Annotated in this window: 27 protein-coding genes (2 of these 27 only partly in view); 1 reads left to right on the top strand and 26 read right to left on the bottom strand. The window is 43.2% G+C overall.

Going from position 1 to position 57,671, the window contains the following annotated elements:
• The 7 genes from AC0YN7_RS08980 to AC0YN7_RS08950 form a co-directional block, all read right to left on the bottom strand.
• Positions 1 to 112, bottom strand: the start of a protein-coding gene (locus AC0YN7_RS08980; protein WP_475809635.1) for a carbohydrate ABC transporter permease. The gene continues 764 nt to the left of window position 1, outside the view; the window shows 112 of its 876 coding nt (coding positions 1–112); the start codon lies at positions 110 to 112; the stop codon falls past the left edge of the window.
• Between the two features lie 19 nt (positions 113 to 131).
• Entirely contained in the window at positions 132 to 1,109 is a 978-nt protein-coding gene (locus AC0YN7_RS08975; protein WP_475809634.1) for an ABC transporter permease, read from the bottom strand.
• Positions 1,093 to 2,166: an alpha/beta hydrolase family protein gene (locus tag AC0YN7_RS08970; protein ID WP_475809633.1), complete on the bottom strand. Its 1,074-nt coding sequence runs from the start codon at positions 2,164 to 2,166 to the stop codon at positions 1,093 to 1,095. Before AC0YN7_RS08970 ends, AC0YN7_RS08975 begins: the two co-directional genes overlap by 17 nt.
• Positions 2,167 to 2,387: 221 nt before the next feature.
• Positions 2,388 to 8,072 carry a discoidin domain-containing protein gene (locus AC0YN7_RS08965; RefSeq protein WP_475809632.1) on the bottom strand — a complete coding sequence of 1,895 codons (5,685 nt, stop codon included), beginning with the start codon at positions 8,070 to 8,072 and terminating at the stop codon, positions 2,388 to 2,390.
• A 270-nt stretch (positions 8,073 to 8,342) separates the two neighbouring features.
• Entirely contained in the window at positions 8,343 to 9,935 is a 1,593-nt protein-coding gene (locus AC0YN7_RS08960) for an ABC transporter substrate-binding protein (RefSeq protein ID WP_475809631.1), read from the bottom strand.
• A gap of 214 nt (positions 9,936 to 10,149) precedes the next feature.
• On the bottom strand, positions 10,150 to 11,043 hold the full coding sequence (locus AC0YN7_RS08955; RefSeq protein WP_475809779.1) for a carbohydrate ABC transporter permease: 894 nt from the start codon (positions 11,041 to 11,043) through the stop codon (positions 10,150 to 10,152).
• A 31-nt stretch (positions 11,044 to 11,074) separates the two neighbouring features.
• Positions 11,075 to 12,058 (bottom strand): ABC transporter permease, encoded by a 984-nt coding sequence (locus AC0YN7_RS08950; protein ID WP_475809630.1) that lies wholly within the window; start codon positions 12,056 to 12,058, stop codon positions 11,075 to 11,077.
• Between the two features lie 328 nt (positions 12,059 to 12,386).
• On the opposite strand from AC0YN7_RS08950, the gene AC0YN7_RS08945 reads away from it, so the two are divergent.
• On the top strand, positions 12,387 to 14,666 hold the full coding sequence (locus AC0YN7_RS08945) for an AraC family transcriptional regulator (RefSeq protein WP_475809629.1): 2,280 nt from the start codon (positions 12,387 to 12,389) through the stop codon (positions 14,664 to 14,666).
• 370 nt (positions 14,667 to 15,036) lie between these two features.
• Here AC0YN7_RS08945 and AC0YN7_RS08940 read toward each other — a convergent pair whose 3' ends face one another.
• From AC0YN7_RS08940 to AC0YN7_RS08850, 19 genes are all read right to left on the bottom strand, one after another.
• The gene (locus tag AC0YN7_RS08940; RefSeq protein ID WP_475809628.1) at positions 15,037 to 16,848 is read right to left on the bottom strand and encodes a right-handed parallel beta-helix repeat-containing protein; all 1,812 of its coding nucleotides are present in this window, start codon (positions 16,846 to 16,848) and stop codon (positions 15,037 to 15,039) included.
• Positions 16,849 to 16,968: 120 nt separating this feature from the next.
• Positions 16,969 to 18,183 carry a formaldehyde dehydrogenase, glutathione-independent gene (gene fdhA / locus AC0YN7_RS08935; protein WP_475809627.1) on the bottom strand — a complete coding sequence of 405 codons (1,215 nt, stop codon included), beginning with the start codon at positions 18,181 to 18,183 and terminating at the stop codon, positions 16,969 to 16,971.
• Between the two features lie 275 nt (positions 18,184 to 18,458).
• Complete coding sequence (locus AC0YN7_RS08930) at positions 18,459 to 20,723, bottom strand: glycosyl hydrolase family 95 catalytic domain-containing protein (protein WP_475809626.1); 2,265 nt, start codon at positions 20,721 to 20,723, stop codon at positions 18,459 to 18,461.
• 388 nt (positions 20,724 to 21,111) lie between these two features.
• Entirely contained in the window at positions 21,112 to 21,927 is an 816-nt protein-coding gene (locus AC0YN7_RS08925) for a phytanoyl-CoA dioxygenase family protein (protein ID WP_475809625.1), read from the bottom strand.
• A gap of 257 nt (positions 21,928 to 22,184) precedes the next feature.
• A complete protein-coding gene (locus AC0YN7_RS08920) occupies positions 22,185 to 23,117 on the bottom strand; it encodes an NHL repeat-containing protein (RefSeq protein WP_475809624.1) in 933 nt (310 codons plus the stop codon).
• A gap of 377 nt (positions 23,118 to 23,494) precedes the next feature.
• Positions 23,495 to 24,523 (bottom strand): S-layer homology domain-containing protein, encoded by a 1,029-nt coding sequence (locus AC0YN7_RS08915; RefSeq protein ID WP_475809623.1) that lies wholly within the window; start codon positions 24,521 to 24,523, stop codon positions 23,495 to 23,497.
• A 439-nt stretch (positions 24,524 to 24,962) separates the two neighbouring features.
• The gene (locus AC0YN7_RS08910) at positions 24,963 to 25,274 is read right to left on the bottom strand and encodes a hypothetical protein (RefSeq protein WP_475809622.1); all 312 of its coding nucleotides are present in this window, start codon (positions 25,272 to 25,274) and stop codon (positions 24,963 to 24,965) included.
• A gap of 71 nt (positions 25,275 to 25,345) precedes the next feature.
• On the bottom strand, positions 25,346 to 26,407 hold the full coding sequence (locus AC0YN7_RS08905; RefSeq protein WP_475809621.1) for a HupE/UreJ family protein: 1,062 nt from the start codon (positions 26,405 to 26,407) through the stop codon (positions 25,346 to 25,348).
• A 119-nt stretch (positions 26,408 to 26,526) separates the two neighbouring features.
• A complete protein-coding gene (locus tag AC0YN7_RS08900) occupies positions 26,527 to 33,138 on the bottom strand; it encodes a discoidin domain-containing protein (protein ID WP_475809620.1) in 6,612 nt (2,203 codons plus the stop codon).
• A gap of 1,071 nt (positions 33,139 to 34,209) precedes the next feature.
• Positions 34,210 to 35,043 (bottom strand): carbohydrate ABC transporter permease, encoded by an 834-nt coding sequence (locus AC0YN7_RS08895; RefSeq protein ID WP_475809619.1) that lies wholly within the window; start codon positions 35,041 to 35,043, stop codon positions 34,210 to 34,212.
• 5 nt (positions 35,044 to 35,048) lie between these two features.
• Positions 35,049 to 35,915, bottom strand: a complete 867-nt coding sequence (locus AC0YN7_RS08890; RefSeq protein ID WP_475809618.1) for a carbohydrate ABC transporter permease — start codon at positions 35,913 to 35,915, stop codon at positions 35,049 to 35,051.
• A gap of 100 nt (positions 35,916 to 36,015) precedes the next feature.
• The gene (locus AC0YN7_RS08885) at positions 36,016 to 37,608 is read right to left on the bottom strand and encodes a response regulator transcription factor (RefSeq protein ID WP_475809617.1); all 1,593 of its coding nucleotides are present in this window, start codon (positions 37,606 to 37,608) and stop codon (positions 36,016 to 36,018) included.
• On the bottom strand, positions 37,589 to 39,307 hold the full coding sequence (locus AC0YN7_RS08880) for a sensor histidine kinase (RefSeq protein ID WP_475809616.1): 1,719 nt from the start codon (positions 39,305 to 39,307) through the stop codon (positions 37,589 to 37,591). Before AC0YN7_RS08880 ends, AC0YN7_RS08885 begins: the two co-directional genes overlap by 20 nt.
• A gap of 64 nt (positions 39,308 to 39,371) precedes the next feature.
• Positions 39,372 to 40,688 carry an ABC transporter substrate-binding protein gene (locus tag AC0YN7_RS08875; protein WP_475809615.1) on the bottom strand — a complete coding sequence of 439 codons (1,317 nt, stop codon included), beginning with the start codon at positions 40,686 to 40,688 and terminating at the stop codon, positions 39,372 to 39,374.
• A 282-nt stretch (positions 40,689 to 40,970) separates the two neighbouring features.
• Positions 40,971 to 46,934, bottom strand: a complete 5,964-nt coding sequence (locus AC0YN7_RS08870) for a discoidin domain-containing protein (protein WP_475809778.1) — start codon at positions 46,932 to 46,934, stop codon at positions 40,971 to 40,973.
• A 380-nt stretch (positions 46,935 to 47,314) separates the two neighbouring features.
• The gene (locus AC0YN7_RS08865; RefSeq protein ID WP_475809614.1) at positions 47,315 to 50,329 is read right to left on the bottom strand and encodes a discoidin domain-containing protein; all 3,015 of its coding nucleotides are present in this window, start codon (positions 50,327 to 50,329) and stop codon (positions 47,315 to 47,317) included.
• Positions 50,330 to 50,444: 115 nt separating this feature from the next.
• Positions 50,445 to 55,475, bottom strand: a complete 5,031-nt coding sequence (locus AC0YN7_RS08860) for a carbohydrate-binding protein (protein WP_475809613.1) — start codon at positions 55,473 to 55,475, stop codon at positions 50,445 to 50,447.
• A gap of 186 nt (positions 55,476 to 55,661) precedes the next feature.
• Positions 55,662 to 57,611: an alpha-galactosidase gene (locus tag AC0YN7_RS08855; RefSeq protein WP_475809612.1), complete on the bottom strand. Its 1,950-nt coding sequence runs from the start codon at positions 57,609 to 57,611 to the stop codon at positions 55,662 to 55,664.
• Positions 57,612 to 57,626: 15 nt separating this feature from the next.
• Positions 57,627 to 57,671, bottom strand: the end of a protein-coding gene (locus tag AC0YN7_RS08850; RefSeq protein ID WP_475809611.1) for a carbohydrate ABC transporter permease. Its footprint extends 777 nt past the window's final position; the window shows 45 of its 822 coding nt (coding positions 778–822); the start codon falls outside the window, past its right edge; the stop codon is at positions 57,627 to 57,629.

Genomic DNA, 57,671 nt, shown 5'->3' with positions numbered 1-57,671 from the left:
AGGAATTAAGAACGATATATAGAAACGGAAGTACAGCAAAAGCTGCAATCAGAGTCAATGCGGTAATATTAAAGATATCAAATAGCCTTCCGCCAATTGTTCGGTCTTTCATATGAGTTCACATCCTTCTTCTAGTAAATGCCTTCTTCTCCAGCTTTCTTCGCTAATGCATTCGTGGCAAGTACAAGTATCAGCCCAATAATTGACTTGAACAGTCCGACAGCCGTACTGTAGCTAAATTGACCCTGATTGATGCCTATCGTATAGACATACGTATCGAATACTTCACCAACCTCACGATTCAAAGCGTTGATCATTAAAATAATCTGTTCAAAGCCAGTATCCAGGAAGTCTCCTAATCGCAAAATTAGCAATATGATTATCGTGCTGCGTATTGCCGGCAGTGTAATATGCCAAAGCTGGCGCATCCGTCCGGCACCGTCGATTTTCGCTGCTTCATATAGTCCCGGATCCACCCCCGCCAACGCAGCTAGGAAAATGATTGTGCCCCAGCCCGTTTCTTTCCAGATGACTTCCGTCATAATCATTGTGCGAAACCAATCGGCACTAATGAGAAAATTGGTTTTCTCGCCGCCCATTTGCACGATAAGCTCATTGACCGCTCCGCCTTCAACGGTAAACAAAATATAGAAAATACCGACAACAACGACCCAAGAGAAGAAATGGGGAATATAGATCAAGGTTTGAACAAACCGCTTGAAAAATTCCTTACGAATTTCATTCAGCATCAGAGCGACAATAATCGGCAGCGGAAAGAAGAAAAATAGATTATAAATCGCCAGTACGACTGTATTTCGAAATAACATGACAAAGGTTGGTTCGTTAAAAAAACGTATGAAGTGCTTCAAGCCCACCCACTCGCTATCCCAGAAGCCTAGGAAGGGCTGGTAATTTTTGAAGGCGATCAGCACGCCCCACATCGGGAAATATTTAAATAATATGAAGTAAACAATGCCCGGCAAAAGCATAAGGTACAGCCATCGATCACGAATGATAATTTTTAATTTTCGATTGAAGACCTTCGGCTTTACTATTGAATCTAGTGAAGTTGGTTCAAGTGCATTCGTATTCTCATGTCTTATCTTCATGCCAAACCTCCCTTATATCACTGTCACGGTCGGCTACATCCTTTTGATGTATGGAGTAGCCAGATAATCCGCCCGTCACATTAAATTCCTTCTTATTTAAGTCATAATGCACGATAGCCACCTCATCTAATGAATTCAGCACCACTGAAAACTTCTTCGTGATGAGGTATCCCGCTACGACGAATGATCCTTTATTTGGAATCTCAATGGGGATAGAGTTACGCATACGGTTATACTCACTCAACTCCTGCATTTGTGTCATCTGCTCGTTTGATGCATTTCCCCAGTGCTCCCTGGTTCCAACCCCCGCCAGTTCTAAATATTGGACTCTATTAGACAGCCCGAGTTCCCGAATTCTGTTCATATATATCCGTGCGTGATCTACCGGCACACGAATGTCGGTATTACCGTGAGCGATGAATAACGGTGTAAGCAGATTTTCAGTCAGAGCTAAACCACTCCGAGACTTATATGCTTCAGGATTATGTTGTGGCGGGAAACCTATCCAAACGTCCAATTCATCCTGAAACTCTCCGATGGTATCATTCTCATACCACAGCTCATAATCCGAAATACCGCACATTGCTGTGGCCGCTGCAAAAAAATCCGGAAACTTGCCGATAATCGCATAAGCGTTTCCTCCTCCACCGCTACCCCCCTCGAAATACACCACCTGAGGATCAATAATGAATTCTTGATAGTGCTTTCGTACAAAATGGACAGCGTCTATCACATCTAATAGCTCCCACCCATTGCAATCAGGACTACCATCAGAGAAAGCTCTTCCTCGCATATCCACCTCGACCACCAAATACTTGCCGTCTCCATATGGTTTATCCATATACTCGAAAGGCGGGATACTCATATGCCAGCCGTGTGTTGTAACTAAAATGTGTGAGGGCTCTAGAGGCTTCAATACTCTCATTGCTAAGCGAAGGTCTGGTTCCCTTGACGAAGGATAATAGATGAAATCGCAATAGGGCGAATATCTATTAAAACGTTCGTCATTGCTTTGGCGATTTTCTCTAATTCGATCCTCATATTTTTCATAAGTCATGCCGTCTGTTCTCCCATCGGTTGCGAATTGATTATTCCGAGCTTATCGAACCGCGAAATTACCGTCTACAATCATTGCCGAGCGAGTTCACTTTAGTGGGTTCCAATAATCTTTAACGAGTTACCATAATCATTTACGGGAAAGCTATACAACATAATAAAGGCCGGTCAGGGAACGTCCCTGACCGGCCTTTTTATGTTCTCGAGCACTGCTACGTTTTTTTATTGCAAGATCGCTTTCGCTACGATTGCAAGGTCTTCGATATCAACCTTGCCGTCTTTATTAACATCTGCATTCACATTCCAACCTGCTTGACCTTGTTGTGTGCCATAAGCCCCTGCAACAATAGCCAAATCTCCAATGGAGATGCCGCCTTTACCATCGACATTTGCAGATATCTTCTTGCTATTAAACGTTTGAATTGCAGCTTCCAATGCGCCTTTCGCATTATCCACCTGCTGCTGAGAGGCTTTCGGATCACTTGCTGTCACATTAGCCGCATCGATAGCGGACCTTAATAACGCTTTGGATCCAATTGCATACAGGCCGTCTTCATTTCCTTCCACTGCAGCGTCGTACTTCGCTTGAGCACTTGCAATCAATTCATTTAGCAATGATTTTTCCACAACTTCTGCGATTTGAATGTCATGTTTCGTTTCTTTGATCTGCAGTTCGTCTCCTAGTGCGTTAGCAATCGCGATATTGTCTACAGAAATGGTCGTAGTGGTTGCCTGAGATCCAGATTTGGCCGTAAATTTGAATGAGAGGAAATCTCCTTCAGCCTTCACTCCTTGGCCTGTGCCCACGTTAGCAGCCACAATCCGGACCTGTCCCGGAATTTCCTTTTGATCGATGATTTGAAATCCGTCTTTCAATGATGTAACCGATTCAAATTGTACACGCACCGGATCATAGTGAAGCGTCAGATCTTGAGCATACACTTGTTGGTATTCACTTTGCGTAACGCCAGCCAATCCCATCGTCAGATTGAATGTTTGGCCAGGGTTCACCTTAACAGGCCCGGTTATAACGGATTGTGGTACTTCCACTGTTTCAAGTATTACATTGATCTCAGCAGCTGATGCGTAACCACCAACGCCTGCTGTTGCTTCGAGCTTGACATATGATGCATTTGTCGGGGTAAATGATGCGAATTTCTCCACGCTGTCGTTTGCCCAATTTCCATTTGCAACCTTCGTAAAGGATACTCCATCCGCACTTACATACAAGTTATAGCTTGTAATATTTCCGTTGCTGCCTGATTGTCTTGGTAAATACGCCAGTTTATTAATTTGGTGAGTTCCTCCCAAATTTAAAATAATCGATTGAGGGAGAACGCCGGATTTATCCCACTTTGTATGCCAAAACGTTTGTGGGTTTCCATCAACTGCCATCGAGGCTGCATTGTTCTCGTTAGCCGTTTCCTGACTTGCCGCCGTTGCCGTCATTTGTGATTGAGGAATCGTATTACTCGCTACATTTATTGTCATTGGATGACTTATTACGGTCACTCCGTTTATAGTAACCTTTGCCGTAACGGTTGCTATAAACCCAACGCCAAAATCGCCGTTAACAACGATTGTGTTACTGCCTTCAACAACAGATAATCTTGCATCGCTAAATTGATATTCTACTGCAGCCCCTGATAAATCAGCTGTCGCTCCGGTATTCAACAAGCCATTAATCGTGGACACAATTGGAGCACCCGGCTTAATGGTCGTTTTATTCAGAGTTACGTTAACTTTCTCTAAATAAGGTGCTGTGTAGATTTCCCCTAACTGATTAACAAAAAGATACGTAACTTTGTCAATCGAGCGTCCATCTAATTGCACTCGGATGTTAACCTTTGCCATACCCTGTGAAACAGCGGTCAGCAGGTTGGATTCATCCACCGTAATCACATCCTGGTTTTCGCTTGTTACTGTGATCTTCGCATCTTTAATATCAAGCGGTTCGCCCTTACCCGTAAATGCCGCAATGTCATATTTACCTGTAGCAGCACCAACCGGCTTATAAGCATAATCGAATCGATCAAATAACCCGGACTTATCCACTCCGTTTATTGCCACTTCAAGTAAATCAATCGTTGCCCCGTTTGAACCATTTTCAAATCGTAACTTAACGTATTGAGCAGCTCCCGCTCCTGTGTTTAATCCATATTGATTGTAGAATCCAAAATTAGCAGAGCCCGTCGGGCCGTTGACGGTGCTGATATCTTTCCATTCCACACCATCAACGCTCGTTTGAATTTTTATTGTTTTAGGTGTATTGATATATCTTTGTTCCAAAGAATTAAAGTTAAGATTGATGCTGGAAATCTCAGAGATTGTCGGCAGCTTAAATTCAATCCAAGCCTTCTCATTTGCGGGTACCGACCATTTGGATTGATCATAAAGAGCGCCTTCAATTGTTCTTCCATCCACTAGATGACTTACTGCAGCTTGATCATGACTTGCTGTAATTTCATCAGCACTCGCAAGATTTTCATGTGGCAGCAGGTCCATGAATACTTTATTCGTTGTAAATGTTTGACCATCCAACGTTACATCCGCCCACACAACTCCTCGTGTTAGCTTATCTACATAAGGTGGGATAATTTCATTTTTCCCGAAAGTGAATGTATCTACTTCATTGATATTGACCGGCTTCAACTTATCCCCGGCTTTTAGATCAATCGTACCGCCATGCCATGTAATATTTGCAGTATCAAGACCGATCGCTCCGCCTTTAGCTGATCTGCCTGCTATTTCATAGCGTAAGCCTTTCAGTAAATTAAACTCACCATAGGCCTCTTTACCTTCAATCAACAAAGTTGCGCCAATCATGCTCTCTCCAACATAAATGACTCCATCTTTAGCTGTTACTTTTAAGATGTCCTGCTTCGTAACACCCTCATAAGCAGCACTTACGGTGATGGATGTTGTTCCGTTTGATACCGGAGTCACAATTCCGTTAGCATCAACAGCAGCTATTGCTGGATTTCCACTGCTATAAGTGATACCTGAAAGCTGGGCTTTCAGCGCTGGGAATGTCATATATCCCTCAGCGTTGATTTTAAGCGATGAAGGCGTTAGCTGCTCCCCTGTTGCATGTACATTAGTAAGTGTATAGTTGCGTGTAGGATTATCGGTTACAATCTTAATGATCGTATCCACTGTATCCTCTTGAACGTTAGCAAGATTGATTGTCAAGCTGTCTCCATTTTGTACAAACGATGTGACCGGGATATTCTCGTTCAACCATGTCACGGATGTCACCTTATCTTTAACCGGACGAATGGTCAAAGACTTTCCTTCAATGGCGTTAAACCCTTTTTTACTGTCAGGTCCTTTCATCACATGCAGATACACATTGTTGTCTCTATACGTTGCATATCCCCATTGTGGGCCTGTAGTACTGTTAGCTAAAGCAAATTTTTCATAATTGCCTTTCCCATCATCTTCGTAGCCATAGCCCGATAAGAAATAAGGCATGGTACCCGTTGTAGACTCGTGTCTTTCCGGCTTGCCCTCAGGCGCAAACCATCCTACAAAACTATCTCTCACATCAATGTATTCCTGCTCTGCTTTAGGATACCTTGTCGCAATTTCCTCAGGAGAGTTCCAATTTGGTCCGCGGCTATCTACAGGCGTCTGATCATTATTATCCACATAGCCTCTGCCAACATTCATAATCATTTCCTTGGCAACTTGCCTGTAGTCATCACGTTTACCGTAATATGGAGATAAGCCGTTTTTTGTGTGAATCATTTTCCATGGTTCCATAATCGTACGTTTTAAAAGATGATTTGCAGCGCCATTACTGTAAATACCAGATGCTTCTTCGGTTCTTAAATCAGGGTCTCCATACTCATCGCCCCATGCATTTGAGTTTATAATAATATCATCGCTATAATTGCGTACAACACTATATATCACGTCAAAATTCGCGTTAGGGATCCCTTGCGGCCCATCATAATAAATATAATCCGGAGCATACCGTTCAATTAAATCCTCTTGATTCTGAACATAGACGTCCGTCGTGTAGTTTGGCACCCCTCCGCCATAATACAGCCCAAACTTCATGCCATAACGTTTTACTGCTAATTCAAACTGTTTCAATCCATCTACAACTTTACCGCTTTTATCTTTTGGAAGATATTGATGCCGATCATGTTTTGGATCAGCAAACTTGGACGGCCAAAGATATGCTTGTTGTATCGATTCAACCGAAACTAATGAATGCCCTTGAAGTTTCGCCCTTTCCGCCCATAAATCGGCAGAGAAATTCGGGTCAACAAAGTAGCTGTAAATTGGAGCAGCATGAGTTAAAGCACCCACTCGCCCTTCTTCAAACCATTTATTAGGGCGTTCCTTTACTGTAATCGTCATATTTTTTCTATTTGTATCTCCGTTTCGATCCTTTACTTGTATCGTAAAGTTGTAATCACCTGGTTTCGTATTGATACTGATGATGCCTTTGCTACTATTTAAATCAACGTTCCCACTATTTAATCCATCTGCGATTGTGCCATCGGCATTTAATTCCAAGCCGTCAGGCAGTTTACCCTCTACGATACTCCATGTATAACCGGGAGCTCCCCCGCCCGCCATAAATTGGAAGGACGATGCTGCTACGCCGTATTTCTTATTCCCTTTCGATTTATTCCATACATAAGGCCATTCCTTGTAGCCAATCGGCATATTACCAGTTGGAAGAGGATTTTTAACAGCATCCTCAGCGGATAGTTTTTGTGTAACAATTTCTAGCGTTCCTGAACCATCTTTCGTTGAATGAACAAGTCCTTCTATTTTATTTCCATTTTGATCTGCAACTCTTCCATAGAACCCAAGGTACGCTGCACTGTCATCTAAGCCTAATGGAACACCATTTTCATTAACATCTTCTGTATAGGAGTGCTTGATTTGAATCATTAATTTATTCCAGCCCTGCTTTAACTGAATCTCTTTTTTTGTTAAATCCTTATGCACTTCTACTGGTACAGTCGGTGCAGTCAAAACTTTATCGTTTACATAAAGTCGATACGAACCACTGGCGCCTACATTGAAATACGCTTTTTGTTCTACCGGACTGTAAACGTATGAGTGTGCATACACGTATTTATTTCTCGTATCTACACCTTTTTTCACTTCATAGTAACCATGTAAGTCTTGATAATCATCATAGTTTCTGTTATAAAGACGATCATCGAAGTATTCCCATTTATTACTTTCAGCTTCGAAACTTAATGACTTGCCAACATCAGGAGTGATTGTAGCCGTTGGATCTACATCTGTGACTGTCGGTTTATTGTACACTTCTACTTCTGAAAGGCCAGTGATTCCAGGATAAGGCGTACGACCCTTATCTATTTCAATTTTCATTTGAACTACATTCTTTAGCCCAGATGATAAAGCATACACAGTTGGTTCGGATGGATTAGAAGATGTACTTTTAACCTCTCCAGATTCTACTTTGCTGCCGTCTTCAAGAGTGAACGTAAGATGATACACATTGTTTACGTGGCGCGAATCGCCCCATTGCGCTATTTTCACTTCAGTGATTGCAATAGGTTTAGCCCATTTTAGATTTACCCAAGGGGCAGTATCTCTTTCTGTCACCCACTGTTTTTTAGAATTTCCATCGACTAAGTAAGAAACAGGGTTTACTGCAAGAGTTGACGAAGAAGCCGTTACTTCTGATGCCAATGGCGCAAGGTTCACATTTTCTCCCACTACAGTCTTATAAATGTTGTCCACTACAGGCGAATCAAATGGACCTGATACCAACCACGAATTTATAAAAGGCGCATTACCTGTCACTTGCTGAGCATTTACTTTAGTGTTTGGGATTGCAAACGTAAATGCTGTCATTATCATTGCAGCTGCCAATGTTGCTGAGGTGATTTTTTTGAATTTTTTCATCATTTGCTTCTTTCCTCCCCTTGAAACGGTATTCTGATAGCAGCACTCATTGACTTGTTCACTTTATTCATATCTGCAATAACCTCCAATAATTAATTTACAAGATAAAATGACAACGCTTTCTTTTTAATTATGTCTGATGATTCCTTATACAAGATCCCCCCCTCTCATTGATCTGATATTACTAAATGAAAGGGCGCCATTTCTTGTTAGTAATTAGAGTATAAATACAGTACAACCAATCCAACTGGTTATGATATACTCCTTCAGTGCTTACGAGCCGCTTGCCATTCTCCATTCATTGATTTGTTTTTGCTTCTCGGCGATAATATCGTCGGCTCCAGCTTTTTTCAATTTGCTCAGAAATTCATCATAGTACTTGTCCGGATCTACCGAACCAGAATTTAGTGTATATAGATATTCTTTCAATATAGCGTCAACGTTGGCGGTTTGAGTTTTTACCGGCGCAGAATTGAATACGAATCCCATCACAGGCGATACCTTCGCCGTTTTGTCAGCATTGTATACAATTTTGAGAGACTTCTCTTGCGTTTCCATATTCGTATTTTGATCCCAAAGCATCCTGCCATAAGACTGTCCGATCTCCCATTCACTCCAATTAAAATTGTACATACCTGGGATCATTTCAATCTGTTTGTCGTTAAGCTTCTTGTAATCTGATCCTTCCTGGCCGAAAGCCAGAAGATGGAATAACTCGTCGTTCGTATTCAACAGCTCGATCAATTGAACCGCTTTTTCTGGATGCTTCGAGTTGGCACCGACAGCGACTAATGCCATAGAAGGTCCATTAGCAGATATAAATGGCTCGGTAAACCTTTTCTTATAAGAATAAATCTTCTCTTCCGCCGGCGCGTGGGCCATAAACGATTGAGCTTCAAGCTCAGGCATATCAATTAAGTCAGGATAAGGGTTAACGTACTTCGCAGCAATCCGACCAGCTTTTCTGTCTGGGATATAATCCTTCATCGTAGCAGCATCGGTCTTAATGTAGCCATTCTTATACCAATTTCTAAACGTTTTCAGATAATCCTTGTACTCCTCCGTTTCATATTGGTTGAACACATTGAGGTCACCATCATCAAACCGTATCCAACCTGGGATTTTATTGTCTCCTACTGAATCCATCCCATAAACGATCGGCATATCTGCAAAATTGTCGGCTTGGTTGCTATATTCCCAAGGAATGATATTAGGTTCCCCTTGTTTCACAGCACTCAGAAACGGTGTCAGGTCATCCCATTTTTCGACCGATTTCCAGTCAAAATTATACTTGTCAACGAAATCCTTTCTTAATTCTACCCCTCTTGCTCCGGCCATTCCCCATATTTGATAGTTAATGGAACCGTAAACTTTACCTTGCACCACTACTCCTTTCCACAAATTCTGAGGTACTCTTGATTTGGTTACAGGGGCGTACTCCGTCAACAGATCTGTAATATCTTTATAAGCTCCTTTGGACGCATTCTGGAAATAATTTAATTCTCCGAAGCTTCCAGTAAAGGCCAGATCAAACGGTTCTCCTGACGAAATCATCAAATTCATTTTTTGTGGATAGGCATTCCAATCGATAACGACAAGCTTCAACTTGGCGTTAATTTCTTCCTTTATGATCTTGTTGGCCTCTTCCATAATTCTTTCTAAGTCTTTAACCGGAGAATTAGCAATATAGAATGTCAATTCAACAGGCGGATCGTCAAGTGTCACCGACTCTTTAGTCGTCTCACCCGGCAATGCGTTGCCGTTGTTCGCTCCATAATTGCCCTTTGTTGCACATCCGATGAGTGAAAGGGTAGATACAAGTACTAATGCGATTGCCGATGTCATAAGCCTTTTTCGTTTTACCATATTTCACCTCCTGTATTTACTATGCAGTTCCCCCCCATTCACTAAAAAAGACTCCAGTACTACCTATTACAATTTCACACTAGTTGATCTAACAAGTATTGAAAACATAAAAAAGTGTACTTTCCTTTGATAAATCATCATTTCAGCTCTCTAAAAAATAATACTTCTCAACAATTTATCATTTACAGAAATCAAAGAGAGCTTTTGCAGCCTTTTATGCTTTAACGGCTCCAAGGGTAAGCCCCTTAACAAAATACTGCTGCAAAAATGGATATATTATAATAATTGGCCCTATCGAAAGGATACATGCAGCCATTCTGGCGCTTTCGCTTGGTAGATTCCCCGTCGACAGTTCAATTGATCTAGAGGCGCTATCATTGCTTAGCAAATACTGTATGTTCGTTAGTAAAGACTTAAGTAAATATTGAAGTGAATACAGCTTATTGTTTTCAATAAACAGCGCGCTGGCAAACCAGTCGTTCCAGTAAGCAATTGAAATAAACAATCCGATTGTCGCAAGAACAGGAGTAGATAAAGGGAGGACAATACGGTAGAAAGTATTGAATTCCCCCGAACCATCTATTCTCGCCGATTCAATAATCGAATTGGGTAGCGCCTTGAAGAAATTACGCATAATCAGCACATGCACTGGAGACACGAGCAATACTGCGATCAAAACAAACATCGTATCTTTCAGGTGAAGGTATCGGGTAATTAGAATATAATAAGGAGCGAGTCCCCCGTTAAATAAAATGGTGAAAAAAACAAGAAATGCTACCTGATTCTTATACTTCACTTCATTTCTTGAGATGGCATATGACATCATCGATGTTATAAGCAAATGAAGAATCGTGCCGGCGACCGTGACGATGACCGTTACCTTATAAGCGTTCATGATCGATGTAGAGCCAAACAATACAAACTGATAGCCCGCTAGACTGAAATCTTTCGGAATAAGGTTGTACCCATCAGTTAATAGCGATTTCTCTCCCGTTAACGAAACAGATAGTACCATCAACAACGGAATCACACACATCGCACTATATAGAATGAAAATTAAATTGACTGCGAACTTTGGTAATACTCCACCATTTTGTAATGGTAGCATCTTCAATTGATCACACTCCCCAATGAGCAGACTAGAATAACGAGCTGTCAGAATCGTATTTTTTTACCATATAGTTCGAAATTAATACAAGCACTAACCCTACAACCGCTTGATACAAGCCTACTGCAGCCGACATCCCAATGTCGCTAACGACTCTCAGTGATCTAAAAACGTACGTATCGATGACGTCAGTAGTCGAATATAAAATTCCTGAATCCCTTGGCAAGTTGTAGAATGCACCCCAGTCGCCAAGCCCACCACTAAAAATCTTTCCAAACGAGAGTAGCATAAGAATGAACACTACCGGCATCAAGAGTGGAATGGTAATATATATTGATTTCTGCCATTTGCTCGCACCGTCGATTTCCGCAGCTTCATAATACTCCGGTGATATTCCCGTTATGGCCGCAACGTAAATGACCGAATTATACCCTACTGACTTTAATATATAGGCAAAGGGCATAATAAAACGCCAGTATAACGGTTCGCCATACCAATGAATCGCTTCGAACCCCAGTGATTTCCGAATAGCATTTATAAGTCCATGATCAGTGCTGAGCAATGTGTAAACAATATATTCTCCCACTACCCAAGATAGAAATAACGGCATCAGCATTGCGCTTATGTAAAATCCTGTTCTAAACCGTCCTCCAGTTTCTTGTAACAGAATGGAGAAAATTACAGAAATAGCAGTTACCGATACCAAGATTACCAAGTTGTAATAGATCGTATTAAAGGTGACCCTCCATGCTGAATCGGACTTTAAAAAAAACTCAAAGTTTTTAAATCCAATCCATTCGCTAGCCCATACGCCAATTACCGCATTATAATCCTTAAAAGCGATCATCGCCCCGAACATAGGCAAGTAATGAAAGATTACGAAATAAAGTAATCCTGGCAAAATCATGACATAAAAAGGCCATCGTCTTACCATTTCTTTCAGAAAAGCATGCAAGTAACCGGTCTTTTGGCTTCCTTTCTCCGCGGATCCTGACGATAGCACGTTGTTTTTCATTCACCCACTCCTTCTTTCTCTAAAGGTTCATTTTGCTCGTGCTCACTATCAGACTAGCTGTTTAAAGAATAGTTTTATACAGAAAAAATCATATTTTCCTTTGACAATGCATGTTTATCGTTCATTCAAAAATATACATTTCTTTGATATTTCAACTTATAATACAACTTCCAGAGACTACGGCAGGAAAAAAGAGGGGAATGCCGAAAGTTTACAAAGTATGTAGTAATCTCTCATTAATTGTTGAAAATAAAGGATGTGGATATGATGGGAGGGAATGGCGCTATAGATTATGAGGTTATAGTTACGATAGAGGGGGGATTCACTTATGGCTTTTCGTTTCAAATTGCGCTTTAATAGTTTGTATTCAAAATTGCTACTTGCTACTACCATATCCCTTACTATCCTGATCTTCGGTTTGTCTGCCATCTTGTACTTCAAATACAGCGAGGCTTCGTTGGAAAATGAAACTAGGAAAAACAAGTCGATTTTACATCAGATAAGCTACAGTATGACTTACATGGATAGTTTAGCTCGTAAATTCATATCCGCAGCGATTACCGGGCCTAACGTCCCGAACCTCCTGTATGGTCCTAGCGATGACAGGTTGGCGCTCAACAATGCTTTACGGAATCTGGACCAACTATTGATGACAAATGATTACGTTTACTCGATGTACACCGTCTCCCTATCTCTCGACCGGATCACATCTACGGAGGACGGAGGGTTTCATTCCACCAAAACATTTTACGATAAAGATGTTGTCAGCTTAATTCAAAAACAAGACAAGCAAGCTTTGTCTGGAATGCCTATAGCCCGCAGAATCCCAAAAGCGAATTCCTCTTCGCAATTCGCCAATGTTTATACGTATATTCTTCCCTATCAGACAGACCCTGAGAAAAAGACTGACGAAGCGTTAGTCGTCAACATTAAAGCGAGTGCCCTTCGTGAGCTTATCGCTTCTTTAAATATCAACACCGCCGTTACCGGCAACGATATTGTCGTGATCGACTCTAATGGAACCGTGGTAAACCATACGTCTGAGAAAGTATTTTTACGAAATATTCGGAATGAGAAGTACATCCAAACCGTACTGGCCTCCGCACAGATCTCAGGCAACTTTAAAGCAAACATTAGCGGACAAAGCTACAATGTTACCTTTTTCTCCTCAGAAATGCCAGAATGGAAATTCATCAGCTTGACCTCACACAAATCATTCATGGCTCCAGTGGAAGCCGTTAAGTCTTTCACGGTATATACAAGCATGGCCGTACTACTAGTGGGACTACTCTTATCCTTTTTATTGTCGAAAACGTTTTATACTCTGTTCAGAAGGCTCATTGAAACACTACGACTGAGAAGCGATGAATTGGAACGCAAGCAGCGGGATCATCGTCAATCATTGAAAAACAATTATCTTAAAGATTTAATACTTGGCTATAAGGTAATCGATCGCGAGGAGTTACAAGCTCAAAAAGAAGACCTTGGCATCAAAACGAATTTATCCGGCTCACTTCGGATAATTTTATTCAGAATTGATTATTACCGTGATTTTCAAGAAAACTATAATGAAAGGGATCAAGGCCTTCTGAAATTTGGAATTATGAACATTATTGAAAATATTTCTTCAAACCTATTCACTTCTGGAGACATCATTGAAATGGATGCCGACAATTTCGTATTGCTTCTGGAATCTACGGGCTCGGAAGAAGAGGAAATGGATATTTTGACTCTAACTCAGAACATACAACATTCAGTTCGCGAATATTTAAATTTTTCTCTATCTGCCACAATAAGTGAAAAAATAAAGTCCGGTGCCCTGCTTAACCAAGCGTTTTCCGACATCTCGGCACTTTCTTTGTACCGTTTAGTAGCCGGACACGGCAGTATTCTTACTCCAGCATTCCGGTCTTCCATCTGTTTGAACCCTTCACCCTTTCCTGAAGGTAAGGCAAAACTAATACTAGATTCGCTTAAACTCGGCCATTTGGATAAAGCCAAGAAGTACTATTACGAAATTGTTCTTGGGTTAACCGGTATGACATATGAGACAACGCTTTCATCATTCATGCATCTCATGTTTATGATCAGCAGCGCCTTTCATTCTGTTGCAGACAACAGTAACTCCCGTATATCGAATGAGGTTCACACATTTTACTCCAAAATCGATCGTCTTGAAACAATCGATGAAATTAATCAATCGTTTGAAACTATATTCACTGAGGTCGTCTCGACTTTAGACACCATTAAACACAACAAACACAATGTTATCGTAGTTCTCATTCAAAAAATGATTGCGGACAGATATTCAGATAAAAATCTAAACCTGAGTATGCTTGCCGAAGAAGTTCAAATGTCAAACGTCTATGTAGGGAGAATATTCAAAGAGGCGACAGGAACATCAGTCGCTGAGCACATAACGAATGTTCGAATGGATCGAGTGAAGCAATTACTTCAGGAAACCAGTTTATCGACCAAAGAGATTTTGGACCAATGCGGCTGGGAGGATTTAAATTATTTTTATACTTTATTTAAAAAGCATGTCGGAGTGCCTCTTTCCCAGTACAGATTATTAATGAAAAGCGATCATGATGTGGGAACGAATTGATAGCACTAGGAACGAACGTTAAGATCGAAGACCCCGCGGTCGTGATCAACCCGGATCCGATACGCTCGGAAGCCGGCATTGCGACCATAATGCTGCGGTCAAGACCAATCCCAGGCATGATCACAATATCGGTAAGCGCCGAAGGGCTGCTTTCGGCGGTCGAGAGACTAGCGACCGTATAGAATCCTTACAAACAATAAACGTCAGACTGTTGAGAAAAGCCGAATCTATGGAAAAAGACTTTCCCATGTTTATGCGGGTTTTTATTCAAAAATTTCTATCAAAAGGTACTTTCTCAACAGCCTGAAACGTCCAATCCGTTGCCATTCATGCAACAAATAAATATCTGAAAAATGTGCCCCTCAGTCTCTCAAGCTTCGTTCCAATGACGAGTCTGCCCATAAAACAGTAAACCCTGTTCCGGGGAGACCGTTACATTCTTCAAAGGCATCGACTCTACTAGTACGTTCTTGTTGATTCCTTCTCCAATGAATCTGTTACCGGCAATTGTTACTTCACTGCATGCCGTCAACTTAATAATAGGCGTTTCAAATGGATTGTGGGCGCTTGTTGCGATGATTTCATTATTTTTAAAACTTAAACAATGCGTACTTTTGGCAGACAGAACAGCAACATCCTTCATATGGATAACATTATTCTCGATATGAATATTGCTGTGGACAGGAAATTCCACACCTACATCGCTATTCTCAGGGGCGACATAGATGACTGGATTACCGCCGCCACCGCATTCGATAAATCTGTTCCCACGGATCATTACATCCTTCACCATGCCGGATTCATACCAGCTTTCTGCGTCATTGGCAATTAAAATCGCACTCATAGGTATACGTTCAAATACGTTTTCTTCGATCGTAATTCTTCGTCGTGTGGATACAAGTATTCCGCGTGTCGGAACGCGTGTAAAATAATTATTCCTAATCTCAACTTCCGGTGTCCAAGTTACGTTCTCGATCACATCATCCGTTTCGATAAAACCTTGTACGGTCTGCTCCAGAGTAAGCAATATATCCCGAGGATTTATGAAATCTGCAGTCTTCACTATATTACTAGCATACACAGTTAACGAGCGTGAACGAACGAAATCAATTACATCCCCTGGGAAAAAGGCATCAAACCCATAGCTTTGTCCATGCATAAACCTTACCAACACTTGATTGGGCGCCGGTTTATCGATAATACGCAGATGAGTACCATGCACATTGATCGCATCATCATGCGCTCCTTCAAAATGACTATTCAATATGGCAACTTTTCCGCAACAACCTGAGAAATGCATAAAATCAGCAAAAGCTGCGACAGTACGCCCCGTTTCTGGACGAGGCGCCATATTCATTCTATCGAAGGTCAAGTTATCGCTAAATTGGCATACGATTCCTAATCCATGCAGATAATGCATTCCAACACTATTCCATATAATGTTACGACTCTTGTGAATGAACACTCCTACTTGATCACGTATGCCATCACGCACTTGCAACACCCGACCGGCAACTGTTGCAGGAGCAGCTTCGTAATAAAGCCGCAGCCGTAAAGGCTCTAATTCTTCAACATGAGTTGTTGTTTCTGCCAAATTTCCGATACGCCAAGTCGTATTTTTGAGCGGATCATACTCTTGCATGTGACCATTATGGAAACGCCAGCCTTCACCAATCCAGTTCAGTTTTCCGTTTTCGATCTCGTATCGCGTAGTGGGATGAACTTTAATATCCATATAGTCGTTTCCGACAACCTCAACGGTCATTTCCGCCATAGTAGGATGCTGAAAATCGGTATCTACGTTTCGAATTTCGATGTTCTCGCAATGATCCAATACGATCATCGTTTGTTTACCATGGAATACAAATAACGACCCATTGCCTTCAACAATGACATTGTTCATCTCTCTAAATAAAATACCGATTGTTTTCACAACATCTGTATTTTCTTCTTCGCTGGCTGTATTAGAAATATAATAAGGCACTTTGGCTGCATGATCTGGGTAAAAATCATAACGCCCTCTTGGGAAGTTAAGTAATACGGGTCCCTTCATTTGGGAGATCGCAGCAACAGCAAGCTGCATAGCTTTCACCGTATCTTCTCCTGAATTAGGCTTTGCTCCGAATTCCGTCATACATAGGACGTCATGTTCCGAATCTCTTTTCATTTCTGGCGTTCGCATAATTTCCCTCCCCTATTCGATGAAAGTAACTTTTCTTCTCATTGAACTACCTTGTGGATTCGGATAACCATACTTTGAAAATCCCTATTTTTATCCGGCTTGAATGTTCCGTCTATACCGTTATTTAACAACTCCATGGGGATCAATAACAAATTTCCGGGAAACGCCGCGATCAAAATCCTGATAAGCTTTTGGAGCCTCATTTAATGATATAAGTGTGGCATTCACAGCTTTAGCAATTTGTGCACGTCCGCTCATAATCGCCATCATCAATTCTCTGTTGTATTTCATAACTGGTGTTTGGCCTGTCACAAAAGTGTGGGATTTAGCCCAACCGAGACCAAAACGAATTTTCAATGTTCCAATTTTCGAGTCTTCATCTACAGCCCCCGGATCACCCGTTACATAGAGTCCTGGAATTCCTAAGCTGCCGCCTGCACGGGTAACTTCCATGATGGAATTCAATACAGTTGCTGGCGCTTCGCCATGCCCATTTCCATGTCCATGAGCTTCGAATCCAACGCAGTCAATCGCTGAGTCTACTTCAGGAGAGCCCAAAATTTGATCAATTTGTCCAGCCAAATCGCCATTCTCACGCAGATTGACCGTCTCACAGCCAAAGCTTTTCGCTTGGGCAAGACGATCCGCATTTAAATCACCGACGATAACAACCGCTGCTCCTAGCAATTGTGCAGAGTGCGCTGCGGCAAGACCTACCGGACCTGCACCGGCAACATATACAGTTGAGCCCGGGCGAACTCCTGCACTAACCGCACCATGATAACCTGTAGGAAAGATATCCGAGAGCATCGTTAAATCGAGAATTTTTTCCATTGCCTTCTCTTTATCCGGGAACTTCAATAATTGAAAATCTGCATAAGGAACCATGACATATTCGGATTGCCCGCCAACCCATCCGCCCATATCCACATAACCGTAGGCCGAACCAGGACGATCTGGATTGACGTTTAAACATATATTTGTATTACGTTCTTTACAACTGCGGCAACGACCACATGCAATATTAAATGGAACAGAGACCAAGTCACCTTTTTTTATAAACTCTACGTCTCGACCTACTTCAATAACTTCACCTGTTATTTCATGACCTAGAATAAGACCGGATGGTGCCGTAGTCCGTCCTCTAACCATGTGCTGATCGCTTCCGCATATATTCGTTGTAATCACTTTCAGAATAACTCCATGCTCGCATTTACGTCCTACATTTAATGGATTGACACCCGGACCATCCTTCAACACTAAATCAGGATACGCTGTATCTCTTACTTCAACACTTCCCGGTTTACTATAAACAACTGCTTTATTCCCCGACATATTCTCATCTCCATTTGCTAAATTATTTAATTGATGTTTAATTAATTTATCAGTCTTTATGATCATATTCGTCACTTATTAATGAAAGCGTTTCCTTTTATGATAAACTCCCAAGATTTATTAGTCTTTGAATTAACAAGACTTAATTTTGCACTATGCGGACATTATGATGGATCAACGGAGATTTCGATAATTGGCTTATTCATAAAAAATAAGGGGAAGGCATTGTACCCTCCCCCCAATTTGTAGTCAGCTATAAAAGTACTTTTCTTACATCAATTGCATACAGATTTAATCAAAAGAGACTCCCCTGCCCGCAAGTCAATCGTGAACGTTTCCCCAATCCTGGCAAAACGTACGCTTGCGTTTTCCCCTTGCACAATTTCGAGCTCATCCGCATCGAAACTGTTGAGTACTTGAAGCCTGACTTCCCGATCTGCCTCGAGAGTAACGTACATAAGCCGTCCGTTTGCGAATTCAGCAGAAACGAGGCTTCCCATCCCGCTCCTGAAACGACGGAAAGATACACCACTTTGCTTCCATTCATCTGGAATAGCCGGGAAGAGGCGGATAAATCCTTCGTGATTTTGAAGCAGCATTTCCTGCAAGGCGTCCGCAGCCGCCATATTGCCCTCAAGCGTAAACGGGCGATAGTGGAACGAGCTGTACCCCATCTTCTTCTGGTCGCCGTTGAGATGAAATCCGTTACCAGAAATAAAAGCATCCCAGAAAATGTGAAGATATCGATACGCCTGCTCACCATTTCGCGCGCGAGCATACAAATCGGCCACCCACGCAAAGGAATAACCAACCCATTGTGCAGAACCGAGCTGCTCGATCTGTATAAGCGACGCTTCAATGATCTCCTTTTCCCGTTCCGAACGGTCGTATTGTACCAGATTCAGCGGATAAATCGCCATCAGATGCGACATATGACGGTGACTCTCCGCAAGGGATTCGTCCGGACTAAGCATGAGCACTTTGTCCTTATTCACTGCAAGATCCGATAGCTGTGATCGAATGTCGCCCCATTCCTTCGCCTCTTTGTCCCGTCCGAGGAGTTGCTCGTACTGCTTAAGCGTCTCGAACAAATAGTGAAGCAGCGCCAAATCGTTATTGCTGTTCGACGTCAGCCATGCGGCCGGCGAATTGTCGTGAATCTCCGGCGAGCTGGACAGCGGCAGCAGCAGTTTTCCGTCCGGGCCTGGTTTCAGCCAATGCTGGACGCAGGCCGCCGTTTCGCGGAAATATACATAAGCCTTGTGCTCCAAAAATTCCAGATCACCCGTATACAGCCAATAATGGTCGAACGCCTGACACAGCCAAATCTGATTAACTAGATTCGTAGAATACATGACCCAGCCTCCAAGCGACTCGCCACTGATCCCCATGACTGAAGGCAAACAAATACCCGGCGCCTCAAAAAACCGCTCTGCGAACGCCTTGGCCTGTGGCCTCAGGTTCCAGAGTAAGTCGATGAAGCTTTCCCCTTCTTCCAGATGGTTCGCTTTCATATATGGCCAGTAGCTCAACTGGGTATTCAAATCATTATGATAGTCGCCCTTCCAAGGTGGCAGCTTACCTCCGTCCGCGGTCCAAACACCCTGCAGCGGCATCGGTGGCGCCCCTTTTCGAGAGCAGGATCCGAACAAATAATGCGTATGATACCACTGCCGTTCCATCTCCTTATCAGGCAAAGTCATTTCACTCTTTTTCCAATAAGCGTCCCACCATGACTCGTGCTCCATAAGCGCGCCATCAAAACCTCTTGCCAACGCTTCTCGAACGACCGTTTGCGCGTGCTCCAACCAGTTCTCGCCGTCTGTGCTGGCCTTGATGGTGTAAGCGATTTCAAGTGAATCCCCTTTATGTACCCAGGCAACCGCAATGGCGAACGATAAAGATCCACAAGTCGGCTGCACGTAAAGCATCGTGTCACCTTCCCGAGTTACTGTCCCGGCTGGATACCCGAGGTTGCCTACGGAAGAGGGTACGGAATTAAGCTCCCCCGCGCCACTATAGTTAGGAGGGTCCAAACGGATAGTGGGAATGTCGGCATTGCCATGAACCGAAATGAATCCAACCGACTGCGTTGCACTCAAAAAACTGCTGACAACAGTCTCTTTACCGTTAAAATGTAGAGTAACCTCCGCAAGTGCTTTTTTCAGAACGATACGGTTTTCCACGTGGTCTGCTGCTTTTCCGAAGTCAAGCTCGAGCGCCCCGACCGGAATTTTGGTCGGCGTCGTTTGGTCGTAAAAGGAGTCGAACCGCTTATTTACTTCTTGATACTCACCATTCTTCACAAGCTCGATCAATTGGGCATACCGGTAATCTTCTGCTTCCGTTTCCGGCGCCACACGAGTATCCCAAAGATCTCCACGATCCAAGCTGAACCTAAGCGGCGCACCGCTGCCGTATACAAGGCAGCCCGTCAAGCCGTTGCCAAGCGGAAGTGCCTCATCCCAGCAAGTAATCGGACCTTTAATTCTTAAATCGTGGTTTTCGTTAGGTTTGTTTGTCGTCAACGCAATCTCCATAGTAACTACTCTCCCTCTCCCGCAAACATTTTCAGCTGTACACTGAACGCTTTGCAAGTATGCAGTTATCGTAACATCCCCTAGTTAATTGAACAATCTTCCATTTTATAAATTTTCGTTCATTTTAAATGACTATTATCAGTCATTGGGGAAAATGAAAACCAGATTGCTTCTATAATACGACCTGACCGGCGTTGGCAGCCGCTTTTTCACTAAATGAGAGAGCAAGCGTATGCAAGAGAGGAAACAGAGATAGAAATGATATCAAGACAAGAATACGTTAAACATAACCGCTCTCCTCTTCCTTTTGCATACATACATTGATAATATCAGTTGGTCGAAAAGAAAGAAATCGTTCTTGCATATGCAAGAACGATTATCAAAGGACCTATGGATAAACAATTGGATTAAGGGGACTTGCAGCAATCTCTCCCCGTTTAACTCCTGGAAAGAAGTTCGCTAAGTCACCTCCTCCTCTATCCTCTTCAGTAATAGTCAGCCCATCCGCAAAATAGATTATGGTCATCACCTCACGCATGCGATCCGTTGGATTGTCTGGAGCGCTGTGAAGGGTCCATCCAGCGTGAAAAGTAGCATCTCCAGCTGCCATAGCACCATAGTTTACCTGCTTTAGACCTTTACCCTCAATGTAGCTCTTGAAGGTGCGGTGCGATTCATCCGTAATACCCTGCTTCGAGATATAGCCATTATGATGGGTAGCGGAAGCAAAAGTCATAGACCCGACTTCCTCCGAAATTGGAACCAACGGCATCCATAGTGTAATTGTTTTATTGGTGTCCAATGGCCAAAAGTTTTGGTCCTGATGCCATGGCGTATGGCCGCCTCCAGGCTCTTTAAATAATGCTTGATCATGATAAATTCTTACTGACGGAACCCCCATCAGATCGGCAGCTACTTTTGCAAAACGTCGCGCCATAACAAATTTTTGGGCGGACTCACTCATTCTCCACAAGTTCTCGATCTGAATAAAGGCTTTACCATACGTATCCCGTTCATGCACCGGTTTTGTATGGTAGTTTCGTTCTTTTACTATCTCACTGATTACCTCGCGATATATGGATACTTCGTCATGTTTCGCTAACGCTCTCACAATTGTATGTCCATCGCGCTGGTAGCTCAGAATTTGCTCTTCGGGAAGATGGTACGTCTCGTTCAAATTAGGAAGGTTGTTTATTATGCTCATTTAGAATCCTCTCCTTGTCCATCATTATTCCTACATTACATAGCTAATTGTAATAGATTTTGACAGTTTGGTCTTTGTGTGTAATGATCTTTTTAGTTGTATAAAATGACTGAATATATTTCTTCTATAATAAGACGCATCGTTTCATTTCAACTTCAAGGTTAGCAATAACCTTGTTAAATAAGGTCTACTACTATTTAAAGAACCCGCATGTCCAGTCATTCTGGATATGCGGGTTCCCTTTAATTACTATACAATTATGCCAGTGTAAGCTTAGTTATACGTCCATCGAAAATCCATTCAGCAATATAGACAGAACCTTTGGAATCAACACAAACACCATGCGGCGAGCTGAATTTATTATCCTTGTAATAAGACTTAGGTAAATTCGGCCAGCCAGCTTGTTTGTAAGCCTGCTGATCTTCACCTAAATGACAGATCAAACGATCATTTTTGTCGAAAACTGTAATACGGCTGTTCAAGTCTGGGAAGAACATATCTTCTCCATGGAAATAGAAGCTGCAAGGGTAGTCGATATCATCAACGATTACTCTTTTGAACTCTCCCTCCAAAGTAAACACTTGAATTCTATGATTACCACGGTCTGCTACATAAACTTCCTCTATGCCGCTGCGTGTATCAATAGAAATACCGTGTGGACAGTTCAATTGCCCCAATTCCGTACCTTTTCCGCCCCATGAACGGATATATTCCCCTGCTGCTGTATATTGATGAATCCAGCTTTGTCCATAACCATCCGATACATAAATATCGCCATTTGCCGAAACGGCTACATCTGTAGGGATATATTTAAGCTCCTCGTTGTATATATCAGGACGATCAGGTGTTCCCAATGTCAATAAGTGCTTTCCGCTTAAATCCATTTTTACAACGTTACCACGTGAGGTGTCTGTAATATAGAGGTATTCACTGTCTTGTTCCTTATGAAGATAAAATCCGTGTGCGCCACCCTCGAACTCTTCGCCCCATGCCGCTTGAAATTCTCCATTCTGATCAAATTTGAAAATGGATGGTTTACCTGTATGAAAAACATAGACGTTATCCTGTTGGTCAACGACGATTCCATGTGTATAGCCAAACTCCAAGTGAGCAGGAAGCTTTGCCCAACCTTGAACAAGATCATAGCTGCGTGCCGTATTTCCTAATTGCGGTATTTTGTTTGTGATCATATTTAAATCCTCTTTTCCTTAGTTAAGTGATTAGGTCTTGTTTTTTGTTTGCAAACGCTTTTAGAAATTGGAACATCATTCGATGTTAGATCAGCTTCTGCCCGTCCGCGAATCAACAAATGATAGTGTTTTCTGTTATGATAAACCCCCAAACTAGATTAGTCTTTGAATTAACAAGACTTAATTTTGCACTATGTGGACATTATGAGGAAAAAACGGAGATTTTGATAATTGGCTTCTTCATTAAAAGAACAGGGCAAGGCTTTTGAGCCTCCCCCCTGTTCTTAGTTAACACAGTATCAATCTAGCAACAGCTGCAAGTTCCAACCGCTTTGGTCCTGAATTAATCCTTCTCCGTTACACTTTAATTCGTCTTATTATTTATGTTTCAACATGCCTAAGATCATGACCACCGCTTCCGCTCTCGTGGCGTTCTCATTCGGTGCGAAGAGGTTCTTCCCGCGACCCTTAATGAGATTCGCTTCATACGCTGCGGCTACAGAGGGTCTTGCCCACTCAGCTACTTTGTCCGCATCGGCAAAAGATAACTTCGCATTCGGATCGACCTTGAGCCCCAGCGCACGAACGATCATTACCGTCATTTCAGCGCGGGTAATATTACGTGTCGGACGGAAAGAGTTATCGTCATAGCCTTTCAAGATTCCTGCCGCTATAGTTCTTGAGATGGAAGGTCTAGCCCATACCGGAATCTTATTAAGATCGGTGAATGATAGATCTCTTTCTTCACCTTCCAGTTTCAGCGCCTTGCTCAACATGACCGCAAATTCGCTGCGTGTCGTTTTTGCATTCGGCCTAAATGTACCATCTGTATAGCCCGCGACGAATCCAAGCTTCACCGCTTCTTGGATAGATACCTTTGCCCAGTGACTGGAAATGTCGGTTAATCCGTTGACTGAAGAACCATCGCTTTTCACAGTAGCTTTCACACTGCCAAGGCTTGAAACGAGCTTCGACTCTAACTCGGAACTCACGAGTTTCATGCTTGAAAGTGTAATTTCGGCCGATCCTGCAGCAATCGCCTTAAAGGTTAGTGTAGCCAGGGTCACATTTCCCTTCTTGCCTGCTGTTTTTCCTATTTGTGTATGCGCTAACTGAATCGTATTCCCTTTCAAAATCGGACTTACTCCGAACCCTTCTTTTCCAAGGTCCGCGCTCACAAACTCAAGTCGTTTCGAATCGTAAGTTAGATTAATTTCGTAGGCGTATAAATCGATAACATTTGTTCCATTCACTTTGACTTGAAAGGTTTGGTTCGCCTTTGGACTGGCATTGGCGATGGATAGCGAAAATGCTTGCTCTTTCGCAGCAAACGTAGTCTTCGGAGGCAAGAAAGATATACATAGAAAAAATGCCAAGCTGCACAAAAGTAATTTACGAATCATCATTGAACCATCCCTTCGGTAAAATAAGATAAGAGTGAGAGAGTAGCCTATTAATGCTTGGCCACTCTCTCACCGTCTACTTCTATCAGTATATGTTAATAATCTCACAAAACTAAACTATAAAAAACGTAGAAAACACCAAAATCTATGGATTCGAAGCAACAAAATACAAAGAATTTCATTGAAAGCTTGTTTTAAGAACGTCGTGGATCAATATTTAGGTAGATTCGCCGAATACATCATTTACATTATTCTCTGTGTATGCCTATGAATCCTCGTTACAAGCTTGGAATGCGTTTCCCTTCATCCCCTTACTTCCCGGGAAATAGGACTGCTCATTCCATAATCTTTATTTCCATTCTGTTTATCGATGATGCTGGATATGGAACCGCTGGCATAATCGAACTTGTAAATACAGGATCGGAACCATCCGACCGAACGTTTACTTGATATGTTTTATAGCCGTTCCCAGGAACATTCTCGGCCACGAATACGACGTTAACGAACCCGCGGAACCCCAAGTGTGTTCATCGTAAATTATCATTTTTCGATAACCATCGTAAATATCTTCGTACGGATAACGAATATTTGTATTCGCCATGGTCGCAAATTGCTCTGCTGCCGGTAATTTATCATGATTTAGTTTATTGATTCCCGTTTCATAAGCTGTTCTTAGATCTTCTTGATAATTGGTATACCCACGATCCACATGTGTATCGTGTGCGAAATACATCTTCCAATGACGAACCTTCATTTGAGCCAACGTTTTTGTTGCAAGCGGAGTTCCCATGTAACCGGTATTGATTTATGTTTGATTTATAGATGTTAGAGATACACACGCTGAGCAAACCAGTAGAATGCCAGTAAAAAAATCAAACATGAGGTTATCATCATACCTTTACGGTACACTTTGATCTTTTGTAATCTGATCAAAATTGGCAATAATACAATCAACACGACTAGTTGGCCCGCTTCAACTCCTAAGTTAAAAGATAGAAGCGTACCGATCAGATTCTTCTTGGGAAGCCCTGTTTCTGCTAAGGCTTCTGCGAAGCCCATGCCATGGATCAATCCCAAAAACGCTGTTAAGATCCAACGCCATTTTACTTTTTTTATAAAAATATTTTCCACGGCCACATAACAGATCGACAGTGCAATTAATGCTTCAACCCAATAAGCGCTTATATGAAGGCGGTCTGACGCAACTAAAAAAAGTGTGACACTGTGCGCAATGGTGAAAGCGGTAACAATTTTCAACGCTTCCTTGAAGCGAGTAGCGATTAATACCAATGAAAATAAAAACAACAGATGATCATAGCCAATTAGAATGTGATTTATGCCTAAAAGAAAGTACTCCCAAAGTAAACCGCCCACTTTTAAATCGGGAAGGTCAATGTGAAGGTCTCTGTTGTTATAATCGACAATATCCTGGTACGACTTATCTCCCGACATTATCAAGAGATAACTGGAATGATGAGGCACATCTTGAAACAACAAATTATAGTGAATCGTTAAATCTTCAATATACGTTCTGGCTGTAAAGCGTAATTGTATACTTACACCTCTTCCACTGTTCTTTTCTGCCATATTCGAAGTCAGCAATTCCATACTCATGGGTTCTCCATTCGCTTCAATTGCTATACCATCGGCAATAAATGCTTCTATTTCTTCTTTTTGTGATTCCAAATCCTCGCTCTCGAGATTATTATCTTTCATTACATCGAATTGATATAAGTACATTTCATCTAAAAATAATTCATACAGAATCTGTTTTCCTTTCACGTCCAAAGTAGAATAACTTTGACTCATGTTATGTGCTTGACTAGATGAAGTGCTAAATAAGGAAAGTAAACTAATAAAAATAGAGAGAGCAATCACTCGAGTCATTATGAACCACCTCTTAACAGGATTTACATGCGGATCACTATCATATATTGATCCGCATGTAACTCGTCTTGCATCTGTATAATAGCTTGCTTTCAATCCTTTGGAATGGATATAATCCGCTAAGGCCTAGGCTCTATTCCCGGAACGATGATTCTTTGCGCAACAAAGGCAAGATCCTCGAGATCGACCTTTCCATCGTTGTTCACATCTGCCTTTCGGGCAGTTGACCAGTCTGAACTGCTGGTATTTTTGCCGTAATTTGCGGCTACGATAGCCAAGTCACCGATCGATACTTTGTTGTCACCGTTCAAATCGGCAGGTTTGCCGACTACCCTGATCTGAATCTCTTTTGTAGCCGGAAGCGCACTCACTTCGCTCCCTTGGCTGTTACCGAATTCTGCCTTGGTGACTGATATAGTCCCCGTTGCAGCTGCCGTAATTTTCTTTGCTCTCCATTTCAACTCTATCAGACTCTCATCCTGTGCGATCCCATTCTCATTTCCTTGACTAGCAACTAACAATTGAATCTCGCCTGGTACTTCCTTTTCAAAAATTGATAACCCTGTTTTAGAAGTGTTGGCCGATACAAACTCCAAAACGGTCGCATCATAAATCAAATTCAATTTTCCAGCATAAAACGGCTGTTCTTCACTACTTTTTACGTTATCGAGTCCAAGTTGAATAATCCATTCGCTTCCTGCTTCAACCTCGCTCGGGCCCAATAAAGTTACGGCGAGATCTTCTATCTCAGGATTCGAGATAAGAACTAGATCAACAGTGGTTGTTTCATTTTCCTTAACCCTCACATCTGTTGCGCTTGCGCTTGTGTATCCAGCTTTAGTTGCTGTTAACATATAACCTGATCCTGCTGGCACATTGGCAATCTCATATGCCCCAGTATCTAACGTTGTCGCCTGATAGTTAACTCCATCTACTATCACGCTTACATTCGTGCCCATTACCGGATTTGAACCATCGGTTACTCTTCCGCTAATAGTACCTGTACTAACTGCTGGATCTCCTCGTGTAAACCGCACTTCACTCAAACCATAATACTCCGAACCATATGAACCTTTACCAACAGCTGGATCAGCTGTAATTTGGATGAAACGAGCTTGTTTGTTGAACTCTACTGGTTTACCATCAACAAGGTTTGTTGCCGCTTGTCTAGGTATACCTTTTGCTTTGGCAAAGGTATACGGATAAGTTTTGCCTTCTATCGAACCTTCACCTTTCAGTTCGATCCAAGCATCATTCTTATCCACTTTGTATTCAATCTTTACATCTCTTAGTCCACGTTCGGTATTATTGTTCTGATTGATGTTCCAAATCCACATTTCACCAATGTCGCTTACTTCACCAAGATCAAATTGAATCCACGCATTTTGTCCAGGATTTGAACTTGTATGCCACATAGTAACAGCGTTCGAATTGTTATCATGAAGATCAAATACACTTAATGTACCATCCATACCAGAATTGTTAATCACATTCTTAGGTGACTGACCCCCCTCAAAGGTACTTCCAGCTGTAACTGAATCAACTTTAAGAATTTCCTTCTGTCCAGTAATCGTAACGATGTATTCATCTGTCACTCCTGAGTTATCCATTGCCGTTGCAACCACTTTCACTGTTCCGTTACTTCGGGCAGATAACACACCACCTTCGGTAATAATTGCTGCTTTGGCAGCTGCTCCCTCCATATCGGTAACTGACCATAGAACCTTTGGACGAGTTGCTGTATCAGGCTCAACCTTCACATTCATCTGAAGGCTGCCCCCATTACTTGTAATAACATCTACATCATCTATCGTAGAAATAATGATTTGCTTCACAGGAATCAGTTCATTCAGATCAAGCTTACTTGTAAATCGCAGCTCACTCAGTCCAAAATAAATATCCCCCCACGAACCTTTCCCAGCTTCCGGATGCGCAATAATTCTTACATAACGAGCCTCTTTACCATCAAAGCTAACCGGACTATTATTACCATCGTTCAGATTGGTCGCTTTAAGTCCACTTATTCCAGTCCCCTTAGTAAACTGGAAAGGATATCCTGCTTCCATAGCATCTTTAAACACGATACCCTCTGCAGGAGACAATTCACTCCAATTGATATCATCCGTGGAGTATTCGATCCTAACATTTTTCAAGCCTCGTCTAACGTTCTCACCAGACTGATTCATATTCCAAATCCACATTTCATCAAGTGAATACACCTTGCCCAGATCAACTCTTGCCCATGCCTTATTACCTGGATTAGCTGCTGTATGCCACATCGTAGAAGCGCTTGCATGCGCATCATGTGTGTCCTGAAGCGAAGTAGTACCTGACATACCACTATTATTAATCAAATTTGTCGCCTTTTGACCGCCCGCATTAGGCGCATATTCATCACCAACAGATGCATCAACAGGTGCAATGAGTGGAACATTAGCAGAGGCAGTAAGCACATATGAGCTTTGTCTCCCGCCTTTTTCCACTATTACACTAATCTCATCACCCTCCTCTTGAATCTGGATCATTGCAGATGGTGTACCACTTGCGACCTCGACCCCATTCACAGTGATGACTGCATCCGAATCATCCATTGTTGGAGTTACTGTGACTCCTTTAAGCAAACCAAAGTTATCCCCTACATTCAATTGATATTGATTAAGTTCCCCATCGAACTTAGATGACAGAGTTCCCATGGATACTTCTAGATTGGACAACATTAAGGGGCTTTTAATTGCACTCACTTTTACTTCATTGCTTTCTGCAATATTACCGCTTGTGTCTACTGCTTTTACCATATAGGTATGTTCGACATCCGATATAGCGGTTCTATCACGGTAAGAAGTAACATAGTTATCATCCAAACCGCCCAGTTTCACTCCGTCACGATATACTTCGTAATGGTCGACCATGATATTATCGGTCACAGGTGTCCAGAACAGATCAATTCTATGATATTCACGCGCTTGTGCATCCAGAATTGGTGTTCCAGGCTTGGCAGTATCTACAATACCGCCAAATGTTGGTGTTACCGATGAAGTAAATTCTCCTTTAGCGCCCGCCTTAGCAGCACGAACACGATAATAATACGTATCCTTCAACCCTTCCATAACCTGTGTATCAAACCACGCGGTACCTTGGGTCGTGGCAAGATAGTTTCCAGTACCAGGCGTGAAGTTCTCTTCCGTATCACGGAAAATCTCATAATACAATGCACTATCAACAGTATCCCAATTGAGTTGCGTCCCTGCTATATTACTGATTACAGCATCAGGACCATAAACTTCCAAACCTAATAGACCTATATTCTTTGTATTCACTCCTCCTGTAATATCAATTCTTAGTGAAGTAATTGTTTTCACTTCTGAAAGATCGATTATTTTCGGTTTTCCACCTGCAGGAATATCTGTGATATTCTCTATTTTCGTGCCATCATTAAAAGTAATAGTTGCAGCTGCGATATCATCATCCGAGTTCGGTCGGTCCGCGATGGAAATTTTATCAATTGATATTGGTGAGTCCCAATTCAATTGGAACCATGCACTCTTCTCACCTTTAGATGCCCATTCTAGTCCATTATCGATTATCTTAGCGTTTTCTATAGTATATTGCTCATTATAGAAACTCGATGCTGTTGCCTTAGCATTTACTGACAAATTAGATAGTGAGCTGTCTCTCGTTGAAACCGCCTTGAGATTAGTCACCACGTCCGGTGCCGCATCATTCCGTACACGAAATGTCTTAATGCCATATGCAGGAATATCGAATGTGAACTTATTCGAATCTGAAACTTTGTTCTTGTCATTCTCGATTACATCCGTTTCGGTAACAGCTATCACATCAAATGGCAATGTAACTCTAACACCATTTGTTGCTTTTCCTGTAAGCTCATGGAAGCGAAGGATCATGCCATCTGAATTAGCCTCTGATGCCTTCATTGTAGTAAGCTGAATGTTATCCTTGTTCACCTTAATGTAGTCACCCTGCATTTTTCCTGATGCTTCCTGTGCTCCTGCTATTACAGTTGCTTGCAGTGGTGTACTGGTTTCCCAACCAAACCGAGCCGACTTTTCTACTCCAGCATCCTTATTGGTAAATAAGGAGTACTTGAAGTTCACATAGCCTGGCTGATCTCCTTGAAAATTCGTCTGCCACATATTGTTCATAATATAGCTGTAAATATAAGGGTTCTCAGATTTGTAATCAAATGACCAGTTGCCTGTTCTTCTCTCTCCGAACTGTAGCAGTGCAGAGTTAGGTAGCGCTAATGTCATATTGTAATTGTCACTCTTATCTTTTACATTCACCCATTTGTTGGCAGAATACCAATCATGAGAGGTACCATAAACTTGTTCACCTTCAGCTGTATTCCCAATAGGCAGGTCATAACGAATTTCATAATCATTTCCTGAAGTTGTGAATGGGAATGTATAGAACGCTTCTTCTTTGGCAGTAAGCGAAGGCAGAGACTTTTTAACAAACTCATTCGAGATATCAATTCTTGGAATGTCATTATATAATGTTACCTTCTGCCAAATATTTTCAGTACGGAAAGTAGAAGTATTTAAGCTTGCCACAGCACCATAGCCGTTAGCCTCTACACTCAACTTACTTGCATCTTCGTCTGGGACATACAACTTCCACTTATCTTCAGCGAATGATGCTCCCTCATTAGAGAAAGGAATCCCAAAATCATCATAATATTGGTATTGATTGAATTTTGCAGGTGCCTGATCATCAACGATTTCACGATTGCCATTCTTCTTGTCAAGAATGCTGGAAATCGTACCATCAGGGGCGAACGTGACCTTGTAGTAATCATTTTCAATGAAGTTATCACCTGTTATTACTTTAGGTGTAAAGGATTGGGCAACTTCTGTTTCCTCAATGTTATATGTTTTGTAGCCCAATGCTGGAACATCATTGGCGACAAAAGTTAACATACCATCCTTCATGTTATAAGGTACTGACTTACTACCATCTTTGATCCTAAAATAAGTCGGTAAATCTGATAGATCCGAGATGGTTACCACATCATCTCTCACCCAGTTCAGCGGATTATGCACATAGATACCCTTACCTGATGTGCCTACTTGGGATGAGAGCTGTTTGAGCGAATCACTGAGTATCTTATCGGCCAATTCTTTGGCTCCAAATGCGTTGCTGCGCTTCCACTCAAACTGATTATGATACATGGAACTGCCATTATAGGAAGCGTTTCCCCATGTATGCTCATCATAGATAAGATTGCGGTCAACTGCTTGATATATGTCGTCGTATGGATATGCGATGCCTGTTAGAGCAGAAGCAAACGAAGCTGCTGTCTCTGCCACTGGAATCAAGTTGCCTGCTACCTTGTTCATACCCGACTCATAAGCAGTCGTTCCCCAGCCATCATTCCACCAGTTCTCCTCTGTACCTTTCTCCACAGGAATCATATCCTTGTATTCAGCTTCCACATCTTCGAAAAATTCATCTGGAAAGGTTGCTTTCACTCTAGGATACGCATAGCCAGAATCCTGCCATTCCTTATTCAATTCATTCCCAATTTTGATTTGGAGATCATACGGTCGACTATTATCACCAAACGGAACTAGTGATATAAGGAACTTGTCGTACGGATAGGCTCTTCTCTCCACTCGACTTTCCAATTCGCCAATAAGGGTCATGATGTTGTTCTTGGCACTTGCCACACTTCCATCACCTGGATTATAGTGCGTTCCACCAAACCCATAGTTATCGCCGTAACTCTTTCCGTTAAATATAAGAAGCTTATTGTTGGGATCCATTCCCTCCATATAGAACAGGTCATACGATTTTTTTTTATAATAGGGAGAACGATCTCCATTCTGAGAATGGATACCATATTTGATGCCTGCTTGTGCAGCAACATCTACATACCCTTTGCTAAATGATGGATTATCAAACATCCGTTGAGTAGTACTAGGTTTGACTCCTAACTTATCTACCATATGACGGTTCGTATAATAGGTAGCTCTTGCCGCTTCCTCAGTACTGAAGGCTTCCGTTACATAATTAAAGCGTCCAGCTCCAATAGACATACTACCTGCCTTCTCCATATCCAGTATTTCTTGAATCTCCTCCGCGTTCCGATTCTTCATATACGCATCGCCCATCATAAAAGAAGACTCAATCGCATATTTATACTTTTCAAGATCTGTCTCGCGTGCATTCGATTCGTTTACATATTGTTTAGCTGTATCCAAGAAACCTGAATATAGCTTTTTCAAGTCCTCTTGATACATTGTATAACCTAAATCAGTGTGCATTTGCTGCGATAAATAGAATTCCCAGTGTCTCGTTCTTGCCCACTTATCTGACTCATAAATAGCTTTAGCTGTGCCTGTACACTCTGCATTGTCATATAACTCAAGCTTCATACTTGTGGTTTCACCAGGCTTAAGCATTGCATTTGTATCCGTCACAGGAACCATTATAATACTGGATCCGGCTGCAATAGCGCCCACTTTTGCAATGTAGGGTTCATTTGGTCCAACTGTGACTTTAGCCCAGCCAGTGAAGCCTGCTCCTTTATTATTTACTGAAGCCGTTGTTTCTTGTTTACCATCACTTCTTACCATTGGTGTTTGTTTAACTGCACTAATGGTGACATCACCCTCAGCTGCATTTGCTGTCAATGCTGTGAAGAAAGAAAATACCATACAAAAGCAAATTAGTAGATTTAATATTCTCAATACTTTGTATTTCTTCATCGCTCTCCCTCTTTCTTATACTTATTAGAAAGTTCAACAGTACAAGCGAGATTAGGTTGTGACTTTTTCCGCATAAGTTGACGTCCTAATCACTAAGTATTCGATAATAGATTGATGTTATTTTGCCTGGTTTGAGGAGTGAAGTTCGTCAATCCAAAAGGAGTAGTAACAAATGGCGCCGAACATGCAAATTCACTGTTGCGTTTAAAGTTGTTCGAACCAATCAGTGGAGGTTGGGGATATAAGGAAATTCTATCTTCGGTAATCATGCAAATCAATTTTCAAGGTTGAAAATGTGAGAAACTCTTAAGCTGTCACGGGGTAATTTTGGCATAACCATTATGTGGAAAGGGAAGTGGACACAGTTGCCCGTACGGTTCGTGGGAAAGAACTGTCAGAAGTTAGGTCACCACCTTCAAAATTAACTTTCATTCGGGGGTTGAAGCTCATGCCGCATTCTTTTAAACTTTTCATAGAAGAGCCTCCCTAGGTTTGTCTATTGGTTTCGTCACCATTAACACTACTAACGTAAGGGCTCTTTTTCCATGATTTTGGATCACTTTCTAAGTGAAATGTTAACTTGGAAGGCAATCCAAGGGCCTTTGACGTCTTTGCTGCGACGTTAGTCACTCCTCCTTTGCAAGGTAAGATAGCTTCCGTTCAAGTAATGTAATTTCTGTCCATGCTTCTGAATATTTCGTAATACGCCAGTCATAAATCCATCAGGTCAGTAACGCCATTTGTTGTATCGAATATACATCTAATACTATATCCGTTTACATAGAGAAATTATTGATTTCTTGTAGAATATATAACAATTCGATTCTTGTTGACTGGATTTTTGCCATCAAGCTAGTAGAGTTACTGGACAATGAATCGGTTCTGCAAACATATTTAAATCATGTCTTTGTATAACTTATTATGTGGCTACTACAAAAAAGGTACGAGGATGTGTCACCCTCGTACCTTTTTTAATAAACCGAGGCAAGCCATTGTTTGACCTGGCTGCTAGGTTGTCTCTGCCTTTCTGGATAAAGAATATCTCCCTTGAGCCCTTCCCGAACCTTACGCTTACGATTTCACGGTAAGCAGCATACCCTTAATGAAATTGCGCTGTAGAACGAAGAACAACAACACCGTTGGCAGCGAAGTCAATACGATTCCGGCCAACAATGTGGTCATACCTGAGCGGAAGTAAATACCTTGCATTGTCGCCAGACCTGCCATAACTGGACGAATCGTTTCTGATCGGGACAGCGTCATACCGAAAACCAGGTCGTTCCAAATCCACGTGAATTGGAACAAGAAAAGGACGGAAATTGGTGGCAGCAGCAGTGGACCGATGATCCTAGTAAAGATACCAAAACTATGAAAACCATCGATCTGTGCCGCTTCCACAATTTCGTAAGGCAGTGTCGTCATATAATTGCGCAATAGAAAGACGCAGAATGGAATAGCAATTGCAATATAAAATAAGAGCATGCCGCCAAAGGTATCGTAGAGACCTAACTTTTGATATCCCTTGAACAACGGAACCAAATACATCTGAAAGGGAAAAATAGTCCCACTGTAGATGAGCAAGAACCAGTAAAAACCGCCCTTTAATCTTAGTATAACAATCCCGAATGCGGCCATAGCTGCAATGAAAATCGCGATTCCTGAACCAAGCACTCCATAGCTTAAGCTGCTCATGAGTCCTTTCCCCAAATTGCCCATTCGCAGTGCATCCATCATATTTAATCCTAATTGGAACGTCTTCGGGAAAGCCCAAATGTTGCCCGCGCTAAAATCCGCCAACGATTTAGATGCGTTCATTACGACTAAGATGACCGGTATCACCCAGAAAACGGCTAGTAAACTGATAATAATGTATGTCGTCCATTGCCCTATTCGTATTCGTTTCATGTCGCTCATCCCTCCTTCACAATCGTCTGCCGCAAATAAATCCAGGAAACAGCAATAGAAGCAACTGTCAAGACAATAGATATCGCGGCGCCTTGCCCGAAATGGAATAGTACGAATGATTCTCGAAACATCGTCACAGCAAGCGTTTCAGAAGAACGGTACGGACCACCCATTGTCATGACCCAAATAATATCAAAAATCTTAAAACTGTTGACGAGGGACATACCCATTACAACAATCGTTATTGGGCTGAGCAGCGGAAGTGTTATGCTCCAAAATGTACGAAACCGGCTAGCTCCGTCAATCGCCGCGGCTTCAAATGGTTCCTTGGGTAAAGCGCCAAGGCCAATCAGAAATAACAGCATGTTCGTCCCGGTCCCTTGCCACACCGATGCTATGATCATCGCAAACGTATTGTCCGGAGTCGAAGTCAACCAATCTCTCGCGAGCGACCCGAGACCGAATAGCTGCAGCACGTAGTTGATGCCGGTTTGGGAAAACAAAAATACCCAGATGACACCAACCACCGTAAGTGACATCGCGTACGGCAAATAAAAAATGTTTTTAAATAGTCGCTGCCCCTTTAAGTTTTGCAGCAGCACGCTGAACATTAGCCCTAGCCCAACAGGCAGAACCAGTGTGGCGATTACCCAAATCAGCGTATTTTTCAATGAAGTGATGTATGTAGAGTCTTGAAAGATGGCCACGTAATTGTCCAATCCGACCCACTTAGGTGCCGCCAATCCGCTATATTCGGTAAAGCTCAAGTAGATCGTATATACGATCGAGGTGATAAAAAATGCGGTGACGAGCAAAGCGGCAGGAAGTGTGTAAAGCAGGGCTGCCCCGTTCCTCTTCAAGTATGCTGTCATCTCTCTTTTCCTCCTAGCTTGGGCTCTCGCCATTTCTACTACTATTGTAAGAAAATGGCGAAGTAGAAGGTATAGAAGATCTATTGATTTCTTGTAGAATTTATAGCTGCCCTTTATTGCGGAACTCCTGCGGCGTCATCCCGGTGTAGCGTTTGAATTGGTTAGAAAAATACGCTGCATCTTGGTAGCCAACTTGCTCGGCCACATGATAAGTTTTCGAATCCGTCTCCTGCAGCAGCTTTTTTGCTTCCTCCATACGGATTCCTGTCAAGTATTCGATAACACCTTTACCGGTCTTCTTCTTGAAAAATACGCTGAAGTAGGTGGGAGTCATGTTGACTTCCTCGGCGATAGAGGATAAGTTCAAATTGCTGTTGAAACGTGCCCGGATGTATGCGATCGCCTGCTCGATTGAGCGGTTGTGCAGCAGCGTGCCTGACTGTTCCTTTAGATCCAAGCGCTCGATCGCTAACAAGAGCGGCGAAATTAACTCCATCAGCGAATCAGCTAGTTCCAACCGTTCAAGCCACGCTGGCATTGAGGAGAGCCCTTGTGTCCTGGAGTCTTCATCGGAAACGAGCAGATTGCGGTACAGCGTAATCATGGCAATTTTCAATTCCTTTGCTAGTCGTTCTAGAGCTGTCGGCGAGTAGGCTGAACCTTTGACTGATAGAATCCAGCTATTCAGCTTCGAACAGATCTCCCTTGTATCGTCAGCCTTAAACAATTCTAGAAGCTGATCCAGGTGAGATTGGATATTGTCGTTCGTTAGTGTTGCAGTATCACTAGAGGTGACTACAACAGACTTATCTCGCACCCACCTCATGCTTAACAGCTGACTAGCTTCCTTATAAGCAACACCAATTGAAGATAGCGGAACCGGCTGTGAGATGGAGATCGAAGCCGTCAAATTTAGAAAATGGTTAATGTTATAGCGCAGCGCCATACATTTTTCTATGCACTCTTCGGTCGAGAGAGGCTCCTTCATTAGCAATACGAGATGTGAAGCTTCGTCATAAAAGCATAGGGGGTGTTCTAGCATCTCTTCCGTAATGTTCCATACAGCATATTTGAGTAACTCCCATTCCACTGAATTATATTTCTTTCTGAGCTCAGCTTGTTTCTCGAACTTGAGTGTGGCTACCGCATATTGCTCCTCATCAAGATTCAGCCCGATTCCCCTGGCCTGCTCACGGATGTCCGTCGTTCGCAAAACACCACTTTTAGCTATAAGGCTACGCAGGAAGTCTGTTCGGATCAACAGTTGATTGCGGTTAATGATCTTGCTTTTTCGAGTTTCATCCAGCAGCTTTTCTTTCTCCACGGAACGTTCCTTATAAATCGAAAGTAGCAGCTCCCGCAATTCGGAGAAACTGGGCGGCTTGACCAAATAATCTTTGCAACCAAGACGAATCGCTCGCTTCGCATATTCGAAATCGTCATATCCGCTCAGAATGATCGATCTTACCTTCGGATATTGGGCGGTTACTAACTGTATAAGCTCCAGACCACCCAGTCTAGGCATACGGATATCGCTCAAAATAACATCAGGTTCAAGCTGCTCAAGCTGCTCAAGCGCCTGCACCCCGTCTTCCGCCATGCCTACTACAGTGAAAGGAAGATCCATCCGCTCAATCATCGCCTTAATTCCGTGGCGCAGCACTTCCTCGTCATCAACGATCAGTACGTTCATATTGCTCGATTCTGGGAAGCTCAAGTATGAATCGCGTCCCTTGGTACATTTCACTTTCCACATCGAATCGGATCGGTCCTTCTCCATATGCGAGTCGTATTCTTTCGTAGACATTGCGGATTCCTATCCCTTCTCTTGTCGTAGTTTCCTGCATTTTGATGCCAGACAGGGCATTCCTCAAGGCTGTTATCTCTACATCATCCATGCCGATCCCTGAATCCTCAATGACTATACAGAGTGTTTCACTGGCTTTCGCTGTGATCCAAATGCGGACTGTGCCTTCCTGTCGATTTGGAACAATACCATGCAGAATTGCGTTCTCCACAATCGGCTGCAAGAGCAGCTTAATCATCCTCCACTTCATCACCTGTTCATCGACTTCTAGCTCTAACTTAACCCTCGGATAACGGTATCTCATTATCTGCATGTATAGCTCAATATGCTCGCACTCCTTCTTGACGTCCACCCATTCCTTTTCTTGCCCGATTGCATAACGAAGCAGTTTACCAAGCTGGGACGCCATACCTGAGATGTTATAGTTACCATCGATCTCCGCCTGCATGGCGATGGCACTCAACGTGTTGTTTAAAAAGTGCGGGTTGATTTGAGCTTGTAACGCCAACACTTCGGATCGTTTGCGCCGCTGCTCAGTGTACGTTACCTCGGCAATGAGCTCCTGAATGCGGCTCAGCATATGGCGAAAGCTAGATGTGATCAAACCAATCTCATCCTTTCGGTTCGTTTCCGAAACCTCAATATGAAATTGCACCTTGGGCGCTGTCTGCATCATCCGACTCAACTTCTTAAGCGGACGTGAAATCCGATAACTAAGCCCGGAAATGACTAACAAGGCAATTACGAAAAAGAAAACGTTAACCAGTAGAATTGTTTGCTGGATTCGGTTGATTTTGTAAAATAATTTTGACACTGGCATTGCTCCGACCAGCGTCCAGCCTGTCACTTCCGATTTATAACTGCTCTTAAAATGATTCGGTCCAATACAATCCGTCAGCAACTTGTTATCACAGGACTGCTGATTATCGAAAAGAATGTGTCCACTATCGTCCACGAGCAACAAAAAGCCTTCTTTTTGTATCATCTCATTACTTGATGGTTTCAGGAAATCGAGCAGGAAGTACATGCGGATCATACCGACCTCTTTAAACGTTTGGGGATTGTACAGCAATCTAGACATTGAAAACAAAGTACGACCATCCTTAAGTTTCGACGGAGGGGTTACAATGCTTTCCCCGTGTGACTGTCTAGTGAGCTCAACCCATTTCGTGTCACTGTCCTTGATGTCCTCTCCAATCCGAAATCGATTTTCGTTACTATCGAACAAATCTATGGTGACCAGACTTTTGCGGTCGGCCGCCCATATCATAGAGAGCATCCCGTTAATTTGCGCTATATCGTCAAACGAGTAACCGAACAAGCCGTTCTTATTATTTTGGTGCGTTTCCAAAATGCCCATCAGCGTGTAGTCGTAAGCGGGATTTTTCGTAATGCCTACCAGTAGCTTTGTATAACTTTCCATCGTTTCCCCGGTGTTTAACGTCATCCCATGAAGCCAGGATGCCGCCTCCGGTTGCATCTCCTGCTTGATGAAGGAGAAAGTCACAAAATTGATGAGTACGGTAGGTATCAGAATCGTAATAACGATAATCAGTATAAGCCGATTCGGAAACGAAACATACACGAATCCCCCCCCCTAACGAAATAACCAGGAAACCGCTCGTAACAGCAGTTCCCTGGCATAACTATTATTTATGATCAGCCCAATATTTATCGGCCTTTTTCTGAATATTTTTTAGTACCGTCATATATTGGTCTGGGTTCAACATGAATCGTACAAATTCGCTAGAAGCATATTCCGAGAGTTCGGAAGGTGTCGCTTCCCAAAAGCGCGTAATCGATTTATACCCTCCAGCATTGATAGTGCCAACCAAATCTTTAATGATCGGGTCTTTGGACTCAAGATCCTTGCGGATCGGAACGCCTCCATAAAGTGAAAGCACTTTCTCGTTCGCTTCTTTTTTGGTCAGGTTTACAAGCGCTTTGATGGCATTATCTTTGTTCTTTGAGTTCTGTGAAACGAGGAATGGGGTCACCTCGGAGATGACAGTATTGCCTGCTTCCGACTTGATGGCAGGGAGTACGAATGTTCCAAAGTCTTCACCCGGTTGCATTCCTGCATTTTTAAAATAGTCTGAATACCACGTACCCATCATATACATCGCGAACTGCCCTTTGGCCATCGCTGATGGAATTTCTTTATTCCAATCCATGGGCTTCGCAAAATACCCCTTGTCATACAGTGACTTCCATGTCTCCATCACTTCGACGACGCCAGGGTCCGTATATTTCGCTTGACCGACGACCAACTTGTTGTAAAGGTCAGGATTGGAGTGAATCATCATTTCCTCAAACCAGATGAAACCGTTCCATACGTCCGTCGTCGTTGTGCCGATTGGCGTGATGCCCTTCGCCTTCAATGCATCGGAAACTGTCAGGAATTCATCCCATGTTTTCGGCGGCGTGAGCCCATTGTCGTTAAATACTTTTTTATTATAGTACATCACCCAATAGTGCACACCAGCTGGAATCCCGTACGACTTGCCATCAAAGGTCAACGTACTGGCCATAGATGGATCCACGCCGTCCTTAACCATTTCTTCCCACTGCTGCGTCATGTCCGCCAGATACCCAGCATCAACGAGTTCCTTCATTTGAAAGCCGTTCCACCATTTAAATACGTCTGCCCCATCGTTCGTTGTAAAACCGATTCGAACTGCCGTTTGGAAGGAAGTAGGTTCGTTGTACGGAACACCCGTTAGCTCAGTTTGATTGTTTTTCAACGTAATTGGGTTGATCTCTTTCAAGTAGTCTGTCCATGCCGCATTGTCAAAAAATAATTTCGCCTTGACAGGTTCATTTGTTTTCGTGACCGAAGTCTGCTCATTACTGCCCTTCGCCGTATCTGTCGGTTTTGTTCCCGAAGTTGCGTTATTGCCACCTCCGCAAGCAGTTAACCCAACTATCAACGAAGCTACCAATACCAAAGATCCAATCTTTCTCATAGGAGACCTCCCCTTTCATTATAGCGTTAAACGTGAACTTGAAACCGTTTACCGTACATTTATTATAATTACGATGCGGGAAAGCAATCTATAGAAGATCTATGGATATCTTGTAGTATTTATAGATTCTTTATAACCAAGCTAATTGTATATCTGCTATGCGAACGGCAGACAATTCGTCAGTTGTTTCTCTATTAGCTAGAGATACACGCAAGGCGGCATATGGAGATACAACCGCCTTGCGTTCATTTCATCCTCTTACTTCCCGGGAAATAGGACAGGTCATTCCAAAATCTTTCTAGCAATCGCCGCAAGATCCAGAATATCGATAACGCCATTGCGGTCGAAGTCCGCCGACTTGAACTGATTCCAATCCGGATGCTTGTCATCCATGCCATATCGAGCCGCTGCGATGGCAAGATCCGCGATCGAGTACTTGTTGTCGTTGTTCGAATCACCTGGTAATACAGGAGCCGTCATCACTTCAACGCGTACGGACGCCGGAATCGCCTGATGCTCATTTCCTTGCGCGTCGCCTAAAGCGGCGCTTGCAACGGTTATCGACCCGCTTGCGTTCTGGGAGATTTGCTTAGCTATAAATTTCAGCTCCACTATTTCTGAATCACCCTTGATCGCATGGTCCATTCCAAGACTAGCGACTAGCAAACGTATTTGTCCAGGAGTATGCGTCTGCTGTACATAGACACTAACTCCCTCAAGGATTGCAACCGCATCCTTGAATTCATAGAGGCTGGAATCATACTGAATCAATATATCCTGACCCAATATCGGAGTTTTTACATCCTTCAGTCCATATTTCACTGAGAACGGCTCGCCCTTCATGACCGAAGACGGACCGGAAAGCTTCACTGCTGTTTGCTGCTCGCCGCTCTTAGTCACATGAACCTGCGCTGACACCGTTTTTCCGCCGTAGGATACGCTGATTGTCGTGCTTCCTTCCGCTACACCAGTCACCAGCCCTTTGCTATCTACAGAAGCAATTTTCAAGTCCTCTGCCGTAAATTCAGCTAAAGAAGTGACATCCGTAACCGTACCGGATTCGCTGTATGTTGCAGAGACGACCGTTTGAAGCGTATCGCCAACAGTCAGGCTGAAGGACGGTTGGTTCAGGCTCAGCGTAAACAATTCTTGAACCGCGGCCACTCTGACGGTAGCTTTTGGTTCCGCCGATGATCCTTCTACCGTTCCTTTAACGGTAAGAACGCCCGCATGAGCTACCATTTCTGCCGTAATCGTCGCCCACACAACATCCGCTAATCCTGTCGTTCCGTCGTTGTACACGGCTTCAACCTGTGCTGGAAGTGCTGGGATTACGCCTTGATTCGTATCTACGGCAACCGATTTGTAATCTACGATGGATTTTACGAATTCTTCATTTTCTTTAAGGACATTAATCTCCGCTGCCGATGCCCATCCATTGACGCCCGCCGTAGCTTCAAGCTTGACATGCGATGCGTTCGTTCCCTCAAAACTTACGACTTTCTCCGTACTGTCGTTCGCCCAATTTCCGCTAGCGACTTTGGTAAAGGTTGCGCCATCAGTGCTGACATAGACGTTATAGCTTGTAATCTTTCCGTTATCGCCCGACGGTCTTGGCAAATATATGATTTTATTGATTTTGTAAGTTCCTCCAATGTTTAAGGTGATCGATTGAGGAAGAACATCAGATTTATTCCACTTTGTATGCCAGATCGTTTGCGGATTTCCGTCAATCGCCATGGATGCTTCATTATTCTCTCCGCTCGTTTCCTGACTTGTCGCCGTTGCCGTCATTTGCGACTGAGGAACACTATTTCCAATCGCCGCAATCGTTATCGGATCACTTAGAACGGTTACCCCATCTAAAGTCGCCTTTACGACAACGGTCGCTTTAAATCCTTTGCCGATATCGCCCTTCACAACGATCGTATTGCTGCCCTCAACAACGGATAACCTTCCATCGCTGAATTGATATTCGACTGCAGCTCTTGACATATCACCTTTTTCTCCCGTGTCTAACAAACCTTCAATAGCAGCAACGACCGGTTCGTTAGGTTTAATAGTCGTTTTATTCAGCGTAACGCTAACTTTGTCCAAATAAGAACTCATATAGAGATGTCCTGACTTATTAACGAATAAATATGCCACCTTCTCCAATGAGCGTCCGCCAATCATTACCTTAATATTCAGTTTGGCCATGCCTTCGGAAACAGCCGTTATCAGGTTGGATTCATCCACCGCAATGACATCCTGATTTTCACTTGTCACCACAACCTCAGCATTTCCATCGATTTGCTCGCCCGCACCAGTGTAAGCTTTAATGTCATATTTCCCTGTCGTCGCGTTCACTGGTTTGAACTCATATTCAAAGCTATCGAACAAATTGGACTTATCGATTCCGTTCACAGCCACTTCCAGCAAATCCATCGTCGATCCGTTCGAACCACCCTCAAATACGAATCTGACATATTGCGCCGAAGTGTTAACTGGATATTGATTATAGAATCCAAAATAAGCATTCCCCGTCGGACCATTAACGGTGCTAACATCGTTCCAAGCCGTACCATCCTCGCTCGTTTGAATTTTAATCGATTTCGGCGTATTGATATATCTTTGATCCAACGAATTAAAGTTGATATTGATGTTTGCAATCTCGGACTTGGTCGGCAGCTTAAATTGAATCCATGCCTTCTCCCCTGCCGCAACGGACCATTTTGCTTGATCAAAATGAATGCCGTCGATAGTTTTGCCATCCGCTAAATGTTCTACCGCAGCTTGATTATGGCTCGCTGTAATCTCGGCAGACTTCGCAAGATTGGTGTAAGGAAGCACATCCATGAACACTTTATTGGTCGTAAACGTCTTCCCGTCTAACGTGACATCCGCCCACACAACGCCCTTCATCAGTTGATCGACATACGGCGTGATCATTACATTTTTGTTGAAAGTAAAGGTACTTACTTCTTTGATCGCAACTGGCTTATATTTGTCCCCCGCCTGCACGTCAACAATGCCGCCGTGCCACACAATTTGTGCGGCATCCAACCCGATGGCTCCGCCTTTCGCAGACCTGCCCTCGATCTGATAGCGGAGTGTTTCTAATGTGTTGAACTCACCGTGTGCCTCCTTGCCATTGACAAGCAAAGTTGCGCCGATCATACTTTCACCCACATAAATTTTGCCGTCTCTTGCTGTTACCTTCAATGTATCCTGTTTCGTAACTCCCTCATAAGTACCGCTTACGGTAATGGTTGTTGTTCCATTCGATATCGGAGCTACGATTCCATTATTATCGACTGCCGCTATGTCAGCATTCCCGCTTTGGTAAGTTAAACCGGAGAGCTTGGCTTTAAGCGCTGGGAAGGTCATATATCCATCTGCGTTGATTTGCAGTGACGATGGCGATAACTGCTCCCCCGTCGCATTGACATTCGTAAGCGTATATTTGCGAGCGGAATTGTTCGTTACAATCTTGATGATCGTATCGACCGGATCCTCCGAAACGTTGGCCAGATCGATTGTTAAGCTGTCCCCATTTTGCGTAAACGATTGGATCGGACTATCCTCGTTTAACCAAACTACTGAAGTCACATTATCTTTGATCGGACCGATGGTCAAGGATCTTCCGGCAATCGCATCGAATCCTTTTTTACTGTCGGGACCTTTCATAATATGAAGATAGATATTATTATCTCTAAAGGTTGCATAACCCCATTGCGGTCCTGTTGTACTGTTGGGATGTGCAAATTTATTATAGTTTCCTTTTCCATCGTCTTCGTAACCATAGCCGCTAAGGAAATAGGGCATTGTGCCTGTCGTTGATTCATGCCTCTCCGATTTGCCTGCAGGGGCGAACCATTCGATCATGCTTTCTCTCACATCAATGAACTGCTGCTCTGCCTTAGGATACCTTGTTGCGATATCTTGAACGGAATCCCAAAATGACCCACGGCCGTCTACAGGCGTCTGATCATTATTGTCGACATAACCTCTGCCAGCATTCATCACCATTTCTTTGGCCACTTGCCTAAAGTCGTCGCGCTTACCGTAGTACGGAGATAAGGCGTCCTTGGTGCGAATCATTTTCCATGGTTCCATCGGTGTACGTTTGACAAGGTGATTGGCTCCAGCATTCGAATAAATACCGTCAGCTTCGGCCGTTCTTAAATCAGGATCTCCAAACTCCTCGCCCCAAGCGTTGGAATTCACGATAATTTCATCGCTGTAATTGCGTATATTACTGTACATCACGTCGTAATTAGCATTGCGCATTGCCTGCGGACCATCAAAGTAAAGGTATGCTGGATCATACCGCAACATGAGGTCCTCTACGTTCTGCATAAACACATCCGTAGAATTATGTTGTAAGCCTCCGCCTTCGGTTGCGTAATAAATACCAAATTTCATGCCATGTCGTTTTACAGCGTCTTCAAACTGTTTTAATCCATCCACTACATTGCCATTTTCGTCTTTCGGCAAATACACATGCCTCGGATGTTGCGGGTCCGCGAATTTAGACGGCCAATGATACAACTGTTGCAACGCTTCAACCGAAACTAATGAATGTCCTTGACGTTTTGCTCGCTCTGCCCATAGATCAGCAGAGAAATTCGGGTCAGCAAAGTAACTATAGGATGGCGCAGCATGAGTTAATGCGCCAACTCGTCCTTCTTCAAACCATTTATTAGGGCGTTCCTTTACTGTAATGGTCATATCCTTACTAGCTGTATTCCCATCAAGATCCTTTACTTGTACCGTAAAGTTATAATCACCTGGTTCAGTATTAATATCGATGATTCCTTTACTGCTAGCTAAATCGACATTTCCATTCACTAATCCATCTGCAATGGTACCGTCTGCATTTAATTCCAATCCGTCAGGCAGTTTGCCGTCTACAAGTGTCCACGTATAACCAGGCTGCCCACCGCTCGCCATAAATTGAAATGCAGAAGCTGCGACGCCGTGTTTGTTGGTTGTCTTCGATTTATTCCATACATAAGGCCATTCCTTGTAACCAATCGGCATATTATGAGTTGGAAGCGATGCTTCTAGATCATCCTCGGTTGAAAGGCTTTGCGTGACAATGTTTAAAGTTTCACCTTCGCCTTCGACTGAATGGATTAGACCATTTATTTTATTGCCGTTTTGATCTGCGATTCGGCCATAAAAACCGAGATAGGCCACGTGCTGATCTTTCCCTACTGGAATATTGTTGCTATTAACATCTTCTGTATACGTATGTTTGATTTGAACCATCAGCTTATTCCAACCCTGTTTCAATTGGATCGCTTGTTTTGTCAAATCCTTCTGCACTTCCACTGGGGTGGTCGGTACGGTGGTGCACGCGTCGTTTACATAGAGCCGATACGAACCGCTGGCGCCTACATTAAAATAGGCTTGTTGTTGAGTCGGACTATAAACATAAGAGTGGGCGTACACATATTTGTTTCTCGTGTCGACCCCTTTTTTGACCGTATAATAACCATATAAATCTTGATAATCATCATAGTTGCGGTTATAAATACGATCATCAAAATATTCCCATTTATTATTTTCAGTTGCTGAGCCTAACGAATCTCCGACTTTGGGAGCGATTACAGAAGTGCCTGTACCGGATTCATTCTTAGGCTTGTTATAGACCTCTATTTCCGAAATACCAGTTATCGTAGGATAAGGTGTACGTCCTTTGTCGACTTCAACCTTTATTTCGACTACATTCTTTAGCGCAGCCTGCATGGCATATACGGTCGGTTCCGATGAGCTGGAAGACGTGCTGTCAATCTTTCCGGATTCTACTTTGCTACCGTCTTCAAGAGTGAAAGTAAGATGATACCAATTGTTGACGTGACGCGAGTCACCCCATTGCGTTAGTTTAACCTCGTTGATTGTAATAGGTTTGCCCCACTTCAAATTGACCCACGGATTGAAATCGTTTTCTGTGACCCACTGATTTCTTGTGCTTCCGTCAACCAAATTGGAGGCAGGATTCACTGCAAGAGCTCCCGATGCCGTAATTTCCGATGCCTGCGGCGCTAAATTTACGATTTCTCCCACATCGCATGCATAGATTTGATCCGCTACGGGCGAATCGAAAGGACCGGATACGAGCCACGAGTTCATAAACGGAGCGTTGCCCGCCGTTTGCTGCGCGTATACGTTCGTGTTGAGAAAGCCAAACGAAAATGATGTAAAAACTACTGCAGTGACCAATGCAAGGGAAGTCGTTTTTTTGATTTTTTTTATCATCAATGCCATTCCTCCTCTTTTATACATTTCCTGGCGATTTTTTTATGACATCTGCCTACTTGCCGGAATCTGTGGAACCAAAATTGCGCGAATGCTCCCTCCTTTTTCTTTTCGCTAATAATGAAGCTTACCAACTACAGCAGATTCCAATTCTACATTAGTAGAACTATGAGACTATGAATAGACAAAAATGTACGACTTCCTCTCATAATTGACTTTTGGGATTCTTCAAAAAATATACATTTCTCCAATTAATAACTATCAACTTAATGGATCCCACTAACCGCACCGGCAAGGGATCATACTGTAATCCTTTCAAATCGAAGAAGGGAGAGCATAGCTCTCCCCCCCCCGATTCATTCCTATTGTGTAAAATTGCTTTATTGCAAGATCGCTTTAGCTACGATTGCAAGATCTTCAATATCTACTTTTCCATCATGATTGATATCGGCTTTCGCATTCCAGCCCTCTTGACCTTGTTCTTTGCCGTAAGCCGCTGCAACAAATGCCAAGTCTCCAATCGTGATGCCTTCTTTTCCATTAACATCTGCGCTAATCTTCTTGTTGTCAAATGCTTGAACTGCCGCTTCTAAAGCGGATTTCGCACTATCCACCTGCTGCTGAGAAGCATTCGAATCGTTTGCAATCGCGCTGGCCGCATCAATAGCCGACTGTAATTGCGCTTTGGATCCAACCACATACAGGCCGTCCACATTACCTTCCACTGCAGCATTGTGCTTCACCTGAGTGCTCGTGATTAGAGCATTCAAGAGTGATTTATCCACAGGCACATTAATTTGTATCTCGTGGGAGGCTCCGTTGATCTGCAACTCATTCCCTAGACTGTTTGCAATCACAACATTGTCGACACTAATTGTCGTTGCCCCAGTTGCAGATTTGGCTGTAAACTTGAAAGTCAACAAATCGTCATTGGCAAGTACTCCTTCGTTTGCTCCCACGCTGGCAGCAATAATCCGAATCTGACCTAGCGCTATCTCCTTTTGTTCAATGATCTGGAATCCATCTTTCAATGAAGTAACAGAATTAAACTGTAAGCTCGAAGGATCATAGCGTAGAGTCAGATCTTGAGCATACACTTGCTGGTATGCGCTTTCTGTAACGCCGTTCAATCCCATCGTCAGATTGAATGTTTGATCAGGGACCACCTGCTGTAAACCTGTCAATTTAGTGGCAGGTGGTGCTAATGGTTCGCTAATTGTTACATTAATCTCCGCAGCCGCTGCCCAGCCGTTACCACCCGCCGTTGCTTCAAGCTTGACATTTGATGCATCTGTCGAGTCAAAAATTGCTTCTTTCTCCTCATTGTTACTTGCCCAATTTCCGCTTGCAACCTTGGTAAAGGTCACTCCATCCGTACTTACATATACATTATAGCTTGTTATATTTCCGTTTAAGCCTGATGGCCTTGGCAAATACGTGACTTTATTGACTTTGTAAGCTCCTCCAAGATTTAAGGTAATCGATTGAGGGAGAACATCCGATTTATCCCACTTTGTATGCCACATCGTTTGTGGGTTTCCGTCAATCGCCATGGATGCAATATCTTTACCCGTTTCCTCGCTTGTCGCCGTTGCCGTCATTTGAGACTGAGGGATATTATTAACAGTTACTCTAATACTTGTTGTCAAAGGAATGTTATTGGGATTTTCCACTCCATTTGGCAAAGTTACAGTTCCATTGACAGCGAAGGTCTGTACAGTCTTTACAGTGGGATCATAGTTTGAAGCATCTACATTCCATGTCACATTGGCATTCACCCTGCCTGCATCGGTAACCAAGGATACTCTCTTTGGCAATCCAAGACCGTCCGCTGTCTTCGCCGTTCCGATTGCCACCCCTGTGACGGCAGCTGGGGCTGTTATGCTAGTAAGAAGCTTGGTTGAATTGTCCAGTGCAAGCCTATTCTTTAACTCTTTCAGCTGCGCCAACTGTGCCGGGTCAATCACACCAAAATGATTTACCTTCGTGTCAAAACCTATTACATAAGATTTTTCAATTGCAGTTCTCGTTTTATTTTCGACGTACTCTATTGTTTTAGAAGTGCCGGCGGCGCCCCAACCCCATCCGCCTTTGCCAAGGGGTCCAAATAAGAAGTTTTGAACATCAGTAGTATTTTTCGCCCAACGACCTTCATATGGGAAAACATCGAAATTATTGATTTCTCCGGCAGTATAATCATGGTATTCCGTGTTTTTAGCAAATGCAATTGACGGATTTGTTCCTTGATTAAACGTTACGATACTATAAGGATTTCCAGATTTAGCGGCGTTAGCTAGAGTGGATACGTTATATTCCAGTGACATATTATTTTGGCTTTCCAATATACCGCCTGGATACATTCCATCAAACCACCATCCAGCAATCTTATCCCCGTAATGTTCCGACCACCATTCTACCATTTCAACATGTATTTTCTTCGCTTCCTGACTGACAGGACCATTGGAGCCGCGTATTCCCTTAAGAGCGTCCACGGTCACACGATAATCTCCGGGGTTCCAGTGAGCGCTGTGTGGAGGATTAGACGGTAGATAGAGCATAACCTTGATACCATACGGCGCCACTGCGTCTGCAATCTTCATAGGCAGATCATTTTCCTTAGAAGCCGTTTTGGGATTTTCTTCTCCCTCTCCTAAAAGACCTGCTTTACGCAAATATTGGTCGTAAACTTCGTTTGGCGCACTGTATTCCGCCGCATTTTGTCCTAGAGTTACAATAATATATTTCGCTCCGGTTTGACTGATTTGTTCTGCATATTTCTCCGCATCAAATTCCCCAATAAACTCATTCCATGTCTGTTGATTTCTATCCCATTTTTCACCCGGCTCAGTCGATACAAAATCCAGATTGACAAACTCGGAAAGAATATGATGTGAGACGCCATATTGTGCCTCAAAAAACCAATCGGTAAGAGGATTCCCCTCCGTTGCCAGCACCGGTCCAGCCGCCGCACTCATAACTGAGATTGCTGCCATATTACCGTGAATATCAACAGCTTTCACTTCGCATTTTAGGTATTTCCCAACATATTTATCCAACAAAATAATAGTTTGCGTGTTAATCCCTTGCAGCTTCGAGTATTCTCCGTCGACTGAATCAGAAATATACCACTGATATTTGGTTTCTCCCTCAGCATCATTATCAGCATCATTAAAAGTATACTTTACTTTCAATATGCCTTTTACATGCGGTCCCGCTCCCAGCTTCGGAGAAAGATTTTCAATTGTCGCATTCGACGTTACTGGAGCGCTGAGTGCCAGTAGTGACTTTGTTGTATCTGGAATTTCTTCTGCAAAAATACTAATAGGAGTACAAGTGAGCACCATTGCTACTACCAATAACATTGTTACTAGTTTTTTCGCTTTGATATATTTCATTGTTTATTCTCCCCTTAATTCGCAGATACGTTCTACTTAATGTACTCGGCGTAATCGATGAAGGGAGAGCATAGCTCTCCCCCTCCCCGATTCATTACCATTGTTTGAAATTGCTTTACTGCAAGATCGCTTTAGCTACAATAGCAAGATCTTCAATACTAATTTTACCGTCTTTATTGACATCCGCTTTCTCATTCCAGCCCTCTTGACCTTGTTCTTTGCCATAAGCCGCTGCAACAAATGCCAAGTCTCCAATCGTGACGCCGCTTTGTCCATTGACATCTGCGTTAATCTTCTTGGTGTCAAATGCTTGAACTGCCGCTTCTAATGCGGATTTCGCATTATCCACCTGCTGCTGAGAAGCATTCGAATCGTTTGCAATCGCGCTGGACGCATCAATAGCCGACTGCAATTGCGCTTTGGATCCAACCACATACAGGCCGTCCTCATTACCTTCCACCGCAGAATTGTGCTTAGCTTGAGCGCTTGAGATCGCAGCATTCAAGAGTGATTTATCCACAGATATGCTAATTTGGATTTCATGGGAAGCTCCGTTGATCTGCAACTCATTCCCCAAACTGTTTGCAATCACAACATTTTCGACACGAATTGTCGTTGCCCCAGTGGCAGATTTGGCTGTAAATTTGAAAGTTAACAAATCGCCGTTGGCAAGTACGCCTTGGTTTGCTCCCACGCTGGCAGCAATAATTCGAATTTGACCCGGCGCTATTTCCTTTTGTTCAATGACCCGGAATCCATCTTTCAGCGATGTAATCGAATCGAATTGCAAATTCGCTGGATTATAATGTAGAGTCAAATCTTGAGCAAACACTTGCTCGTATTCGCTTTCCGTAACGACGTTCAACCCCATCTTAAGATTGAACGTTTCACCAGTGTTCACCTGCTGTAAACCAGTCAATGTAGCTTGAGACATTGCTGGCACTGCCAACACGGTCACGCTGATGCTCGTTGTCAATGCAACATTATTAGGATTGGCGACTCCCGCTGGAAGACTCACCGTTCCATTTACAGTGAATATCTGCTCCGTCTGTACAGCCGGATTGTAGCTCGAATCGTCTACATTCCATGTTACATCGGCATTCACATTCCCCAAATTTGTTTCCATGACGACTTGCGTAGGCAATCCAAGTGCCGCCGCTGATTTAGCTGTGCCATTAGGTCGTCCAGTTATAGCGCTTGGCGCTTTGATAGCGCTCAGCGTCGCATCTTGGTATACCTTGAATGCATCCAATACCATCCAGTTCCCGGATTTCTTAACTACCTTTATCGTATGAGTTCCACTTGAAAGGGTTTTGTTGCTGTAAATCACCGCCTGCGGCGTATAGGTCGAAGCGGTTCCGCTTGCTGTTTGAACAAGTGTGCCGTCGATATAGACTTCCTGATTCCCGATATCTCCGTTCTTTACGCCAATATATTCTATACCAGTTCCCGTAAAGGTGTATTCGAAGTAGTCTCCATTACTTGATGTCTGATGCACATCGTTCAAATAATCGCCCTTACCTCTGTTTTGAGAGTAAGAAAATGATCCGGTATAGGATATTGCAGGATTAGAATCATTAATACTCCGAACGGTAATGGCAGAGCTTACAGATACGCTGATGCTTGCTGTCAACTCAACATGATTAGGATTGGTAATTCCCGGCGGCAGGGTTACAATCCCATTCACAGTGAATGTCTGTTTGAGCTTTTGAGCTGGATCATAGTTCGAAGCAACTACATCCCATGCCACATTGGCATTCACTTTGCCTAAATCTGTAACCAATTCTACGGTTGTAGGCAATCCAAGGGCACCGGCTGTCTTCGCTACTCCATTTTGCACCCCTGTGACGGCAGTTGGCGCTGTTATGCTCATAAGATTCGTTGTCGGCAATTCAGATAACTCAAACCAGTTAAAGTTCCAGCCACCTGCATTGACTGCCAGCCTTATAGTATGCTTGCCGGCACTTAAGTAAGCCGTGTCGGATATGGTCTTCCAATTTTGCCAGCCTCCGGTTGAAGGCAACGAAGTTATTTGTTTCGAAACTCCATCTTCAAGGAGATTGAACTTACCTGTATTACCATTTACTGATACCCTGTAATCTACTTTGTACAATCCCGATTTTTGCACATTTACAGAGTAGTCCATCCAGTCTCCTGTATCTATATAACCTAGAGTTGTCCCCTCAGAACCGACCTCTTCTTTAATCCCGGACATTTCAGAATAATTTTCCGCTTCTATTTTTCCAGGTATTTCATTAGTAGCTATGACAGTAAAGCTAAGTTTTCCGAGTGCCACAACGGTTTGACCTGACATCACTTTCGCAGTGATTTCTGCTGTCCCCGATGTCTTACCGGCGGTTACAAGGCCGCTGCTATCAACAGATGCTACTGAAGTGTTGCTGCTGGAGTAGGAAATCGTATTGCCAGACACATCAGCTGATGTGATAAAGGTTACTGGTATCGATTCTCCCTCTACTATTTTTGTTTTGTCGGCTTTCAAAAATAGCGGCTTCTCATAAGAAATTGTCCTCTTATACTGGTCAGGGTTTGTTCCTGTTTTGACCAGCACCACGTTTTCTCCAATGGAAGTTGAGAAATTTAACAGTCTTCCGGTGAGCGTTTCGGCTTTGACGCCGTTTCGATACAGATCGACGCTTTGCCCCTGTCCCCAAGGGTTGTTCACGTCCGCAATCTGCCCGAGACCGGAATAGAGCTCAATAAATTCGATGTTCTTTGATTGTTGCGAAGCTGTAACGGTGAATCCTTTTTTAGCCTGAAGCTTGAAGGCCGCATCGATGTCCTTTGGCCATGCGCCGAACGCATAAATGACCGGCGATTCGCCTGGTCCTTTGGCCAGTGACTGAAGCAATCCATTTTGGATGCCTTCCACAAACACGCCGTCTTCTTGAACGGAGTACGATTGATTTCCATTTGTATGAGGAAGCCGGTTCGGATTGGATTTAAGAAACCACTCCCATTGCATCAGATAGTTTGGCAATGCCAGCTTCACGATATCACTGCGGCCCATTCGAGCTGCATCGGTCATAAATCTTGACCAAGTTCTCTCACCCATGCCCGCAAACTGTCCACTCTGTAACTTTTGATAAGCTTCCTGGGTTTCCAAGGTGTTCATGTTTAAATCCCAGGCTGTTAGGTTAAGGCCGTTAGCCTTGGATTCTAGATTGACTTGATCGAAGTCCAGCAGTTCTACCTGATACTCATCCCAAATCGACGGAGCTTTTTGATATAAGTAAATGTATGGACTTCTTGCCAACGCATAAGTCGGCTTACCGTCCGATCTCGTTCTCTTATAGATCGAGTTGGAATCGCTACTTAGCGGATTCGGAGCCAAATTGTCTACGATGTCCTGCCACAATGGGATCATGTTGGAATCGACGTTCAATAGCTGCGCTGCTTTAATCGCCGTCGGGAGAAGCCCTCTGATGTAGTTCAAATCATTCAAAACGTCGTCCGCTCCCCAGATCGTTTCGGCGAATGCTGTCTTGTAGATATGATACTTATTATCGGTTCCTTTCTTAAGGTTAGGAAATGTGCGATAGAACTCGGCTGCCCCTTTGATCACCGGATAAGCGGTATCCCGTAAATATTCCATATCTTGTGTATACAAATACCGATCCCAGTATATATTCGCGACATCTGCTGCATTGTAGACGAGATGAGAGTGCCATCCCGACTTCCACTGTCCGCCAGATCCATCTATCGACCATCGCGAATCTGCTCCATCAATTCTGTTGCGTTTAAAGTCTCTAACCTCTTGCGTAAGATCAAGACCGTTCAACAAGCTATTTTTCAGTGAAGCAGCAATATTGTCAGGCAATACCTCCGGTCCATCGAACGGCGAAGTCTCGGGAAAATAGATGCCCTGAGCCCCCCATTGTTGCTGAGCCGCAGTCTCATACTTGCCTAAATTTCTATTAAACATCTTTAGGAATGGATCCAGCAATTCAGGATGATTACCCGTTTCCAGCGCGTAATAAGATCTGCCGTCGTTAAACCACCAGTATTCCGTTCCCCATTGAGCTTCTCCGTTTCCCGCCGTATTGAATAATAGCCCGTTAAATTTAGCGGGATACTCTCCTCTAAAGCAGGAAGCCATGAGATAATAGAAATTGAAGAAATGAGCACCGTAATCCTTTGTATATCCCTGTCCCTGCACCCCCGGGAAGGAAACGAACGATTTAGACCAGTAATCGTGCCACCATGCTGTATGGGAAGCATAGATATTGGCATAGCCCGCCGTTTTAGCGGTATCCACCGCTGCTGTTGCGATCGCCGTTACGTCATCCACTTTGTTCATGCTTGCGGCGCTGCCAATCAAGATGGTGAAACTTCCCGTGCGCGCGGGAATGGAGAGCCTCAGCGTTTTGACGTCCACCTGACTAACGGTTGCCGTTCTACCCGCCACGTCGATTACAGCTGCCGACATATTATAGAAGTCGTTGATAGGGAGATTGGTGTCAGTAGGCTCCTCATACTTTTGGGTCAAGACGATTTTCCCATTATTTTCGTTAATGACAGAAGTCGCCGAATAGTTATCTTTGGTTACAAGCGGTCCCGAACGCGTCATGGCCAGATCGATGTTGATGGGGGCCGGAGTAGAACGAGTGTCGTTCACCTGAATGACCATGACATCTTGATCACTCCAAGCTAACACGTTAGCAGTCAAGTCCGTCCCCTGAATGTTTTCAGTCGCGTTGTACAACGACAGATATTGAGGGACGTTATTCGACGGGAAGACCGTTCCGCCAAAATCGATACTTACGTTCCCAACGGCGCCGAAGTAATCGCCATGCAGCATACTCGTCGCCGACGAAGCTCCATTATGGCCGAAAACATCCACTCGATTGACTTGGGTTTTCAATTTTGTAGGTTCCGTCCAAACCAAGCCTCCCATCCGGCCGTTGCCGATCGGCATTCCAAGGGTGCTATTGGCCACTTGTTTGTCGAAGAACATGTCGGCTTGTGAAACCATACTTTCGTAATCAACATTCAGCATCGAGGATTGACTTGACTCTTCCTTGGCATGCACGACCATAGGTTTGACTGTACTCAGGCCAGCACACAAGGAGAATCCAAGAATCAATGAGAGTGCGATTGAAACCGGTTTGCTTGTTTTTTTGAACATCTGAAAAACCCTCCCTAAAATTATAATTCAATAAATCTTGTCAGCTTCATTAACAATGAAGTGAATGGATCAGCTTTGTTTTATATTCAATTCACCTCCTTTTGAGCATGAATAGAGCGCTTACATGATATCTTCGTAAATAATCCAGAATTCATTCCGAACTTAGATTTCATTTCGAAGGCAGTGTTACATGATATCAACTTTACGGATTCGTTTGATCATACTTTGGAAATCCCCTTTGAGTTCTACCTGAATCCCTATTTTCATTAAAGCCATCCCACTAAGGGGCTGCTCCAATCCTTCAACCTGATACACGGATTGCTCGTCCAGACCCTGTAAACGAATTCGTGAAAGCTCGTTACCAAAGTTATTCGAGTGCAAAAATGCAAACACGACCGCTTCTTCTTTATTTGCGCTAACATACATCACCGATGCCAAAATACTTTCCCTGACTGAAAGAAGTCTATATTGTTGTCCGTGTTGAATGATCGGTCTTATATCCTTGTATAGATGGATCAGTTCTTTTGCTTCTTCAAGCTCATCCTCATCCCAGTTCAGTAGGTTATCTCTGATTCCCAGATTGCCCATCATCGCGCAATGAAAGCGGTACGCCAGTGACAGCTTTCTGCCGTTTACCCAGTTCACTTCATCCGTAACCCATGATTCCATAATTTTGGCGCAGTATGCGTAGGAGAAACCTTCTTGAATCCGCAAGCGGTCAAATGCATCCGTATTATCACTTGGCCACACTTGGTCAAAATATTTCAGGATTCCCATATCCACGCGCCCTCCTCCACCGGAACATGCTTGGAAGATGACCTTAGGATGTTTAAGCTTCAGTTTTTCTACAATTTCGTAAACGCCTAGAGCATGGCGGACCCAGATTTCCTTGTGTTCTTCCGGAGGCACATAAGGAAACCCTGGCTCACTGAAGTTTCGATTCATATCCCATTTGATGAAAGCAATCGGATGCTCAGAAAGAAGTCTATCGACACAATCATAGATATACTGTTTCACATCATCTCTAGCCAGATTTAAGATGAGTTGATTTCTTACCAGAGTCCGTTCTCTCGTTGTAAAATGGTAGACCCAGTCTGGATGATTTCGATACAGATTGCTGTCGGGATTCACCATTTCCGGTTCGACCCAAAGTCCAAACTCCATCCCAAGAGCATTTACTTTGCGAATCAAGCCATGGAGTCCGCCCGGGAATTTATCCGGGTTGACAACCCAATCTCCAAGCCCTGCTTGGTCCGAGTTGCGGGCGCCAAACCAACCGTCATCCATAACAAACAGCTCTACGCCTAATTTTGACGCGATTTCTGCCAGCTTAACCTGTTGTTCTTCATTTACATCGAAGCTCGTTGCCTCCCACGAATTGTAAAGAACTTTCCGCAGCTTACTTCTATTCTCTTCAGGTAGTACATGCCTGCGCTGGTAGTTGTGAAGATTTCGGCTGGCCTCACCAAACCCTTGATTTACATAACCAACAACATAATTCGGTGTATAGAAACTCTCTTTAGGCTTTAGACTCCATGAAAAATCGAAGTCATTAACCCCCGCGCTAATTTTCACCATGTTAAACTTATCTTTCTCGATCACTATCTTCCAGTTCCCACTGAAGGCTAGAGCCCCAAAGTAAACCTCACCGTGAGTTTCATCTGCTTTTCCTTCGTGATCCAGCATAAAGAAGGGATTGGCATAATGGCTAGTTGTACCTCTTCTACTCTCAAGCACTAGCTTGGTGTCTTGCAAATTCACTCTATTCAATTGCGTTTCCGCAGGCCATCTGCCTGTCAGATAAGTCAGTCTAACCAAAAGAAGTGTATCCTCCGATATTTCAAAATCCACAAATCTCAGATTGAGATCTCTCACGTGATCATGAAATGTCACTTTTAAGCTTGGCTCCGTATATTTGGCTTTCCCCCATCCCAAATACTCTTCTTCGCTTAGTTCGCTGCCATAGGTATAGGGGTAATCCGATATCTTGTCCGCTTTTGGATAGTCTGAAAGACGAGGGAGCTTCTCTCCAAAATAAATATGATTAATTGTACCGTGATCACTTAATCCTAATGCGTAGGAAATGCGCTCTCCCTCAAGAACCCAAATATTTGTTGAAGCATCGTGTCGTATCAAATTAACCCCATCATCTTATCCTTTTACTGAGCCTGAAATCATACCAGATATTATGAATTT

The sequence above is a fragment of the Paenibacillus sp. J31R122 genome (assembly GCF_056269185.1).
This window is presented reverse-complemented; position numbering and strand designations above follow the sequence as displayed.

Coding starts and splice junctions, on each gene's coding strand:
- AC0YN7_RS08930 (WP_475809626.1), bottom strand. CDS start 20,723: ATGGAGATTGCGTTGACGACAAACAAACCTAACGAAAACCACGATTTA.
- AC0YN7_RS08865 (WP_475809614.1), bottom strand. CDS start 50,329: ATGAAATATATCAAAGCGAAAAAACTAGTAACAATGTTATTGGTAGTA.
- AC0YN7_RS08965 (WP_475809632.1), bottom strand. CDS start 8,072: ATGATGAAAAAATTCAAAAAAATCACCTCAGCAACATTGGCAGCTGCA.
- AC0YN7_RS08940 (WP_475809628.1), bottom strand. CDS start 16,848: ATGCGAACGCCAGAAATGAAAAGAGATTCGGAACATGACGTCCTATGT.
- AC0YN7_RS08890 (WP_475809618.1), bottom strand. CDS start 35,915: ATGACAGCATACTTGAAGAGGAACGGGGCAGCCCTGCTTTACACACTT.
- AC0YN7_RS08875 (WP_475809615.1), bottom strand. CDS start 40,688: ATGAGAAAGATTGGATCTTTGGTATTGGTAGCTTCGTTGATAGTTGGG.
- AC0YN7_RS08885 (WP_475809617.1), bottom strand. CDS start 37,608: ATGAACGTACTGATCGTTGATGACGAGGAAGTGCTGCGCCACGGAATT.
- AC0YN7_RS08955 (WP_475809779.1), bottom strand. CDS start 11,043: ATGCTACCATTACAAAATGGTGGAGTATTACCAAAGTTCGCAGTCAAT.
- AC0YN7_RS08970 (WP_475809633.1), bottom strand. CDS start 2,166: ATGACTTATGAAAAATATGAGGATCGAATTAGAGAAAATCGCCAAAGC.
- AC0YN7_RS08870 (WP_475809778.1), bottom strand. CDS start 46,934: ATGATAAAAAAAATCAAAAAAACGACTTCCCTTGCATTGGTCACTGCA.
- AC0YN7_RS08945 (WP_475809629.1), top strand. CDS start 12,387: ATGGCTTTTCGTTTCAAATTGCGCTTTAATAGTTTGTATTCAAAATTG.
- AC0YN7_RS08925 (WP_475809625.1), bottom strand. CDS start 21,927: ATGAGCATAATAAACAACCTTCCTAATTTGAACGAGACGTACCATCTT.
- AC0YN7_RS08920 (WP_475809624.1), bottom strand. CDS start 23,117: ATGATCACAAACAAAATACCGCAATTAGGAAATACGGCACGCAGCTAT.
- AC0YN7_RS08975 (WP_475809634.1), bottom strand. CDS start 1,109: ATGAAGATAAGACATGAGAATACGAATGCACTTGAACCAACTTCACTA.
- fdhA (WP_475809627.1), bottom strand. CDS start 18,183: ATGTCGGGGAATAAAGCAGTTGTTTATAGTAAACCGGGAAGTGTTGAA.
- AC0YN7_RS08915 (WP_475809623.1), bottom strand. CDS start 24,523: ATGATGATTCGTAAATTACTTTTGTGCAGCTTGGCATTTTTTCTATGT.
- AC0YN7_RS08860 (WP_475809613.1), bottom strand. CDS start 55,475: ATGTTCAAAAAAACAAGCAAACCGGTTTCAATCGCACTCTCATTGATT.
- AC0YN7_RS08905 (WP_475809621.1), bottom strand. CDS start 26,407: ATGACTCGAGTGATTGCTCTCTCTATTTTTATTAGTTTACTTTCCTTA.
- AC0YN7_RS08910 (WP_475809622.1), bottom strand. CDS start 25,274: ATGAAGGTTCGTCATTGGAAGATGTATTTCGCACACGATACACATGTG.
- AC0YN7_RS08900 (WP_475809620.1), bottom strand. CDS start 33,138: ATGAAGAAATACAAAGTATTGAGAATATTAAATCTACTAATTTGCTTT.
- AC0YN7_RS08960 (WP_475809631.1), bottom strand. CDS start 9,935: ATGGTAAAACGAAAAAGGCTTATGACATCGGCAATCGCATTAGTACTT.
- AC0YN7_RS08895 (WP_475809619.1), bottom strand. CDS start 35,043: ATGAAACGAATACGAATAGGGCAATGGACGACATACATTATTATCAGT.
- AC0YN7_RS08950 (WP_475809630.1), bottom strand. CDS start 12,058: ATGAAAAACAACGTGCTATCGTCAGGATCCGCGGAGAAAGGAAGCCAA.